At 69.6% G+C, this 56,298-nt stretch carries 52 protein-coding genes, 1 tRNA gene and 1 pseudogene (1 of these 54 only partly in view); 37 read left to right on the top strand and 17 right to left on the bottom strand.

Annotated elements, in window-relative coordinates; all coding sequences use genetic code 11:
* The 4 genes from glgA to ACRVYW_RS12410 form a co-directional block, all read left to right on the top strand.
* Positions 1-996, top strand: the 3' portion of a protein-coding gene (glgA, locus tag ACRVYW_RS12425; RefSeq protein WP_431805042.1) for a glycogen synthase. 198 nt of this gene lie to the left of the window's left edge; only the last 996 of its 1,194 coding nucleotides appear in the window; its start codon lies off the left edge, out of view; its stop codon occupies positions 994-996.
* 9 nt (positions 997-1,005) lie between these two features.
* Positions 1,006-1,791 (top strand): ABC transporter ATP-binding protein, encoded by a 786-nt coding sequence (locus ACRVYW_RS12420; protein WP_431805040.1) that lies wholly within the window; start codon positions 1,006-1,008, stop codon positions 1,789-1,791.
* Between the two features lie 95 nt (positions 1,792-1,886).
* The gene (locus ACRVYW_RS12415) at positions 1,887-2,138 is read left to right on the top strand and encodes a type B 50S ribosomal protein L31 (protein ID WP_431805038.1); all 252 of its coding nucleotides are present in this window, start codon (positions 1,887-1,889) and stop codon (positions 2,136-2,138) included.
* Between the two features lie 226 nt (positions 2,139-2,364).
* The gene (locus ACRVYW_RS12410) at positions 2,365-3,120 is read left to right on the top strand and encodes a hypothetical protein (protein WP_431805036.1); all 756 of its coding nucleotides are present in this window, start codon (positions 2,365-2,367) and stop codon (positions 3,118-3,120) included.
* 33 nt (positions 3,121-3,153) lie between these two features.
* Here ACRVYW_RS12410 and ACRVYW_RS12405 read toward each other — a convergent pair whose 3' ends face one another.
* Complete coding sequence (locus tag ACRVYW_RS12405) at positions 3,154-3,924, bottom strand: exonuclease domain-containing protein (protein WP_431805034.1); 771 nt, start codon at positions 3,922-3,924, stop codon at positions 3,154-3,156.
* 180 nt (positions 3,925-4,104) lie between these two features.
* On the opposite strand from ACRVYW_RS12405, the gene ACRVYW_RS12400 reads away from it, so the two are divergent.
* Positions 4,105-5,019, top strand: a complete 915-nt coding sequence (locus tag ACRVYW_RS12400; RefSeq protein WP_431805032.1) for an alpha/beta fold hydrolase — start codon at positions 4,105-4,107, stop codon at positions 5,017-5,019.
* Here the strand turns inward: ACRVYW_RS12400 and ACRVYW_RS12395 are convergent.
* The gene (locus ACRVYW_RS12395) at positions 4,979-5,539 is read right to left on the bottom strand and encodes a CGNR zinc finger domain-containing protein (RefSeq protein ID WP_431805030.1); all 561 of its coding nucleotides are present in this window, start codon (positions 5,537-5,539) and stop codon (positions 4,979-4,981) included. The genes ACRVYW_RS12400 and ACRVYW_RS12395 overlap by 41 nt on opposite strands.
* Positions 5,540-5,594: 55 nt before the next feature.
* Here ACRVYW_RS12395 and ACRVYW_RS12390 point away from each other — a divergent pair, with 55 nt between their 5' ends.
* Positions 5,595-6,653, top strand: a complete 1,059-nt coding sequence (locus ACRVYW_RS12390; protein WP_431805028.1) for a DMT family transporter — start codon at positions 5,595-5,597, stop codon at positions 6,651-6,653.
* On the opposite strand, the gene ACRVYW_RS12385 is transcribed toward ACRVYW_RS12390, so the two are convergent.
* Positions 6,601-7,089, bottom strand: coding sequence for an Lrp/AsnC family transcriptional regulator (locus tag ACRVYW_RS12385; protein WP_431805026.1), 489 nt, complete (start codon positions 7,087-7,089; stop codon positions 6,601-6,603). The genes ACRVYW_RS12390 and ACRVYW_RS12385 overlap by 53 nt on opposite strands.
* 165 nt (positions 7,090-7,254) lie before the next feature.
* On the opposite strand from ACRVYW_RS12385, the gene ACRVYW_RS12380 reads away from it, so the two are divergent.
* Genes ACRVYW_RS12380 through ACRVYW_RS12370 form a run of 3 tightly spaced genes read left to right on the top strand, consistent with a single transcriptional unit; the run spans position 7,255 to position 10,936 of the window.
* Positions 7,255-8,397, top strand: coding sequence for a thiamine pyrophosphate-dependent enzyme (locus ACRVYW_RS12380; protein WP_431805112.1), 1,143 nt, complete (start codon positions 7,255-7,257; stop codon positions 8,395-8,397).
* Positions 8,394-9,446: an alpha-ketoacid dehydrogenase subunit beta gene (locus tag ACRVYW_RS12375; protein WP_431805024.1), complete on the top strand. Its 1,053-nt coding sequence runs from the start codon at positions 8,394-8,396 to the stop codon at positions 9,444-9,446. The genes ACRVYW_RS12380 and ACRVYW_RS12375 overlap by 4 nt, the downstream gene beginning before the upstream one ends.
* Positions 9,443-10,936 carry a dihydrolipoamide acetyltransferase family protein gene (locus ACRVYW_RS12370; protein WP_431805022.1) on the top strand — a complete coding sequence of 498 codons (1,494 nt, stop codon included), beginning with the start codon at positions 9,443-9,445 and terminating at the stop codon, positions 10,934-10,936. The genes ACRVYW_RS12375 and ACRVYW_RS12370 overlap by 4 nt, the downstream gene beginning before the upstream one ends.
* A 12-nt stretch (positions 10,937-10,948) precedes the next feature.
* On the opposite strand, the gene ACRVYW_RS12365 is transcribed toward ACRVYW_RS12370, so the two are convergent.
* A complete protein-coding gene (locus tag ACRVYW_RS12365) occupies positions 10,949-11,572 on the bottom strand; it encodes a TetR/AcrR family transcriptional regulator (protein WP_431805020.1) in 624 nt (207 codons plus the stop codon).
* A gap of 138 nt (positions 11,573-11,710) precedes the next feature.
* Here ACRVYW_RS12365 and ACRVYW_RS12360 point away from each other — a divergent pair, with 138 nt between their 5' ends.
* Both ACRVYW_RS12360 and ACRVYW_RS12355 read left to right on the top strand, forming a co-directional pair.
* A complete protein-coding gene (locus ACRVYW_RS12360; protein ID WP_431805018.1) occupies positions 11,711-12,907 on the top strand; it encodes an acyl-CoA dehydrogenase family protein in 1,197 nt (398 codons plus the stop codon).
* Positions 12,904-13,737, top strand: coding sequence for an HpcH/HpaI aldolase/citrate lyase family protein (locus tag ACRVYW_RS12355; RefSeq protein ID WP_431805016.1), 834 nt, complete (start codon positions 12,904-12,906; stop codon positions 13,735-13,737). Before ACRVYW_RS12360 ends, ACRVYW_RS12355 begins: the two co-directional genes overlap by 4 nt.
* A gap of 25 nt (positions 13,738-13,762) precedes the next feature.
* On the opposite strand, the gene ACRVYW_RS12350 is transcribed toward ACRVYW_RS12355, so the two are convergent.
* A complete protein-coding gene (locus ACRVYW_RS12350) occupies positions 13,763-14,368 on the bottom strand; it encodes a histidine phosphatase family protein (RefSeq protein WP_431805014.1) in 606 nt (201 codons plus the stop codon).
* Positions 14,369-14,494: 126 nt separating this feature from the next.
* Positions 14,495-15,346 carry a Sir2 family NAD-dependent protein deacetylase gene (locus ACRVYW_RS12345; RefSeq protein ID WP_431805012.1) on the bottom strand — a complete coding sequence of 284 codons (852 nt, stop codon included), beginning with the start codon at positions 15,344-15,346 and terminating at the stop codon, positions 14,495-14,497.
* 98 nt (positions 15,347-15,444) lie between these two features.
* Here ACRVYW_RS12345 and ACRVYW_RS12340 point away from each other — a divergent pair.
* A pseudogene (locus ACRVYW_RS12340) lies at positions 15,445-16,278 on the top strand (TrmH family RNA methyltransferase).
* Between the two features lie 126 nt (positions 16,279-16,404).
* Here the strand turns inward: ACRVYW_RS12340 and ACRVYW_RS12335 are convergent.
* Positions 16,405-17,328 (bottom strand): SGNH/GDSL hydrolase family protein, encoded by a 924-nt coding sequence (locus tag ACRVYW_RS12335; protein WP_431805010.1) that lies wholly within the window; start codon positions 17,326-17,328, stop codon positions 16,405-16,407.
* Positions 17,329-17,447: 119 nt separating this feature from the next.
* Between ACRVYW_RS12335 and ACRVYW_RS12330 the strand changes: the two genes are divergently transcribed.
* From ACRVYW_RS12330 to ACRVYW_RS12315, 4 genes are all read left to right on the top strand, one after another.
* Entirely contained in the window at positions 17,448-19,289 is a 1,842-nt protein-coding gene (locus ACRVYW_RS12330; RefSeq protein ID WP_431805008.1) for a DEAD/DEAH box helicase, read from the top strand.
* Between the two features lie 31 nt (positions 19,290-19,320).
* A complete protein-coding gene (locus ACRVYW_RS12325) occupies positions 19,321-19,836 on the top strand; it encodes a hypothetical protein (protein ID WP_431805006.1) in 516 nt (171 codons plus the stop codon).
* 176 nt (positions 19,837-20,012) lie between these two features.
* Complete coding sequence (locus ACRVYW_RS12320) at positions 20,013-21,122, top strand: VIT1/CCC1 transporter family protein (protein WP_431805111.1); 1,110 nt, start codon at positions 20,013-20,015, stop codon at positions 21,120-21,122.
* A 104-nt stretch (positions 21,123-21,226) separates the two neighbouring features.
* A tRNA-Leu gene (locus ACRVYW_RS12315) sits at positions 21,227-21,311 on the top strand.
* 79 nt (positions 21,312-21,390) lie between these two features.
* On the opposite strand, the gene ACRVYW_RS12310 is transcribed toward ACRVYW_RS12315, so the two are convergent.
* A complete protein-coding gene (locus ACRVYW_RS12310; protein ID WP_431805004.1) occupies positions 21,391-22,620 on the bottom strand; it encodes a tyrosine-type recombinase/integrase in 1,230 nt (409 codons plus the stop codon).
* Positions 22,621-22,708: 88 nt separating this feature from the next.
* The gene (locus ACRVYW_RS12305) at positions 22,709-23,269 is read right to left on the bottom strand and encodes a helix-turn-helix domain-containing protein (RefSeq protein WP_431805002.1); all 561 of its coding nucleotides are present in this window, start codon (positions 23,267-23,269) and stop codon (positions 22,709-22,711) included.
* Between the two features lie 95 nt (positions 23,270-23,364).
* On the opposite strand from ACRVYW_RS12305, the gene ACRVYW_RS12300 reads away from it, so the two are divergent.
* The 3 genes from ACRVYW_RS12300 (at position 23,365) to ACRVYW_RS12290 (ending at position 24,722) form a co-directional block, all read left to right on the top strand.
* The gene (locus ACRVYW_RS12300) at positions 23,365-23,604 is read left to right on the top strand and encodes a helix-turn-helix domain-containing protein (RefSeq protein ID WP_096145901.1); all 240 of its coding nucleotides are present in this window, start codon (positions 23,365-23,367) and stop codon (positions 23,602-23,604) included.
* 109 nt (positions 23,605-23,713) lie between these two features.
* Positions 23,714-23,920 carry a hypothetical protein gene (locus tag ACRVYW_RS12295; RefSeq protein ID WP_096145902.1) on the top strand — a complete coding sequence of 69 codons (207 nt, stop codon included), beginning with the start codon at positions 23,714-23,716 and terminating at the stop codon, positions 23,918-23,920.
* A gap of 16 nt (positions 23,921-23,936) precedes the next feature.
* Positions 23,937-24,722: a Fic/DOC family protein gene (locus tag ACRVYW_RS12290; RefSeq protein WP_124894434.1), complete on the top strand. Its 786-nt coding sequence runs from the start codon at positions 23,937-23,939 to the stop codon at positions 24,720-24,722.
* Here ACRVYW_RS12290 and mobF read toward each other — a convergent pair.
* Complete coding sequence (gene mobF / locus ACRVYW_RS12285) at positions 24,717-28,175, bottom strand: MobF family relaxase (protein WP_431805110.1); 3,459 nt, start codon at positions 28,173-28,175, stop codon at positions 24,717-24,719. The genes ACRVYW_RS12290 and mobF overlap by 6 nt on opposite strands.
* Positions 28,176-28,392: 217 nt before the next feature.
* On the opposite strand from mobF, the gene chrA reads away from it, so the two are divergent.
* From chrA to ACRVYW_RS12255, 6 genes are all read left to right on the top strand, one after another.
* Positions 28,393-29,607 carry a chromate efflux transporter gene (gene chrA / locus ACRVYW_RS12280; RefSeq protein WP_431804999.1) on the top strand — a complete coding sequence of 405 codons (1,215 nt, stop codon included), beginning with the start codon at positions 28,393-28,395 and terminating at the stop codon, positions 29,605-29,607.
* Positions 29,608-29,679: 72 nt separating this feature from the next.
* Complete coding sequence (locus ACRVYW_RS12275) at positions 29,680-31,662, top strand: heavy metal translocating P-type ATPase (protein ID WP_431804997.1); 1,983 nt, start codon at positions 29,680-29,682, stop codon at positions 31,660-31,662.
* 29 nt (positions 31,663-31,691) lie between these two features.
* Positions 31,692-32,881 (top strand): IS3 family transposase gene (locus ACRVYW_RS12270; protein ID WP_431805109.1). Its coding sequence is split into 2 segments (ribosomal slippage): positions 31,692-31,970 and positions 31,973-32,881, totalling 1,188 coding nucleotides; the frame shifts between segments, so codons are not numbered across the junction.
* A 63-nt stretch (positions 32,882-32,944) separates the two neighbouring features.
* Positions 32,945-33,673, top strand: a complete 729-nt coding sequence (locus tag ACRVYW_RS12265; RefSeq protein WP_431804995.1) for a VIT1/CCC1 transporter family protein — start codon at positions 32,945-32,947, stop codon at positions 33,671-33,673.
* A 405-nt stretch (positions 33,674-34,078) separates the two neighbouring features.
* Positions 34,079-35,419: a M20/M25/M40 family metallo-hydrolase gene (locus ACRVYW_RS12260; protein WP_431804993.1), complete on the top strand. Its 1,341-nt coding sequence runs from the start codon at positions 34,079-34,081 to the stop codon at positions 35,417-35,419.
* A gap of 48 nt (positions 35,420-35,467) precedes the next feature.
* Positions 35,468-36,295: an undecaprenyl-diphosphate phosphatase gene (locus ACRVYW_RS12255; protein ID WP_431804991.1), complete on the top strand. Its 828-nt coding sequence runs from the start codon at positions 35,468-35,470 to the stop codon at positions 36,293-36,295.
* A gap of 30 nt (positions 36,296-36,325) precedes the next feature.
* Here the strand turns inward: ACRVYW_RS12255 and ACRVYW_RS12250 are convergent, their stop codons facing one another.
* Positions 36,326-37,222 (bottom strand): PAC2 family protein, encoded by an 897-nt coding sequence (locus ACRVYW_RS12250; protein WP_431804989.1) that lies wholly within the window; start codon positions 37,220-37,222, stop codon positions 36,326-36,328.
* Between the two features lie 170 nt (positions 37,223-37,392).
* Between ACRVYW_RS12250 and ACRVYW_RS12245 the strand changes: the two genes are divergently transcribed.
* From ACRVYW_RS12245 to lnt, 9 genes are all read left to right on the top strand, one after another.
* The gene (locus ACRVYW_RS12245; RefSeq protein WP_431805108.1) at positions 37,393-38,085 is read left to right on the top strand and encodes an HAD family hydrolase; all 693 of its coding nucleotides are present in this window, start codon (positions 37,393-37,395) and stop codon (positions 38,083-38,085) included.
* Positions 38,082-39,137, top strand: coding sequence for a tRNA (adenine-N1)-methyltransferase (locus tag ACRVYW_RS12240; protein ID WP_431804987.1), 1,056 nt, complete (start codon positions 38,082-38,084; stop codon positions 39,135-39,137). Before ACRVYW_RS12245 ends, ACRVYW_RS12240 begins: the two co-directional genes overlap by 4 nt.
* Positions 39,138-39,141: 4 nt before the next feature.
* Complete coding sequence (locus ACRVYW_RS12235; protein ID WP_431804985.1) at positions 39,142-40,080, top strand: FKBP-type peptidyl-prolyl cis-trans isomerase; 939 nt, start codon at positions 39,142-39,144, stop codon at positions 40,078-40,080.
* An 86-nt stretch (positions 40,081-40,166) separates the two neighbouring features.
* Complete coding sequence (locus ACRVYW_RS12230) at positions 40,167-41,171, top strand: helix-turn-helix transcriptional regulator (RefSeq protein ID WP_431804983.1); 1,005 nt, start codon at positions 40,167-40,169, stop codon at positions 41,169-41,171.
* Positions 41,168-42,133, top strand: coding sequence for a helix-turn-helix transcriptional regulator (locus tag ACRVYW_RS12225; protein WP_431804981.1), 966 nt, complete (start codon positions 41,168-41,170; stop codon positions 42,131-42,133). Before ACRVYW_RS12230 ends, ACRVYW_RS12225 begins: the two co-directional genes overlap by 4 nt.
* A gap of 86 nt (positions 42,134-42,219) precedes the next feature.
* The gene (gene tatA, locus ACRVYW_RS12220; RefSeq protein ID WP_431804978.1) at positions 42,220-42,477 is read left to right on the top strand and encodes a Sec-independent protein translocase subunit TatA; all 258 of its coding nucleotides are present in this window, start codon (positions 42,220-42,222) and stop codon (positions 42,475-42,477) included.
* Between the two features lie 68 nt (positions 42,478-42,545).
* Entirely contained in the window at positions 42,546-43,301 is a 756-nt protein-coding gene (gene tatC, locus ACRVYW_RS12215) for a twin-arginine translocase subunit TatC (RefSeq protein ID WP_431805107.1), read from the top strand.
* Positions 43,298-45,778 (top strand): DEAD/DEAH box helicase, encoded by a 2,481-nt coding sequence (locus ACRVYW_RS12210; RefSeq protein ID WP_431804976.1) that lies wholly within the window; start codon positions 43,298-43,300, stop codon positions 45,776-45,778. Before tatC ends, ACRVYW_RS12210 begins: the two co-directional genes overlap by 4 nt.
* 23 nt (positions 45,779-45,801) lie before the next feature.
* Complete coding sequence (gene lnt, locus ACRVYW_RS12205; RefSeq protein WP_431804974.1) at positions 45,802-47,436, top strand: apolipoprotein N-acyltransferase; 1,635 nt, start codon at positions 45,802-45,804, stop codon at positions 47,434-47,436.
* 64 nt (positions 47,437-47,500) lie between these two features.
* Here lnt and ACRVYW_RS12200 read toward each other — a convergent pair whose 3' ends face one another.
* Complete coding sequence (locus ACRVYW_RS12200; RefSeq protein WP_431804972.1) at positions 47,501-47,884, bottom strand: RNA polymerase-binding protein RbpA; 384 nt, start codon at positions 47,882-47,884, stop codon at positions 47,501-47,503.
* A 697-nt stretch (positions 47,885-48,581) separates the two neighbouring features.
* On the opposite strand from ACRVYW_RS12200, the gene ACRVYW_RS12195 reads away from it, so the two are divergent.
* Positions 48,582-49,118 carry a hypothetical protein gene (locus tag ACRVYW_RS12195; RefSeq protein WP_431804970.1) on the top strand — a complete coding sequence of 179 codons (537 nt, stop codon included), beginning with the start codon at positions 48,582-48,584 and terminating at the stop codon, positions 49,116-49,118.
* On the opposite strand, the gene ACRVYW_RS12190 is transcribed toward ACRVYW_RS12195, so the two are convergent.
* The 4 genes from ACRVYW_RS12190 to ACRVYW_RS12175 all read right to left on the bottom strand — a co-directional run bounded on the left by ACRVYW_RS12190 (position 49,115) and on the right by ACRVYW_RS12175 (position 52,470).
* Positions 49,115-50,045, bottom strand: a protein-coding gene (locus tag ACRVYW_RS12190) for an IS5 family transposase (RefSeq protein WP_431804968.1) whose coding sequence is annotated in 2 segments (ribosomal slippage) — positions 49,115-49,669 and positions 49,671-50,045 — 930 coding nt in all. Because the reading frame shifts where the segments join, the coding sequence is not laid out codon by codon here. The genes ACRVYW_RS12195 and ACRVYW_RS12190 overlap by 4 nt on opposite strands.
* Positions 50,046-50,099: 54 nt before the next feature.
* Complete coding sequence (locus tag ACRVYW_RS12185; protein WP_431804966.1) at positions 50,100-50,882, bottom strand: glycerophosphodiester phosphodiesterase family protein; 783 nt, start codon at positions 50,880-50,882, stop codon at positions 50,100-50,102.
* Between the two features lie 11 nt (positions 50,883-50,893).
* Positions 50,894-51,961, bottom strand: coding sequence for an SPFH domain-containing protein (locus tag ACRVYW_RS12180; protein WP_431804964.1), 1,068 nt, complete (start codon positions 51,959-51,961; stop codon positions 50,894-50,896).
* Complete coding sequence (locus tag ACRVYW_RS12175) at positions 51,961-52,470, bottom strand: NfeD family protein (protein WP_431804962.1); 510 nt, start codon at positions 52,468-52,470, stop codon at positions 51,961-51,963. The genes ACRVYW_RS12180 and ACRVYW_RS12175 overlap by 1 nt, the downstream gene beginning before the upstream one ends.
* Positions 52,471-52,637: 167 nt before the next feature.
* Here ACRVYW_RS12175 and ACRVYW_RS12170 point away from each other — a divergent pair, with 167 nt between their 5' ends.
* Positions 52,638-53,417, top strand: coding sequence for an SDR family oxidoreductase (locus tag ACRVYW_RS12170; RefSeq protein WP_431804960.1), 780 nt, complete (start codon positions 52,638-52,640; stop codon positions 53,415-53,417).
* A 2-nt stretch (positions 53,418-53,419) separates the two neighbouring features.
* The gene (locus tag ACRVYW_RS12165) at positions 53,420-55,411 is read left to right on the top strand and encodes a S9 family peptidase (protein WP_431804958.1); all 1,992 of its coding nucleotides are present in this window, start codon (positions 53,420-53,422) and stop codon (positions 55,409-55,411) included.
* A 75-nt stretch (positions 55,412-55,486) separates the two neighbouring features.
* Here the strand turns inward: ACRVYW_RS12165 and ACRVYW_RS12160 are convergent, their stop codons facing one another.
* The gene (locus ACRVYW_RS12160) at positions 55,487-56,035 is read right to left on the bottom strand and encodes an HdeD family acid-resistance protein (RefSeq protein ID WP_431804956.1); all 549 of its coding nucleotides are present in this window, start codon (positions 56,033-56,035) and stop codon (positions 55,487-55,489) included.
* Between the last annotated feature and the right edge of the window lie 263 nt (positions 56,036-56,298).

Here is a 56,298-nt window from a genome sequence, read left to right as displayed (position 1 = left end):
ACGCTCGGTGTTGACTTGGAGATCGTCGGGGACGTCGCCGGGGCCGACGTCGTCCACTCGCACACCTGGTATGCGAACTTCGCCGGCCACCTGGCGTCGCTCCTCCACGGCATCCCGCACATCGTCACCGCGCACTCCCTCGAGCCGCTCCGCCCGTGGAAGGCCGAGCAGCTGGGCGGCGGGTACGCGGTGTCGAGCTACATCGAGAAGACGGCGTATGAGGGTGCCGCGGCCGTCGTCGCGGTGAGCAACGGCATGCGTCGCGACATCCTCCGCAGCTACCCCGGCCTCGACCCCGAGAAGGTCCGGGTCATCTACAACGGCATCGATGTGGATGCCTGGCACCCGCAGAGCGACCCGGAGCTTCTGGAGCGTTACGGCATCGACCCCGAGCGGCCGTCGGTCGTTTTCGTCGGGCGCATCACGCGCCAGAAGGGCCTGCCGTATTTCCTCCGCGCTGCGGCTCTCCTGCCCCAGGACGTCCAGGTCGTCCTCTGCGCCGGGGCCCCCGACACGCCCCAGATCATGGCGGAGGTCGAGGGACTCGTCCGCGACCTCCAGGCGCAGCGGTCGGGCGTCGTCTGGATCGACGAATTCCTGCAACGCGACCAGCTGTGCGCGATCCTCACCGCCGCGACGACGTTCGTCTGCCCGAGCATCTACGAGCCTCTCGGCATCGTGAACCTCGAGGCGATGGCGTGCGGTGCGGCGGTCGTCGGGACGGCGACCGGAGGCATCCCCGAGGTCGTCGTCGACGGGGTGACCGGCCGGCTCGTGCCGATCGACCAGGTGCAGGACGGCACCGGCACACCCACCGACCCCGACCGCTTCGTCGCCGATCTCGCGGCGACCCTCACCGAGGTCGTCACCGACCCCGAGCGCGCGCAGACGTACGGCGAGGCCGGGCGCGAGCGGGCCGCGACGGAGTTCAGCTGGCAGGCGGTCGCCGACGCCACGGAGGCGCTCTACCGCGAGGTGTCGCGATCCACTCGATAGGCTGAGTGCATGTCCCAGGCCCTCGATTTCACCGACGTCGTCGTCCGTCGCAACGCTCGCAACATCGTCGATCACGTGGACTGGAGCGTCGGCGACGATCAGCGCTGGGTGATCCTCGGCCCCAACGGTGCCGGCAAGACCACGATCCTGCAGCTTGCGGCGACGCTCCTGCACCCGACGTCGGGGACCGTGACCGTGCTCGGTGAGGAGCTGGGGCGGACGGATGTCTTCGAGCTGCGTCCTCGCATCGGGTTCGCCTCGTCGGCGATGGCCCGGCGCGTGCCGCCCGAGGAGACCGTGCTCGATGTCGTGCTGACCGCGGCGTTCTCCGTCCTCGGCCGCTGGAACGAGGAGTACGAGCAGATCGACGAGCGTCGCGCGCGGCGCGTGCTCGCCGAGTGGAAGCTCGACCACCTCGCCGACCGGGCCTTCGGCACGCTGTCGGACGGGGAGCAGAAGCGCGTGCAGATCGCGCGCGCCGTCATGACCGACCCCGAGCTGCTGCTGCTCGACGAGCCGAGCGCGAGCCTGGACCTCGGCGCGCGTGAGGAGCTGCTCGGGCTGCTCAGCGGATACGCACAGGCGCCGACGACGCCGGCGATGGTGATGGTGACGCACCACGTCGAGGAGATCCCCGTCGGGTTCACGCACGTCCTGCTGCTGCGCGAGGGCGCCGTCGTCGCGGCGGGGCCGCTCGAGGAGACGCTCACCGCAGAGAACCTGTCGGAGACGTTCGGAATGCCGATCGCGCTCACCGCCGACGACGGCCGGTTCGCCGCGCGCGCCACGGCCTGATAGAATCGCTCTTTGGTGCACTCGGCCACCCGAGTCCCACGCACCGCAGACTTCCCTCGCCCTGGCAAAATCCAGGGCACCACGTAAGGAATCCCATGAAGACTGACATCCACCCCGAGTACCAGGCTGTCGTGTTCCGCGACCTCGGTTCCGGCGACACCTTCCTCACCCGTTCGACGGTCACGAGCGACAAGACGATCGAGCTGGACGGCGTGACCTACCCGGTCATCGACGTCGAGATCTCGTCCTCGTCGCACCCGTTCTACACGGGCAAGCAGCGCATCATGGACTCGGCCGGTCGCGTCGAGAAGTTCAACCAGCGCTTCAAGAACTTCGGCTCGAAGTAATCTTCGCGTCCCCGAAAGCCCCGCTTCGGCGGGGCTTTTGTCGTTTCCGGGTGAGCGTTTCCCGGTGAGGCGGAGGGGCGAGATGCATGCAGGTGCCGAGTTCTGTCGCCATGACGCCGGCATACCGACAAATCCCGGCACGCGGGTGTCGGCACGCGCGAGTCGACGCGACGCGGCGTGAGGCGCTCGGCGCTGTGCGGTCGTATGCGCGTGGCATGCTGAACGCGTGACGTCACCCGCCGACCGAGCGATCGCCGACGACGAGCTCGCCGCGCTGCGCGCCCGTGCGTACGGGCGCTCGCCAGACGGCGCCTTGACGGATGCCGAGGCTGCGCGCCTCAGCGAACTGGAGCAGCGTGAGCGCAGGGCCTCTCCGCTGGGCGCGGGCTCCCCGCACTCCGAGTCCGAGGCGTCGGAGGAGCCGGTCGCAGACGGCATCCCCTCGTCCACCCGGGGCGACGACGGAGCGGAGGCCGACGCCGAGCCCCGTCGCGCCTCGGCGAGGTGGGGTCGGCGGCTCGTGTGGATCGCCGCCGGCGTGGTCGTCGTCGTGATCGCGGCGATCGGCGCCTACGCCGCGGGGGTCGCCTCAGCGGGTCCGCGCAGCACTGCGCCGTTCGTCGACGACTCGGTGACCGCTCAGACGGTGGCGGAGGCGCGAGCGCGCGTTGAGAAGCAGAACACGTGGGACGCCGGCGGGGTCTCTCTCCTCGCCGCGGTCGAGGGCATGACCGTGTGGTGGGGCACCCAGCAGGGCGGAGAGGTGACTTGCATCTCGAGCGACGGCTTCGGTACGGCATCCCTCGCATGCGACGACACGGCGGTCGCGAAGTCCGAGGGACTCCAGCTGATGTGGGGGTTCACGCAGATGCACGTCGATGACGGCGGTGGGGCGGGAACCGAGAGCGAGATCACGGTGACCGTCCACGCGCGTCCCTACTCGGGCTCCGTCGTCGTCACGCGCGAGGTCACGGCTCGCTGACCACTCCGCGGCGATCCGCCGGAGCCGACGGCTTCAGCGGATCGGCCAGCTGCCGTCGAGCTTCTCTTCGGGGTCGATCCTGCCGACGCGGATGAAGTACTCGGTAAGGCTCTCGGCCTGTGCCCGGGCCCAGCCGATCTGCTGCGTGTGGAGCTCGCCGACGGGACCGGTGAGCTCGAAGCGGCGTGCGAGTGCCTGAGCCACCCGCCCCGCGGCGATCGCGTCCGCGGCGGCGTCGTGGGCGCCCACGAGCGGCACGGCGTAGTGGGCCGCCACGACCTCGAGGGTCCGCTTGCCCTTGCGGTAGCGGTCGTGGGCCTTGTCGAGCACGAGCGGATCGATGACCGGCGACGGATCGTCGATGGGTGCGACGCCATGGCGGAGCGCCTCGTACTTGAGCAGCGAGAAATCGTACGGGGCATTGTAGGCGACGACCGGGATGCCTGCGGCGAACAGGGCCCTCAGCTCCGCCACGACCTCGGCGATGACCTCCGCAGCAGGCCGCCCGTGGGTGCGAGCGTGCTCCGTCGTGATGCCGTGGACCGCGGTCGCGCCCGCGGGGATCTCGACGCCCGGGTCGGCGAGCCACGACCGCGACATGCGCGCCGAGCCGTCGGGTCCGAGAAGTCCCACGTGCGCCGTGACGACGCGATCGGTCGTGACGTCGACGCCGGTCGTCTCGAGGTCGAAGACGCCGACGGCATCCGCCCACGACGGGGGAGCGGCTGACGACGTGCTCGGCTCCGCCGCGGAGGGGGCGAGGGGTTCGTCCTCCCACAGCGGGAGCGGCTGCCAGTGGTCCATGCCACCGACGGTATGCGCACCGTCCGACATCGCCGCCCCGCCACGCGCATGTGGCGGAGAGCGCGTACACAACTCAGGCAGAACCGCGCACCGCGCGCCTCCCGGGCTCGAGACGCGTCGTTCTGCCTGAGTTGTGTCGGCCCCGCCGGCGCGGGCGACCGACGCTCGTAGACTCGAACGGTGACCGCGCCCTCTCCGTACGCCGCCCGTCTCGCCGAGATCCCGGTCGAACGGCGGACGGCGGATCTTCCGGGCGGCCCGACGGCGTACTGGGTCTACGGAGACGCCGAGGCGCCCGAGACGCTGCTCATGGTCCACGGCTACCGGGGCGACCACCACGGGCTCGAGCCCGTCGTCGCGCACCTCGACGGCATCCGCGTCATCTCGCCCGATCTTCCCGGCTTCGGCGAGACCCCGCCGCTCCGCGCCGCGGGTGGCGCCTACGCGGAGCACACCCTCGACGCCTACGCGGCGTGGCTCTCGGACTTCGCCGCGGCCGTCGCGCCCGGCGCTCCGGTGCTCGGGCATTCGTTCGGCTCGATCGTCGTGTCGGCCGCCGTTGCGGGCGGCCTCCAGACGCCGCAGGTGATCCTCGTGAACCCGATCGGAGCGCCGGCGCTCGAAGGGCCCCGCGGCATCCTGACCCGCCTCGCCGTCTTCTACTACTGGGCGGGCGCGCGCCTGCCGAAGCCCCTCGGCGACGCGCTGCTGCGCAACCCCCTCATCGTGCGGGTGATGAGCGCGTCGATGGCGAAGACGCGCGACAAGGCGCTCCGGGCGTTCATCCACGACCAGCACGATCGCTACTTCTCCCTGTTCGGCGACCGCGACGTGCTGCACGAGGGCTTCGTCACGTCGGTGTCGAACGACGTCCGCCGCTTCGCCCCCGACATCGCGCAGCCGACGCTCCTGATCGCGGCGGAGAAGGACGACATCACCCCGATCGAGGCCGAGCGGCACCTACAGACGCTCTTCCCCGAAGCGGAGCTCGTCGAGATCCCGGCGGTGGGTCACCTCATCCATTACGAGACGCCCGCGCGCGCGGCATCCGAGATCAGGCGCTTTCTTCGGCCTTCCGGCGCCGATACGCGATGACGTTCATGCGGTTGCCGCAGTTGCCGGTATCGCAATAGCGCTTCGATCCGTTCTTCGAGAAGTCGACGTACACCGACTCGCAGTCGTCGGCCTCGCAGATACGCACGCGGTCCCACTGGTCGGAGCGGATGACGTCGACGAACGCCATCGCCGATTCGACGAGCATGCGCACCGACAGCGGCGCGTCGGGCTCGGTGGCGTGGATGTGCCAGTCGAACTCGTCGTGGATCACGAGCTGGGGGAGGGCGTGGCCGTCACGGAGCATCGCGTTCACGAGCGGCACCGCCCCGTCGCGGTCGACGTCCCACAGCTCCCGCAGCCGCGGGCGGTTGGCGCGGACGGCGGCGAGCTCGTCGTCGTCGCGATGGAACGTGCCGGTGTAGGCGTACTCGTCGAGATAGGCGTCGAAATCCTCCTGCGTGACGAGGCGGTCGACGCCCTCCGTGTCGGTCTCGGGGAGGGTGTTGACGAGAGCGGCCGCAGCGCGCAGCGACATCTCGGTGTCATGGATGAAGACCATGTTGACTCCTGACGTGGGGCGGCGCTACTGTCACCAGTGTAGGCATCGTTCACTCATGACAGGACCGCCGGTGACGAACACCGCTTCTCTTCCGATCATCGCATCCGCACCGATGCCGGCGATCGCGCGACCCGCTCCATCCGCGGCAGCATCCGGCCTCGTGACGGCCGTCGTCTCGGCACTCGCCTTCTCGTCGAGCGGTCCGCTGGTGAAGCCCCTCCTCGAGGCGGGCTGGTCCCTCTCGGCCGCCCTCATTGTCCGCATGGGACTCGCGGGCCTCATCCTCTCTCCTGCGCTCGTGCGCGCCGTCCGCCGCGAGCGCGCGTTCCTCCGCCGCCATTGGCGGGCGCTGCTCGCATTCGGCCTCATCCCCGTCGCGGGGTGCCAGCTGCTCTTCTTCTCGGCCATGCAGCGGATGCCGGTTGCCGTCGCCCTCCTCATCCAGTACCTCGCCCCCGTGCTCCTCGTCGGCTTCGTGTGGCTGCGCACGCGCCGCGCACCCTCGCGCCTCGTCATCGTCGGATCCGTCGTCGCGATCGTCGGACTCGTGCTCGTCGTCGACGTCTCCGGCGCGCGGTTCGACCTGCTCGGCACGCTCCTCGCGCTCGGCGCCGCCGTCACGGTGTGCGTCTACTTCGTGATGAGCGAGCGCACCGGCGACGACCTCCCTCCCCTCGCGCTCGCGGCCGGGGGCCTCCTCGTCGGCGCGGCGTTCATGGGTCTCGTCGCCGCGGCGGGCGTGATCCCGTTCTCGGCACCGGTCGTGACCGTCGCGTTCCGCGGCGTGGAGGTGCCCGGCATCCTCGCGCTTCTGTGGGTCGGCGCGGTCGGGACGACCCTCGGCTACGCGCTCGGGGTCATGGCGGTGCCGCGCATCGGCTCGCGGCTCGCGTCGTTCGTCGGGCTGAGCGAAGTGCTCTTCGCCCTCGGGTTCGCGTGGCTGCTGCTCGCCGAGACGCCGGGGCCGGTCCAGTTCGTCGGAGGTGCGGTGCTCCTTGCCGGTGTCATGCTGGTGCGACTCGATGCGACGGAAGCACGGGACGACCTCGCCGCGGCGGCGGTCACTCTTCCGATCGAGCCGATTCCCGGTGAGCTCCCTCGAGAATCTGCTTGACGCGGTACCCGATCACCTCGCCCATGACGAGGGAGGTCTCGGTGCGCTCGACGCCCTCGATCGAGAGGATGCGCGCGTCGACGTCGAAGAGGTGCTGCGTGTCACGGGCGGCGACGCGCACGAGCAGGTCGATCTGACCGCTCAGCCCGTGCGCCTGGATGACCTCGGGGATCTCCGCGATCGCCGCCGTGATGCGCGGGATGTCTGCCTGCCGGACGACGACGCTCACCATCGCCTCGATCGGAAGCCCGAGCGCCGCCGGCGACATGGCGCGCTCGAACGACTGGAAGACGCCGGCCCGCTCGAGACGAAGCATGCGCGCCTGCACCGTGTTGCGCGAAAGTCCGAGCCGGTCGGCGAGAGCGACGACGGTCGCGCGGTGATCGTCGGCCAAGGCGCTGAGCAGTTCGAGGTCGACACGGTCCAGAGGTCCCATAGTGCGAGATGTTAGCAGGCAGTGGGGCGCCATGTTGCGCAACATGCTCAACGCCGAGCCGAATGCTTGAGCGACGTGCGATCCCGCCGTAGCCTCGGGGGACCGGCGACGAGGCCGGTGACCGGACGCGGCGGTGTCCACAAGACGCCGCGGCCCCCCGAAGGGATGACGACGATGCACACCCTGACCACCCCCCACGAGACGGGCACCGAGATGCCCGCGCAGCTGCTCACGCCGGCCGGCGAGCGCGTGTCGGACGACAGGCTGGATGCCTGGGCCGACGGCCTCGACGCGGCCGCCCTCCGACCGGTCTACCGCGACATGGCGCTGACGCGGCGGGCGGATGCCGAGGGCGTCGCTCTCCAGCGTCAGGGGCACCTGGGGCTCTGGGCGCCCGCGCAGGGCCAGGAGGCGATCCAGGTCGCGAGCGCCCGCGCCTGCAGCCTGGGCGACTTCCTCTTCCCGAGCTACCGGGAGCTCGGCATCCTGATCGTGCGCGGCGCGAACGCCGCCGACCTCGTCCTCGGCTGGCGCGGCGAAGTGCACGCGACCTTCGATCCGCACGCACTGCGGGTCGCCTCACCCCAGATCATCATCGGCGCCCAGACTCTTCACGCGGTCGGGTATGCCATGGGCATCCAGCGCGACGGCGGCGACGAGGTCTCGGTCGCGTACTTCGGCGACGGGGCGACGAGTCAGGGCGACGTGAACGAGGCGATGGTGTTCGCGTCGTCGTTCTCGGCGCCGGTCGTCTTCGTCTGCTCCAACAACCAGTGGGCGATCTCCGAGCCGGTGACGGTGCAGTCGCGGTTCCCCATCGCGGGCCGGGCGCCGGGCTTCGGCATCCCGAGTCTCCGCGTCGACGGCAACGACGCGCTCGCGTGCACCGCGGCGATGCGCTGGGCGCTCGCTCGTGCCCGGTCGGGCGAGGGACCGGCGTTCATCGAGGCCGTGACCTACCGGATGGGTCCGCACACGACATCCGACGATCCCTCCCGCTACCGCGACGCGGCGGAGGTCGAGGCGTGGCGCGCCCGCGACCCGCTGACGCGTCTCGAGGCGTATCTCCGCCGGGCGGGGCAGTTCGACGATGCCTTCGCCGCGGAGGTGGCCGCCGACGGCGACCGACTCGCGGCGGCGATGCGCGCGGCGGCCATCACGGCGCAGAGCCGCCCGCCGATCGAGGTGTTCGACGACGTCTACGCCGGGCAGCACAGCGGCATCGACCGGCAACGCGAGAGGTTCGCCGCGTACCTCCACGGTTTCGCAGACGACAATGCCGCCGCCGGCGAGGGGGTCGCACGATGACCGCCACGACCGGGACGACCGGGACGACGCGCCTGTCGATGGGCAAAGCGCTGACCGCCGGGCTCCGCTCCGCGATGGCGCGCGATGACCGCGTCGTCGTCATGGGGGAGGATGTCGGGCGCCTCGGCGGCGTCTTCCGCATCACCGACGGGCTCCTCGACGAGTTCGGCGCAGGGCGCGTCATCGACACGCCGCTGGCCGAATCGGGCATCGTCGGCACCGCCGTCGGGCTCGCGTACCGCGGCTTCCGTCCCGTCGTCGAGATCCAGTTCGACGGGTTCGTCTACCCGGCGTTCGACCAGATCGTCTGCCAGGTCGCGAAGCTCCACTACCGCACGCGCGGACAGGTGAGAATGCCGATCACGATCCGGATCCCGTGGGCGGGCGGCGTCGGCGCCGCCGAGCACCACTCCGAATCGCCCGAGGCGTACTTCGTCCACACGGCCGGGCTCCGCGTGGTCGCCGTGTCGAACCCGCGGGATGCCTACACGGTGCTGCAGCAGGCGATCGCGAGCGACGACCCGGTCGTCTTCTTCGAGCCGAAGCGGCTCTACCACCACCGCTTCACGGGTGCGGAAGGCGAGATCGACCTCGGCGCGGACCTCGCCGACGCGCCCCCGATGGGGCTCGCCCGCGTCGTCCGCGAGGGCACCGACGTGACCCTCGTCACCTACGGCGCACAGGTCGTCACCGCTCTCGACGCCGCGACCGCCGCCGAGGACGACGGCATCTCGATCGAGGTGATCGACCTCCGGTCGCTCTCGCCGGTCGACTACCGCACCGTGTCGGCATCCGTCCGCAAGACCGGCCGCGTCGTCGTCACGCACGAGGCCGGAGGTGAGGCGGGTGTGGGCGCGGAGGTGATCGCGAGCATCACCGAGCAGTGCTTCCACCACCTGGAGGCGCCGCCCGTGCGCGTCACGGGCCACGACATCCCCTATCCGCCCGCGAAGCTCGAGCGTCACCACGTGCCCGACCTCGACCGGATCCTCGACGCCGTCGACCGCGTCCTCGACCGTCCGAACAGCCTGTCGGAGGTGGCCCTGTGATCGCCGAGTTCCGCTTGCCCGACCTCGGCGAGGGACTTCCCGACGCCGAGATCGTCCAGTGGCTGGTCGCCGAGGGCGACCCGGTCACGCTCAACCAGCCGATCGCCGAGGTCGAGACCGCGAAGGCCATCGTCGAACTGCCCTCCCCGTTCGCCGGGGTGGTCCGCCGACTCCACGCCGATGCCGGCGACGTCGTCGACGTGGGCGGTTCGCTCATCGACATCGACGTGCCCTCGGGTGACGGCGATGCCGGGCCGGCCGACGACGTCGACGCGCCCGGTGGGGTCGGGTCGGCCGAGGGGGTCGAGGGGGTCGGGTCGGCCGCGAGCGAGGAGGACGATGCCGAGGGAGCGGCACCGGCCTCGACCGAGGAGGATGCCGACGTCGCGCTCCCGAACCTCGTCGGCTATGGCGCGGCGCCCCGCGGCACGGGGCGGCCGCAGCGACGCGCACGCATCGCGGGCAGACGGCCCCTCGTCGCGGCCGATGCGGCGGTGCGCGAAGCGGCGCCGCACGACGTGCTGGCCGAGGGCGGCGCTGCCGACGGCGGTGAGGATGCCGGTGACGCGCGCCGCGAGCGCCCGCGTTCGACCCCGCCCGTCCGCCTGTATGCGAAGCAGCGCGGGATCGACCTCGCCCTCGTCGACGCATCGGGCGCGACCGGGATCATCCGCCGCGAGGACGTCGATCGGTTCGCCGAGCGGCTGACCGCGGCATCCGCAGGGGCGCCCGCGGACGCGTCAGCCGGTGCGTCTACCCTGCCGCCGGTCTCACGCCCCCACGCGGGGCCTCGCGAGACGCGGATGCCCATCCGGGGGGTGCGCAAAGCGACCGCCGCCGCGATGGTGCGAAGCGCCTTCACCGCCCCGCACGTCACGTGCTTCCTCGAGGTCGACGTCACCGAGACGACGGCGCTCGTCGCGCGACTGCGGAGCGACCCGCGCCTCGCGGAGCACCGCATCGGCATCCTCGCGGTCGTCGCGAAGGCGGTGTGCCTCGCGCTTCACGCCGAGCCGTCGCTCAACTCGCGGTGGGACGAGGAGGCCGGGGAGATCGTCCAGCACCACTACGTGAACCTCGGCATCGCAGCGGCGACCGACCGCGGACTCGTCGTGCCGCACATCGACGACGCCGACCGGCTCGGACTCGCCGCGCTCGCCGACGCGATCCGCGACCTCACCGACACGGCACGGGCGGGGCGCGCGACGCCGGCCGCGCTCACGGGCGGGACGTTCTCGATCACCAACTTCGGCACGTTCGGGATCGATGCGGGCACGCCGATCCTCAATCCGCCCGAGGCCGGAATCCTCGGCGTCGGAGCCGTCCGCCGGCGCCCGTGGGAGCACGCCGGCGAGATCGCCCTGCGCGACGTGATGACCCTCGGCCTGTCGTTCGACCACCGGCTCGTCGACGGGGAGCAGGGCGCGCGCTTCCTCGCGGCGGTCGGCGACATCCTGCGCGACCCCGGACGCGCTCTTCTGCTCGTGTGACGGGGGCGCCGGTCAGTGCGCGGCGAGCGCTGCGAAGGCCATGTCGGCGAGGATGTCGTGCACGTGGGCATCCGTCTCGTCTCCCGCGTCGCGCACCGAGTGGGGCGTGGAGTTGATGAGGCCGAAACCGGCGTGCGCGCGCACTCGCAGGTCGGTGGCCGATCGGTCGGGGTGCAGGCGCGCGAGGGTCGCGGTCCACAGGTCGACGTACTCGCGCTGGAGGCGCCGCACGCGGTGCCGGTCGTCCTCGGAGAGGTGGCGGAGCTCACGATCGTGCACGCGGATGACATCGGCGTCGGAGAGGGCGAACTCGACGTGGAAGTCGATGAGCTCGCGCAGCTGCTGCGCCGGATCGTCCTCGGTCGCGACGACGCGGCGCCCTCCGTCGAGGAGGTCCTCGCTCGCGGCGCTCAGGATCTCGCCGAGCAGGGTCCGCTTGCTTGCGAAGTGCCGGTAGACCGCCGGTCCCGTGATGCCGACGGACGCCCCGATGTCCTCGAGGCTCACGCCGTCGAAGCCATCCGCCGCGAACAGCCGGGCCGCTTCGCGCAGCAGCGCGTCGTGGCGTTCGGCCTTGGCGCGTTCGCGCTCGGTGCCGAACGAGCGGGAGGACTCGTCGCGACCGTTCGTTGTCATTCCAGTTAATCCTCGCTAACCTGGGAGCATCCGGTGACGGAACACTAACCCGACGTCGCGGCGTGCGAGATCCTGGCGATCGCACCTGTGATCGGATCGTGACTGCGGCACATCGAAGGACACATCGAAGGAGATGTGATGAGCGTGATCGACCTGTCGACGTACGAGCTCGACGACGACCATCTCGAGCTCGCGAACCTCGTGCGCGCGTTCGCCGACGAGCAGGTCGCACCGCAGGCGTACGAGGCGGACCGCACCAAGACGCTGTCGATCCCGCTGGTCCACGCGATGGGGGAGCTGGGCCTGTTCGGCCTGCCGTTCCCCGAGGAAATCGGGGGCCAGGGCGGCGACTACGTCGCGCTCGGCCTCGCGATCGAAGCGCTCGGGCGCGTCGATCAGTCGATCGCGATCACCCTCGAGGCCGGCGTCAGCCTCGGCGCCATGCCGGTCTTCCGCTTCGGCACCGAGGCCCAGAAGGGCGAACTCCTCCCCGACCTCCTCGCCGGGCGCGCCCTCGCCGGCTTCGGTCTCACCGAGCCCGAGGCGGGGTCGGATGCCGGAGCCACTCGCACCACCGCCCGCCTCGACGACGGGGAATGGGTCGTCGATGGCGCGAAGCAGTTCATCACGAACTCGGGCACGTCGATCACCCGCTTCGTGACGGTGACCGCCGTCACCGGATCGCGCACCGGCATGGACGGCGCCGAGCGCCCCGAGATCTCCACGATCATCGTCCCGAACGGCACCACGGGGTTCGAGGTCGGACCCGCCTACGACAAGGTCGGCTGGCACGCGTCCGACACGCACCCCCTCACCTTCACCGGCGCGCGCGTGCCCGAGGCGAACCTCCTCGGCGAGCGCGGCCGCGGGTTCGCGAACTTCCTCGGCATCCTCGACGAAGGTCGCATCGCGATCGCGGCGCTCTCCACCGGCGCGGCGGAAGGATGCCTGGAGGCCGCCGTCGACTACGCGCAGACGCGCCAGGTGTTCGGCGAGCGGCTCGGCTCGCGGCAGGCGATCCAGTTCATGCTCGCGCGCATGCAGCTGCGCGTCCACACTGCGAGACTGGCCTGGCTGCACGCGGCGCGCCTGCGCGACGCCGGTCGCCCGTTCGGCACCGAGGCGGCGCTCGCGAAGCTCACGGCATCCGACGCCGCGATGGACAACGCGCGCGACGCGACGCAGATCTTCGGAGGGAACGGCTTCATGAACGAGTACCCCGTGGCGCGGCACTACCGCGATTCCAAGATCCTCGAGGTCGGTGAGGGCACGACCGAGGTGCAGCTGCTCCTCATCGCCCGGGCGCTCGGGCTCGCGGATGGAGGCGCGCGGTGACCGGCGGCGCGTTCGACCTCGGACCGGCGCTCCTCTTTTGCCCCGCCGACCGGCCGGACCGGTACGCGAAGGCCGCGGAGCGGGCGGATGCCGTCATCCTCGACCTCGAGGACGCCGTCGCGCCCCGCGACAAGCCGACCGCCCGCGGTGCGCTCATCGACGCGGCGCTCGACGTGCCCTCGCTCGACCCGTCCCGCGTGATCGTGCGGGTGAACGCGCTCGGCACGCCCGACTTCGATGCCGACATGGCGACGCTGTCGCAGACCGACTACCGCCTCATCATGTTGCCGAAGGCCGAGTCGCCCAAGAAGGTCCTCCGCATCGACACGCGCTTCGAGGTCATCGCCCTGTGCGAGACGGCTCGGGGAATCGTCGCCGCCGAGAAACTCGCCGCCGCGTCCAACGTCGTGGGGCTCATGTGGGGCGCAGAGGATCTCGTCGCCTCGCTCGGGGGCACCTCCAGCCGGAAGCCGAACGGACGCTACCGCGAGGTCGCGCGCGCCGCGCGGTCGCGGGTGCTCCTCGCGGCGGGAGCGGCGGGCGTCGCCGCGATCGATGCGGTCCACGTCGACATCGCCGACGACCGGGGTCTGCGGGCGGAGGCGGAGGATGCCGCGGCGAGCGGGTTCTCGGCATCCGCCTGCATCCACCCCGGTCAGGTCGCGACGATCCGCGCCGCATACCGTCCCGCCGACGACACTCTCGCGTGGGCGCGCGGGGTGCTCAACGCGGCGCAGGGGGAACGGGGCGTCTTCCGGTACGAGGGACGCATGATCGACGAGCCGGTGCTGCGCCATGCGCGCTCGGTCCTCGCCCGCTCGGGCGGGTAGCGAGGGCGGGGAGACGCGCCCCGCGTCAGGCGATGGGCACGGCGGCGTAGGCGCGGACCGTCAGGCGGTCGCGTTCGAGGTGGAACTCGTGCGTCGACGCGTTCGCCAGCCGCTCGCCGGGAAGGGGGAGCGTGTCGCCGCTCGCGTGCCGGATGAGCTGCCCGATGAAGGCGCCGTGCGCGACCGCGATGACGGGGACGTCCAGCGGGGCGTGGGTGCGGCGCGCGTCGCGGACGACCCGGCGGATGCCGGCGACGGCGCGATCCCGAAGCTCCCCGGTCGTCTCGGCCCCGGGCACGTTCTCGCGGTCGAACGTCCCGTACTGCGCGAGGTACTCCTCGATCGAGAGCCCCTCGGCGACGCCGTACGCGCGCTCCCGCAGCTGCGGGTAGGTGCGCGGCCCCTCGACGCCGAGCGCCTCGGCGATGATCTCGGCGGTCTCGCTCGCGCGCGACAGGTCGCTCGAGACGACGACCGGTGCGAGCCCGGCGAACCGCACGCGCAGGATCTCGGCGGTCTCGCGCGCCTGGGCGCGGCCGGTCTCGTTGAGGGGGATGTCGGTCGAGCCCTGGATGCGCCGCGCGGCGTTCCAGTCGGTCTCGCCGTGGCGCACGAGGAGGAGGGTCGTCACTCTTCGAGGGTAGCCGGGCGTCCTGAGAGGAAGATCACCGCGCTGCGAGCAGGAAGGTCACCGCGCTGCGGGCAGAGAAGTCACCGCGCTGCGGGCAGGGAAGTCACCGCGCTGCGGGCAGGGAAGTCACCGCGCTGCGGGCAGGGCCGTTGCGAACGCCTGCAGCACCTCGGTCGTCCCGGCGTCGATCTTGACGGTCGCACGCGCGTCGCCGCGCGTCTCGCCGCGGTTGACGATGACGATGGGGAGCTTGCGCTTGCGCGCACGATCGAGCAGGCGGATGCCGGAGTTCACGACGAGCGACGAACCCGCGACGAGCAGGGCGTCGCTCGCGGCCAGCAGCTGCTCCGCCTCCTGGAACTTCGTGACCGGGATGTACTCGCCGAAGAAGACGACGTCGGGCTTCAGCACCCCGCCGCACACGCTGCACGCGGGGATCACGAAGCCCTCGCTCGAGGCGGGCAGCACGTCGCCGTCGGGTCCGAGCTCGACGGCATCCGGAACCGTGATCCACGGATTGTCGTGCTCGACGCGCTCCGCGAGGTCGCGGCGGTCGAACACCTGCCCGCAGTGGGTGCACAGCACGCGGCGCATCGTGCCGTGGAGCTCGACGACGCGGTTGCTTCCTGCCCGCAGGTGCAGACCGTCGACGTTCTGCGTGATGACGCCCGTCGCGATGCCGTCGCGCTCGAGGAGGGCGAGCGCCTCGTGGCCGGCGTTGGGGCGGGATGCCGCGAAGGCCCGCCAGCCGAGGTGGCTGCCGACCCAGTAGCGCCGCCGCGCGGACTCGCTCGTGAAGAACTGCTGCACCGTCATCGGCGTCCGGGTGGGTGCGCCCTTGCCGCGGTAGTCGGGGATGCCCGAGTCGGTCGAGACGCCGGCGCCGGTGAGCACCGCGACGCGGCGGCCGGCGAGGGCGTCGATCGCCCGCCCCACGGAGGCGGCGGTCTGCGCATCGAACTCGAGCACGGTCGTCATGACACCCCCTCCGCACCGGTCGGCTGTCTCGAGCCTACGCCCGTCGCTTTTCGGGGATGTTACGCAGCGTCCGCGCAGCGACATGCGAGCATGGAGGGATGCCGGTGACCACGATCGACGACCCCGCCGATCCGCGGCTGTCCGACTACCGCGACCTCACCGACGTCGCCCTGCGCCGGCGCACCGAACCCGCCGAGGGCCTCTACATCGCCGAGTCCGCCAAGGTCATCGCCCGTGCCCTCGCGGCGGGCCACGAGCCCCGGTCGGTGCTCGTCCAGGAGAAATGACTCGACGGCATCCTGCCCCTCGTGTCGACGGAATCAGCGGACGGCGATGCGCCGGTGTACGTCGTGACGGATGCCGTCGCCGAAGCCCTCACCGGCTATGCCGTGCACCGGGGAGCGCTCGCCGCGATGCATCGGCCCGTGCTGCCGCCGGTGTCCGAGGTCGTCGCCGGCGCCCGGCTCGTGCTGGTCCTCGAGGACATCGTCGACCACACGAACGTCGGCGCGGCCTTCCGGGCCGCCGCGGGCCTCGGCGCGGATGCCGTGCTCGTGACGCCTCGGTGCGCCGACCCGCTCTACCGCCGGAGCGTCCGCGTGAGCATGGGCACCGTGTTCCAGGTGCCGTGGACGCGGCTGCCGGAGGATACGCCCGACGGCACCGGCGGCTGGGCCGCGAGCCGGGCGCTGCTACACGACGCGGGCCTCCACATCGCCGCGCTCGCACTCGCCGACGGCGCGGTGCCGCTCGACGCGTTCGCCGCGGCGCGGCCCGGCCCCGTCGCGCTCGTGATGGGATCCGAGGGCGACGGGCTGTCGCCGCACGCGCTCGCCTCAGCCGACACGATCGTCACGATCCCGATGGCGGGCGGCGTCGACTCGCTGAACGTGGCGTCCGCCGCAGCGGTTGCCCTCTGGGCACTGCGCTGACGCGTGGGCCCTGCGCTGACGCGGGAGCACTGCGCTGACACGCGGCGCCGGCCGAGCAGGGGCGTTTCGACTCCTCGCTGCGCTCGTCGCTCAACGATCGGGGGTGACGCGGCGGTGAGGCGGGGATCAGACGGGCTGACCGGGCCCCGCCAGGCGATCCTTCGCGGGTGCCTCGGTCGTCACGGGTAGTCCGGATGCCGTGGTCTCGGCGGCGCCGCTGTTCTCGGAAGGAATCATTGGGAGGGCGTCGGGGCGCTTCGCGGTGATGTTGTCGCCGGATGACTGATGCCGCACGCGCCGCAGCACCCACGGGACGAGGTGCGTCCGCGCCCAGACGAGGTCGTTCGCCCGCGCGGCGCGCCACGTCAGGGTCGGGAGCGGGTCGGGCTGCATCGGCTGAAGGTCGTTCGGCACGTTGAGGGTCCGCAGCACCATCCGGGCGACCTCGTGGTGGCCGAGTGCGTTGTAGTGCAGGCGGTCGTCGTCGAAGAAGCGCATGTCCTGCGCCTCCTTCAGCGCCCACTGGTCGGCGACGATCGCGTCGTACCGGTCGGCGATGCCGCGGATGTTCTCGTTGTAGATCGCGACCCGCCCGCGGATGCCTCGGAACACGGGCGTGAAGTTGGTGTCGATGCCGGTGAACACGACGACCGTCGCGCCCTGGGAGCTCAGGCGCGCCACGGCATCCTCGAACTGCGCCGCGACGACGTCGGGGTCTCCTCCGGGACGGATGACGTCGTTGCCGCCGGCGGAGAAGGTCACGAGGTCCGGATTGAGCGCGAGCGCCGGTTCGATCTGGTCGGCGACGATCTGTCCGATGAGCTTGCCGCGGACGGCGAGGTTCGCGTAGGCGAAGTCGTCGACCTGCGAGCCGAGCACCTCCGCGACGCGATCGGCCCAGCCGCGGTGCCCGTCGGTACCGGGAATCGGATCGCCGATGCCCTCGGTGAACGAGTCGCCGATCGCGACCATGCGGCGCCACGGGTGGGCCGACTCGTTCGGCACGTACGGCGAGCGGTGCTCGTCGGGGGTGGGGTCGTTCTTGCGCATCGCATCTCCTGACGTGTGTCCCTTCGAGGCTACCGGTGGTCGGGACGTCGCAGCCGGGGGCGGGGCGACGACGTCGGAGCCCGGGGTTAGGGTGGTCAGTCGTGACGGAAGAGGGGGCAGTGGACGCAGAGCAGGAGAACCACACCCAGTTCGGGTCGTTCGCCGCCGAGCACCTGTCGCCGTCCTTCCCCCAGCGCGCCCCGTGGGGTACCGCCCAGAACCTCCGGGCCTGGCAGGCCGAGGCGCTCGAGGCGTATTTCGGCGCGGACGGCCCCGACGGCGTCGGGAAGGGCCCGCGCGACTTCCTCGCCGCCGCGACCCCGGGAGCCGGAAAGACGACCTTCGCGCTGCGCCTCGCGTCGGAGCTCCTCCGCCGCGGCGTCGTCGAGCGGATCGTCGTCGTCGCGCCCACCGAGCATCTGAAGACCCAGTGGGCCGATGCCGCGGCACGCGTCGGCATCCGGCTCGATCCGCGCTTCAGCAACCGTCACCGTACGCACTCCCGGCAGTTCCACGGCGTCGCCGTCACCTACGCGCAGGTCGCCGTGAAGGCGTCGGTGCACCGCTTCCTCACCGACGAGCGGCGCACGCTCGTGATCCTCGACGAGGTGCACCACGGCGGCGACGCGCTGAGCTGGGGCGACGCGCTCCGTGAGGCGTACGGACGGGCGACGCGGCGCCTGCTGCTGTCGGGAACCCCGTTCCGCAGCGACACCGCCCCGATCCCGTTCGTCGAGTACCACCCGAACGACAAGGGCATCCGCCTCTCGCGCACCGATTACAACTACGGCTACGGCAGGGCGCTCGCCGACGGGGTCGTCCGGCCCGTCCTGTTCCTTGTCTACGCCGGCAAGATGCGGTGGCGCACTAAGGCGGGCGACGAGCTCGAGGCGCACCTCGGGCAGGACAACACGAAGGACGTCACGGCGCAGGCGTGGCGGACGGCGCTCGATCCCGAGGGCGACTGGATCCCCGCCGTCCTCCGCAGCGCCGACCGGCGTCTCGGCGAGGTACGGCAGGACGTGCCGGATGCCGGGGGACTCGTCATCGCGACCGATCAGACGGCGGCGCGCGCGTATGCCGCGATCCTCCGCGAGATCACCGGCGAGGCGCCGACCGTCGTCCTCTCCGACGACAAGGCCGCCTCGGGCCGGATCGAAGAGTTCGCTCACGCGACGACGCGCTGGATGGTCGCCGTCCGTATGGTGTCCGAGGGCGTCGACGTGCCGCGTCTCGCGGTCGGGGTCTATGCGACGAGCGCCTCGACGCCGCTCTTCTTCGCGCAGGCGATCGGGCGCTTCGTGCGAGCCCGGCGGCGCGGCGAGGCGGCATCCGTCTTCCTTCCGAACGTGCCGGTCCTCCTCACCCTCGCGGGCGAGATGGAGCGCGAGCGCGACCACGCCCTCGACCGCGAGTCGGGCGACGACGACGGCCTGGAAGACACGCTGCTCGCCGAGGCCGAGCGCGAGGACAAGGCCTCGGACGATCTCGAACAGGAGTTCTCGTACCAGGCGCTCGGCTCGGTCGCCCACTTCGACCGGGTGCTGTACGACGGGCGCGAGTTCGGTCAGCTGGCCGTTCCCGGCACCCCCGAGGAGGAGGAGTTCCTGGGGCTCCCGGGACTTCTCGAACCCGAGCACGTGCACGAGCTCCTCATGCAGCGCCAGGCGCGGCAGACCCGCCACCGCAAGGCGCGCGAGGCCCACGAAGGAGCCGCACCCGAGGTGGCGGATGCCGGGGGAGTGGATGCCGCGCTGCCGCCTGCCCTGCACCGCTCGCTCCGCGAGCAGCGACAGCTTCTCAACAGCCTCGTGGGCCTCTACGCCCGCCAGAGCGGCGAACCGCACGGATCGGTGCACGCGGAGCTCCGCCGCATCTGCGGCGGTCCCGAAGTCGCCCGCGCCACGGTGGCGCAGCTGCAGGCGCGCATCGAGGTGCTGCGCTCGCGCGTGCGGTCCTGAGGCGGTCCGCGGGCGCGCGTACACTCGCGCCATGCCCGCCGACGTCTTCCGCTTCGTCTCCCGCTGGGAGGTCGCGGCGTCGCCGGAGCGGTGCTGGCAGATGCTCGAGGACGCGCTCCGACGAGGGCGCCTGCCCTGGTGGCCCGCCGTCCGCGTCGACCCTCTCGGTGTCAGAAGTCCCGCTGTCGGCGACGACCTCGCCCTCGAGGTGCGAAGCCCGCTCGGCTATCGCCTCCGGGTCCGGCTTACGCTCACCGAGGTGGCGCCGCCGCACGTGATCGCCGCGACGAGCGACGGCGACCTCGCGGGGCGCGGGCGCTTGGAGATCGCGCGAACACCGGCACCCAGGGTATCGGCAGCCACGGCACCGGCATCCGGGGCGCCGGCCTCCGACCTCGTCTGGACGTGGGAGGTGGCCGTGCGGCGGCCGTGGATGCGCGCGCTGAGCCCCGTGCTGCGCCCGCTCTACGTCCTCGCCCACCGGGAGGTCATGCGCCGCGGCGAGCGCGGGTTCGCGCGTGCCCTCGCCGCCGCTGTGGAGGGCTGAGTCGCACGGATGTCGCGTCGGTTCGGAACCCCGAAATGCTGGCAATCCCGGCGTTCCGGGCGTCGCGGCCGCACCCGCTGGATACGGTTGCTCTCGACGCGTCGGCGCTCCTGCACCAGGACGCCGGCCCCCGACATCCCGACATCCCGACATCCCGACACTACGAATGGAGCGCCGTGACCGAGGCCCCGCCCCGCACGCCGATCGCCGCCGACCGGCGCCGCTGGGCGCGCTACCTCGCCGAGGAGCGCTCGGAGGCGCAGGTGTACCGCGACCTCGCCGAGCGGCGCGAGGGAGAGGAGCGCGAGATCCTCCTCGCGCTGGCGGATGCCGAGGGCCGGCACGCCGACCACTGGATCGCCCTCCTCGGCGGGGAGCCCGCGCGGCTCCCCGCGCCGAGCCTGCGCAGCCGCATGCTCGGGGTCCTCGCGCGCCGATTCGGGTCGATCTTCGTGCTCGCCCTCGCGCAGAGCGCCGAGACGCGCTCGCCGTACGACACCGAACCGTTCGCGACGCCGCGCATGGCCGCCGACGAGAAGATCCACAGCGAGGTCGTCCGGGGCCTCGCCGCGCGCGGCCGGCGCCGACTGTCCGGCACGTTCCGGGCCGCCGTGTTCGGCGCGAACGACGGACTCGTCTCGAATCTCGCCCTCGTCCTCGGCATCGGCGCAACGGGCGTCGCGAGCCAGTTCGTGCTCTTCAGCGGCATCGCAGGGCTCCTCGCGGGCGCCCTGTCGATGGGAGCGGGCGAGTACGTGTCGGTGCGCTCGCAGCGGGAACTGCTCGATGCCACGGAGCCGAACAGCTACGGCGACGAGATCCTCCCCGACCTCGACCTCGATGCGAACGAGCTCGCCCTCGTGTACCGCACCCGCGGCATCCCCTCGGACGAAGCCCAGGCTCGCGCTCGCCGCGTCCTCGAGGGCGCCCGCGCGGCGCAGGCCGGGCAGGCGCCGTCGGCGTCGGCGGCCGCCCATCCCGCTCCCGCGCACCGCGACCATGACGTCGTCGGCAGTGCGCTGGGCGCGGCGGCATCCAGCTTCCTGTTCTTCGCATCGGGCGCGATCATCCCCGTCCTGCCCTGGATCTTCGGCATGAGCGGCGCGCCCGCGATCATCGTCGCGCTCGTGCTCGTGGGGGCCGCGCTCATGCTCACCGGCGCGACCGTCGGACTGCTCTCGGGCACGTCGCCGCTCAAGCGGGGTCTTCGCCAGCTCGCGATCGGCTACGGCGCCGCCGCGGTCACCTACCTCCTCGGGCTGCTGTTCGGCGTCTCGATGGGGTGACCGCGTCGGGCGACGCTGGAGATCTGTCGATCGCGCCGATTGGTCGATCGCCGCCGTGACGTGGTAATGTCGATCCTCGGTTGCGAAACCGAAAAACACCACCTGCGCGGGTGGCGGAATAGGTAGACGCGCTAGCTTGAGGTGCTAGTGCCCGTATAGGGCGTGGGGGTTCAAGTCCCCCCTCGCGCACGAACAGAAAATGGCCTCTGACCTGGGGTTTAGATCACCGGGTTGGGGGTCATTTTCGTGCCATGTGCTGAGATATGTGCTAAGCCCCACCGAGATGGGCCGCGAAGCGGTCTGCTGCGGCTTTCTGCATCGTCGGGGTGACATGGCTGTAGATGTTCATCGTGGTTGTGATGGTGGAGTGCCCCAGGCGCTCCTGTACTACCTTGGGATGCTCGCCAAGCTCCAGCAGGAGTGTGGCGTGCGTGTGGCGCAGCCCCTTGATCGTCACGCGGGGCAGCGTCGGGTGTGCCTTGGCGAGCCCGTTCATGCGGCGATCCCAGCGGCTCGTCATGGCGTCGGGTGAGCGCAGCTTGCCCTCGTCGTCACCGAACACATACGCATCGGCTTTCGCCAAATCGAACGACACTTCGGCGCGGGCGACCTTGTAGGAGGCGAGCACTTTGAGGGTCGCGGCGTCCACGTCGATCACGCGGGCGGTGCCCGTTTTCGTGGTCTTGGTGGTCGTCCAGTCCTCGGTGTTCACCGCTCGCCGGATGCTGATGCGCCCGGTCTTGGTGTTGATGTCGTTCCATCTGAGCGCGAGAGCTTCGGAGCGTCGCATCCCGGTGTAGGCGATCAGTCGCCACAGTGGGAACAGTTCGTCTTGCAGTTCCTTCTCGTTCCAAGTGAGGAATGTCTGTAGCTGCTCGCCCGTCCAGGTCACGATTTCCGGTTTCTGCGCTCGAACCTGTGACGACTTCGGGGCGTTCACGGTGCGCTTCTTCTTTGCCGGGTTGACTTGGATCAGCCCATCGTCGATTGCGGCGTCGAGGATCGCGCCGAGGACGACGTGCACCTTGTGGATGCTGTTGGCCGAGAGTGGTTTGCCTTTGCCGTACTCGTCCTTGCGCCCGCTCTTTTCCAACTCCCGGTAGTGGGAGCCGATGCGGGTGGCGGTGAGCTTGTCGATCCTGATGCGACCCAGGTCGGGGGTGATGTGGTTACGGATGATCTTCCGATACCCCTTGATCGTGGAATCGGCCAGCCGCAAGCTCGACATCCAATGCTCGGCGTACACACCGACCGTGGGGGTCTTGCCCTGGAACTTCTCGTTCCTCGCTTTCTTTCGTAGCGCCTCGGTGAGCGCGGCCTGTGCTTCTTCGAGGTCGGTGAACCCGCCACGGGTGAGCCGCTTCTCGCCCAGCTCGGGCTTCTCCGGGTCGATCAGCACATAGATTTGGAACTTCCACCGTCGCCCCTTGCGGGTCTGGTAGTCGCCCAGCGATCCCTGATGCCGCGACCGGGAACGTCGCTGCTGCTTCTGCTTCACCCCCTCAACGCTGCTCGGTGCCGCCTCGTCCGGCGGCGGGTGACTGGCTGGTGCCATAGACCTTGCTCCTTTCTCTCGTGGTGGTTCGTTACTCGAACGCGAGTGAGGCGTTCGGGTCGAGTTGCAACAGCCTGCCGGTGGCGTGTTCCTCGCGGGCGGTCTGCACGTCGTAGCGTTCCTGGTACACCTCGCGCGGAGTGATACCAACCTGGCCGCGGTCGTACTTGGCGAGTATTTCCTCGGCCCAGTGCGCCGAGTTGATCGCTTGGAAGCGTTGCTCTTTCCAGTAGCGCACCAAGTCCTCGGTGGTGAGCTTCACGGCGCCTGCGACCCATGCCTGTATCTCTTCGGGTAGGAACGACTCGGGCACCCCGGTCAGCGTGACCGCCTCAGCAAGCGGGGTAAGAAGAGCTGCGGGTGTGGTGCGGAGGATGTAGGCGAGGGCGGTGAGGTCGTCCACGTCCACGCGCCGGTCGCCGTTCTCGATCTTGCTGATCCCCGACGGGGAGAGCTTTCGGCCCGCCTCGGTCATCAGCCGGGCGGCGGTGCGCACGTCCATGCCGATGGCCTGGCGTGCGGTGCGGAGGTTCTGGGCGACGTGCTCGTGCGTGATCCCGGCGGGGTTTCCCCGCACTCGTTCTGTTTCCATACTAGGAACGTACATGCCCGCTCTTGACTCGTCAAGCACCATACTGTACTTTATTGGGAACTCAGGACTCTTGATTAGGGACGGCAGGCAGGGCGATGAGAGACATATCGGTGACATTGGACGACTTACGGGCCTCCCGTAACGCGGTCATTACACGGGCGGAGGCTGCGGCGGCGCTCGGGGTCGATCCCCGCACGATCACGGCGAGCATCGAGAACGGGTCGATCCCGTCCGTGAAGCTCGGCAGGCGGGTCGTGATTCCACGAGAGAAGTTCCTGCGCATCTTCGACGGCGACGACGCACACTCCACGGTTCCCGGCACCCCCGCGCGGTGAACAGGGCTGGTGGTGCCGATTCGGCACTCCCGTGCTGGTCGTCGGGCGCTTTGTCGGACGTGCCGCGTAGACTGAACTCACGAAGCCGACCACAAGGAGGCACCCCATTATGGCGACGAAGACTCGCGTATCCGAGGCGCACGTTCAGCGCGTGCTCACTGAGGTGCAGGCCGGGCAGCAGACCGCCGGTGAGCAGATGACCCCCGAGGGGCTGGAGCTTCTGGCCCGCCAGGTGCGCGGCGAGATCACCGTGGACGAGGCTGTCGAAGTGATCGCCGCCCGTACCCGCGCACGCCTGGCCGCTCGCACCGCCTGAACCGCTCGGCGTCGCGATGCCTGATCGGTACACCTATCCGGGCAGCGATGTTCTGGTCAACACGTTCGGCATCACCGACTACGACGACTGGAAAGATGCTGAGGCCGACTTCATCGGTGCCCGCATGGGTGCGCTACGCGAGCACCCCGTCGCTGGTGGCTACGATCTGCCGCACTTGCAAGCGATCCACGCCTACCTGACGCAAGATATGTACTCCTGGGGTGGCGAGATTCGCGCCACCGACACCCATCCCGGCGGCACCGGCATTGCGCATTGCCGCCCGCAGTTCATCGTTCCCGAGACGGAGCGCGTGTTTGGTGCGCTCGCCCAGCGCGACTACCTGCGCGACCTGGACGTGGATGCGTTCTCGGATGGGCTGGCGTGGGTGTGGGGTGAGACGACGGCGATCCATCCGTTCCGTGACGTGAACACGCGCAGTCAGCATGTCTTCTTCAACCAGCTCGCCCGCGATGCCGGGTGGGTGATCGACTGGTCGCAGATCCCCGGCGACGTGTTCGCCCATGCCCGCACCCTCGCCATCGTGGAAGATCACTCCGGGCTTGACGCGCTGATCCGCCCGAACCTCGTCACCGTCGAAGACGCCGCACGCTCCGACCGGCTCACGGCGAGCCTGGACGGGCACGCACAGGGCTTCACCACTCGCCGGTCGGTGCGCGACCCGGAGACGTTGGATCGCGCGCTCGACGCCGCCCGGCAGCGCCGCTGGAACCTCCAGCCGCCTGAGGCGTTCGGTGGCGCGTCGCCCTGTGATCCGCGCAGCGGCCCCTCGCTCGGCCTATAAGCCCAGGCTCGGGCCTTCACGCCGTGGCTCTGTGCTCGGGTGGTGCTGCTCTACCGTGCCGCGCAGTCGCCGCGCGCGGTCAGCGGCAAGCTGCCGGACCTGCTCTGCCGCTGCACGCTTCACTTCGACCAGTGCGGCGGCTTGCTCGGGCGGCAGGGCGCGCAATTCCTCGGCATCGCGCCGCGCCACCGCCGCCTGTGCGTGCACGTTGCGGGCTTCGCGGTCGGGGCGGATGAACCGTGCTCGTATCGGGTCACGACGCACCCGTTCGACCCCCAACTCTCGCGCGAGCAGCGTGAGGCGTTCGCGGTTGTGCTGGTCTTTGAGCGCCGCCCGCCCAGACTGCGCATCCGCGAGGCGGCGGTCAGCGTCGATCACTCGCGGGTCGTTCTCGGCACGCCGCTCGGCAGCGGTGGTGGCCCACTCGGTGAGGCCGTCACCGTGGCGCGGTAGTACACCCCAGGCGTCGCGCACCTGCTCGCGTGCCGTGTGGGTGCGCTCGGTCGCGGCCTGGTACTCCTGTCGCGCTCGGCGTCGTCCGAACCTGCCCGACGTGGCGAGCCGTTCCGATGTGGTGCTCTCGGCGGTGACGGCTGTGAGGTAGGTTTCGCCGTCCTCGACGGCCTGCGGCACCAACTCCGCGACGACCTCGGCGCGGGCTTGGGCTGTGTGAGTCTCGGCGGCGCGGATCATCTCGGCGCTTTGCTCGTCCTCCGCCTGGTGGTTGGCCTGCTGCTGGTCGAGCCGCTCCGCGATCTGCTCCCACTTCTCGGCCGTTCGCTCGGCGCGCTCAGCGTCACGCAGGAGTCGGACAACCTCGTCGTTGACGAGCTTCACCGGGCCGTCAGCGACGAGGCCGCGCACCGCTTCGGCCGCGCGTTCGGTCGCGTCGGCGAGTCCTCGGTCTGCGCGGTCGCGTTCGATCGCCTCGATGAACTGCGCTCGGGCGTCGGCCATGCTTTCCGCGACGACGTGCAGGGTGTTCTCGTTTCGGCCGCGGGTCATGCCAACATAGACGGTCGCGCCGCCCATCTGCTCGGTGAGGACGGTGTGCGAGGCGGGCACGGTAACGCCCTGCACCCCATAGGCGGTCGCGGCATAGGAGAGGTGGGTGTGCTCGCGCACATACTCGGCGGGCAGGCGGATTGAGTGTTCGCGTTTGCGGTCGCTGTGCGCGTCACGCACCCAGAGCGACCCATCCTGCTCGACTCGTTGGACGATCCACGGTTGCCGGTTCGCCACGCCCAGGTCGGCGCGGTTCTGCCGGGTCTGGATCAGATCACCGCGCCCGATGCTGAGGCTGTCGCTGCCGGTGGTCGTGGTGGTGTCGTCGACGATGCCCGCGCGGGTGCGTTCGTCTCGGATGCGATCATTCAGCCGGGCCGCCTCGTCATTCGATGCGACGGTGACGGCGTCGCCGTCGTGTCTGCTGGTGGCGAGGTCTTCGCGCAGTTCGTCGGCATCGGTGTGGAGCCGGATCAGCCCGAGCTTGCGCAGCCGGTCGAACACCTCGCCGGGGTTGCGACGGTCGCGCATCTGCACGGTCACCTCGGCGTAGGCGGGGTTGGTGAAGCGGTGTACCTCATCCATGTCGAACGTGCGGCCCCTGAGTTGTGCGGCCATGTCGAGCACGCCGCCCCTGCCGACTGCGGGCAGTTGCGCGCGGTCGCCGACGAGCGCGAGGGTTGCGCCCGTCTCGGCTGTGACGGTGAACAGGGCGAGTGCGGTGTCTTGGTCGAGCATCCCGGCCTCGTCCACGACGATCCGCTCGCCACGGCGCACCTGCGCGTCTCGGGGTGGGCCGGTGTAGGTTCCGCCAGTCATCGGATCGGTGTCGCCTGGGGCGAGGCGTGTCCATACGCCGTCCTGGTTCCAGCGCCATCCGTACGCGTAGACGAGGGCGGCGACGCTTTCGGCGGGCACGCCAAGTTCTTGGTGCGCGACCTCGGCGGCACGCTTGGTCGGCGCAACCACCCGCACCCTGCCGCCGCGCTGCTCAGCGGCGCGGATCGCGGTGGCGAGCATCGTGGTCTTGCCCGCGCCTGCGGCGCCCTCCACGATCACCAACGGATCAGTCGAGGCGACCGCTGCGGCCGCGACGAGCTGGCCAGGGTCAAGCTGCTGCCCGAGTGCGGCCGCGTGCTCGCGCACGTCGCCGTGTTTCGGCTCGCGGTCGGGTGTTCGGGCGGTGATGAGGTCGCGCAGTTCCGTCTCTACCTGCACCACCCGCAAACTCGTGAGGTGCGCGACATGCTCCGGGGTAGCGGTGTCAGGCGGCAGGATCGAGAAGCAATCCTCGAGCGCGAGCGTCGTTGCAACGGTCACCAGTTCGCGCAACTCCTGCGGGGTGGCACGCACGCCCGCCTCGGTGATGATGCGGGTGGCGTGTTCCTGCACGGTGTGGCGAGTCCATGCCGACTCTGCTACGGCGCAACGATCCAGCGCACGCGATGCGATCCGCTGCACCGAGACCTCATCCGGTGATACCGGCACACGCGCCGGCATGCCGGCCAGGTGTTCGGGGTCGTAGCCGACCTCGCGGAGCTCGGTCAGCCAGGCTTCCTCTTCCCGCAAGGTCGTGGGCTTCTTCGCGGGGCGCTCATACGCCCACGCCTGCGCTGTCAGCCGAGATGAGACGACCGGCCCCATCGTCTCGCCCGGATGCGCCGTCTCCCACTCGGCTTCGAGCCGTTCCAGGTTCTTCCGCACCTGCTCGCCGCGCTTCGACATGAGCGCGTTGAACGGTTCGAGTTCGGTGACTTCGCCAGTCACCGGGTCGAGGAGGAGGCCGTGACGGTCGAGCACTTCCGCGAGTTCGGGGCTGGCGGCGATCACGGCAGTACCGAGGGCGCGGATCGCGCCTTGCTGCCGGAACGTCGCCGCCGTGTCGAGCGCCCGCCACTTGCCCGCCGCCCAGACACGGGCGCCGATCTGCATGTGGATATGCCGGTGAGGATCACCGGCCCGGCTCGTCCGGTGCGTGATGCCGACCACCTGCATGTGCTCAATAGGTACGACCTCCTGCTTGCCGCGCGGGCCGACACGAGTCACGGAGTACTGGGCGAGCCACCGCAGAATCTCCGCCAGGGCGTCCTGCTGTGCTGCGTCCAGCGCCTTGGATACCTCGGGATGCAAGGCGGCAGCGACGGACAGGCTCTTGGGGGTGTTGATGACCATTTCCGCGAACCGGGGCGACCCCTGCCGATCCAACCCCGCGAGGCGAGGCCTTCCCATCTGCTCGCCGGTATCGGGATTGAGCCAGTCCACCCATCCCGCATACTCGTCAGCGGTCAGCACCCGACTACTCACGGCCTCGCCCGAAGCGTCGAGCACCGCGTACTGAACCCCGGTGCTGTCAGACAGGTAGTAGTCGTCAGCACGCGAGCGGTCGGCCTCGACATAGCGCAGCGCATCAGCCCCGGTGCCCCGGAGCAAGATCACGCCGCCCTGCATCGCTCTCACCACCAATGTTTCTAAACTAGAAACTCTATCTATCTACCACGGTAGCATACGTTCATTCAGAAGTCAGCAGAGCGATCTTAGAATCGCACTGTGCGACACGGAAGGTTCGCGTAAGTCGGTGACGGCTTCTGAGCCGCGAGTGAACACTGCGTGAATGCAGCGCGGCGAGTAGCGCCAGTCCCGGATGGTGCCCCATTCTGAGTAAGAAATGTTATCCGCAGAAGTTGGCCGTCGAACCGACTTTGGCGCGCCATTGCTGGTCCTTCTGGTGTTCTTGAGGTTAGGGTGCACGTCGTTCGGTGGCCCGGTCGCTCATCTTGGGTATTTTCGAGCAGAGTTCGTCGAGCGACGCAGATGGCTGGGTGATCGCGCGTATGCGGATCTTGTCGCATTGTGCCAGTTTCTTCCCGGCCCGGCATCGAGCCAGGTCGGCATGGCGATCGGTTTGCAGAGAGCTGGAATACTCGGTCTTGTCGCGGCATGGCTCGGGTTCACACTGCCATCTGCGGTATTGCTGTTCGGGTTCGCGCTCGGCGTATCGACCCTTGGCGACGTATCGCAGGCTGGATGGGTGCTGGGCCTGAAGGCTGCGGCGGTCGCGGTCGTGGGTCATGCTGTGCTCGGGATGGCAAAGTCACTCACGCCTGATGCGCGACGAGCGACGATTGCTGTCGGGGTGCTCACTGTCGTGCTGCTCGTACCCGGCCCGCTGACGATGTTCGGCGCGATGGCCTTGGCCGGGATCGCGGGGTTCTTCGTCTGTCGATCCCCGAGCACGACCGAGAACGATGAACCGCGTTTCCGGGTGCGCCTGCGGCCCGCAGTCGGATGGTTGAGCCTGGCTTTGTTCGTCATGCTGCTCGCAGGGTTGCCGATTTTTGCTGTGTTCACCGGCAACGCCACGGTAGGCCTGATTGACACCTTCTATCGTGCGGGGTCGTTCGTGTTCGGCGGCGGGCATGTCGTGCTCCCGCTTTTGCAGGCTGAGACAGTGCAGACTGGACTGGTGGAGCCGGGTGCGTTCCTCGCGGGGTATGGTGCCGCGCAGGCGGTGCCAGGGCCGCTGTTCACCTTCGCCGCGTTTCTCGGAGCGGTCACCACGGGCGGCCCGAGTGGGCTGCTCGGCGCATCCATTGCGCTGCTCGCGATCTTTCTGCCGTCTGCGCTGCTCGTGATGGGGGTGCTGCCCTTCTGGGAGCGGTTGCGTCGTGCGCCGAGAGTGCAGCGTGTGCTGACGGGCGTGAACTCCGGAGTCGTCGGGCTGCTCGCCGCCGCGCTGTACGACCCCGTATTCACCGCGGGTGTCACGAACGCCGCATCACTCGTCGTCGCGGCACTCGCGTTTGTCGCACTCACGTCCTGGAAAACACCGGCATGGGCGGTAGTGCTCGGGGCCGCAGGAGCCGGGGCATTGCTGCTCTGAACGCGCTACGCGGATACTCAGGCGAGGCTGGCCTACAATGCGAGAAGCGTGCCCGCCTGGGAGGATTGAAGCATGAGCCGTTTTTCATCTCTGGTCAGGGCATATCCACTCGTGATCGCAACACTGTTGGTGGCTATGATCGGGTTGGTTCTTTTAGCGACTCCGGCCATTGAGTCGGCCAGCTGGATTGTGGGTGCGTATGCGCTCGTGATTGCCGGGTGGGAGGCGGTCGGGATGATCCGGCAGCTCATCCGAGGGCACGCCGGGCTCGACATTCTTGCGGTGACGGCAATCACCGCTGCAGTGCTCGTTGGGGAGCCGTGGGCGGCGCTCGTGGTGGTGCTGATGCTCACCGGCGGGGCGGCCCTCGAAGATTACGCTGAGAACCGTTCGAAGCGGGAACTGACCGCGCTGCTGCGTAAGGCACCCCAGCAGGCCACGCGCATCCTCGCCCCAAGCGCACCCGGCGCGGACATGCACGGGCATACTGCCGAGGTCACGACCGAGGACATACCGGTCGAAGAAGTCGAGGTGGGTGATCTGTTGTTGGTGCGGCCGGGTGCACTCGTGCCTGTGGACTCGATCCTCGTCTCCGAGCACGCCGTGTTCGATGAGTCGTCATTGACCGGTGAAAGCCTGCCCGTTGAGCGTGACGCGGGAGAGAAAGTGTCGAGCGGTGCGGTAAATGGACAAGCCGCAGTCACCATGCGGGCTGCGGCTCCGGCCGCCGAGAGCGAGTATCAGCAGATTGTTCGGCTCGTCGAACAAGCCGCGGGGAGCAAAGCCAAAGTCGTGCGGCTCGCAGATCGGTACGCGGTGCCGTTCACAGTGCTCGCGCTCGTGATCGCCGGGATCGCGTGGGCGGTCAGTGGAGAGGCTGTCCGGTTTGCCGAGGTGCTGGTGGTGGCGACCCCATGCCCGCTGCTGATCGCCGCGCCGGTCGCGTTTCTCGGTGGCATGAGCCGTGCCGCGAGGTTCGGGCTGATCGTCAAGGGCGGCGGCACCCTCGAACAGCTTTCACGAGCCCGCTCGGCGGCATTCGATAAGACCGGCACCATCACTACCGGCAAGCCAGTGCTCGAACGCCTTCTGCCCGCCGACCGCGCCAGCGAAGACGAGCTGCTGCGTTTCGCAGCCTCAGCGGAGGTGTACTCCTCTCACGTGCTTGCGGACTCCGTCGTGCAGGCCGCGAAACAGCACGGCCTGTCGCTCGTCGAAGCCGAACATGCCGAGGAGATCGCGACAAACGGAGTCGCGGCTGTGTTCCGCACTCCTGACGCACCTGAGGCAGTGACGGTTCGTGTCGGCAAGCCCTCCTGGGTGCGCCACTCCGCGCCGGACCTCGTGCTGGCAGACCTTGCTCCAGGGGAACTCGCAATCTACGTCTCAGTCGATGGCCGTTTCGCCGGAGCCATCGTCATGCGCGACCAAGTGCGCGAAGAAGCAGCCCAGGCTCTCCGTCAGCTGAGCGCACTCGGTATCGAGCGTACGCTCATGGTCACCGGAGACGTTGCAGCCACCGCCGAACCCATCGCGCGGCGCCTTGGAATCAGCGAGGTGCACGCGGAGTGCCGCCCCGGCGACAAAGTTCGCATTGTCAGTAGCGTGCAGCCCCGCCCGCTCATCATGGTCGGTGACGGCCTCAACGATGCCCCGGTGCTCGCTGCTGCGGATATTGGCTTCGCAATGGGGGCGCGCGGTGCGACCGCAGCATCGGAGTCTGCGGACATCGTGAACCGCTACGACACGCTCTCGGCCCTGCCGCGCGCGGTGAGCATCGGCAAGGACACCGTGCGGATCGCACTGCAAAGCATCTGGCTCGGCATCATCATCAGCGTCGGCCTCATGCTCATCGCAGCCTTCGGGTTCCTCCCAGCACTCCTCGGCGCGTGGCTGCAAGAAGTCGTTGACCTGGTGGCCATCCTCGGCGCACTCCGTGCAGTCGGCCCACGATCTGAGCGAATCACACGATCATCACCAGTCGCATCGACGGAACAACTTCACTTCAGCACGACCCAGGGTCTGCCCCGAGTTTGGTTGACATCTGAACTGTGAGGATTCGTCCTCGCTGGAAGGATGTTTCTGTGGCAAAGCCCTATCCCCGAGAGTTCCGCGATGATGTCGTGGCCGTGGCCCGGAAGGGTCAAGCGCCGTTGGCGCAGATCGCGAAAGACTTCGGTATCTCCGAAGGCTCGCTGTCGAACTGGTTGAAGCAGGCCGACGTCGAGGACGGCAAACGCGCCGGCCTAACCGACGACGAGCGCAAGCAGCTGCGTGAAGCGAACAAGCGAATCCGGCTGCTGGAGCAGGAGAACGAGGTGTTGCGGCGGGCTGCGGCGTATCTGTCGCAGGCGAACCTGCCGGGAAAATAGTCTTCCCGCTCGTCCACGAGATGGCTGCGGCCGGCGCTCCCGTGAGGGTGCCGGTCGCGGTGGCGTTGCGGGTCCTCGGCCTGTCCCGGCAGGGGTACTACCAGTGGCTCAAAGCCCTGGTCTCCCAGCGGGACTGGGACGACGCGCACCTGATCGACGTGCTCTACGACCTCCATGCCGACGACGTGACCCTCGGGTACCGGTTCCTCACCGACGAGCTCGAGACCGAGCACGAGATCACCGCGAGCGAGAACCGAGTGCATCGACTCTGCCGGATCGCGGGGATTCACGCGTCCCACCATCGCAAACACAGCAAGCCCGGCAGCACGGGACCTGCGCCGCACGACGACCTCCTCGCGGTCGTCGACGAGCACGGTGTCGTCCGGCACGAGTTCGTCGCCGACGGGCCGAACAAGGTCTGGCTGTGGGACATCTCGGAACACCCGACCAGAGAAGGCAAGCTCTACATCTGCGCGATCAAAGACGTCTGGTCGAACAAGATCGTCGGCTACTCCATCGACACCCGCATGAAGTCGTCCCTGGCGCGGGCGGCGATGCGCAACGCGATCGCGCTGCGCTCACCTCACGGCACGATCTGCCACTCCGACAGAGGAGGCCAGTTCCGCGCGAAACGCACCCAGAACCTCCTGAAGAACAACGGCCTCGTCGGCTCCATGGGCCGGTCTTACGGAGCCGGAGACAACGCGAGCATGGAGAGCTTTTTCAGCCTGCTCCAGAAGAACGTGCTCAACACCAGGCGCTGGGACACCCGCGCCGACCTCCGCCTCGCGATGGTCACCTGGATCGAAACGAAGTACAACCGCCGACGCCGCCAACGCGGCCTCGGCAAACTCACCCCCATCGAATTTGAGATGATCTACAAGGACGCAGAAGCGGCCTGATCACCCCAAACCCCGACTGTCAACAAGACTCGGGGCAGACCCCCAAGACAGGAAATGAACAATATGGCATCCGACTCAAGCACCACGCCGCATCCCGGCGAAGCCCACCTGCAGAACGTGGGCCAACGCTTGAACTGGCTACGTGCAGGGGTGCTCGGCGCAAACGACGGCATCATCTCTACCGCGGGTGTCGTCGTCGGTGTCGCTGCCGCTACACCAAACAACGTACTGGCAATCGCGACGGCCGGTATCGCCGCCGTAGTTGCCGGGGCGTTCTCAATGGCTGGCGGAGAGTATGTTTCGGTGAGCACCCAGCGCGACACAGAGAAAGCGCTCATCGCAAAAGAACGGTGGGAGCTCGAAACCATGCCCGAGGAGGAGCTTGAAGAACTCACCGAGCTCTATCGACAGCGGGGCCTCTCAGATGACCTCGCGCATCAGGTCGCGGTGCAGCTTACCGAGACGGACGCTCTCGCCGCTCACGCAGAGGTCGAACTCGGAATCGACCATGAAGAGTTCACAAGCCCGTGGGCAGCCGCCGTGTCATCGTTCATTGCGTTCGCCGTTGGAGCGCTGATCCCACTCATCATGATCTTGCTCCCCGTCGGCGGACACCGAGTTTGGATCGCAGCCATCGCAGTTGTGATCGGCCTCTTCCTCACCGGTTGGATCAGCGCTGCGCTCGGTGGCGCGCCGCGCGGTCGCGCAATTCTCCGGAACGTGGTCATGGGCTCAGCGACCATGATCGCCACATACGCCATTGGGGCACTCTTTGGCGTGGCCATCGGATAGGCCGCTTCTCGTGATCCGGCCCGATTTCATGTGCTAACTCATGTGCTACCGACGCTGCTAGGTTGTGAATCGCGGTGCAGTTATCCACAGGTGGGCCTCGCAGGAACCGCGGAATCATGCGGCAGAACGTCGATACGGGGTTGCGGGCGCGAGGGGGAACGGATCAGTTCAAGTCCCCCCTCGCGCACAGTGTGAAGGCCCCCGGTCCGACAGGATCCGGGGGCCTTTCCCGTTCGCGCGACGCCCGCGACCCCTGCGTACTTCGGAGATCGCGGCTTCTTCGGAGGGTTCGCGCCGAATCCGTCCGAAGAAGCCCGGATCTCCGAAGAAGCCCGGCTCCCCGCGGACGTCGCACGACCCGGCATCCGACGTCGACATGCACGCGCCCCCGGTAGCGTGGAGGGCATGACCGACGACCTGCCCGAGGTGGCGCGCATCGCGCGCGACCTCATCCGCTTCGACACCACCAACTACGGCGAGGGTCGGGCCCATGGCGAGCGGGAGGCGGCGGAGTACGTCGGGGCGTACCTCGAATCCCTCGGCCTCGAGGTCGAGTACTACGAGCCGATTCCGCGGCGCACGAACGTCATGGCGCGGGTGGCGGGGCGCAGCCCCGACAAGCCGGCGCTCGTCCTGCACGGCCACCTCGACGTCGTCCCCGCCGTCGCCGCGGACTGGAGCGTCGACCCGTTCGCGGGCGAGGTGGCGGACGGCCTCCTCTGGGGGCGCGGCGCGGTGGACATGAAGAACATGGATGCCATGATCCTCAGCGCCGTCGCAGAGCTCCTGCGGGCCGGCGAGCAGCCCGAGCGGGACCTCGTCCTCGTCTTCTTCGCCGACGAGGAGAACGGCGGCGTCGAGGGTTCGCAGCTGGTCGTGCGCGATCGGCCCGAGTGGTTCGCGGGCGCGACCGAGGCCATCAGCGAGGTCGGCGGCTACTCGATCGGCGTGGGTCGACCCGGCGACGACGGCGAGCCGGGCCGCGCCTACCTCCTGCAGGTGGGGGAGAAGGCCCTCGTCTGGCTGCGCCTGCGCGCAATGGGCCGCGCAGGCCACGGCAGCCGCTTCCACCCCGACAACGCCGTGACGCGCCTCGCCGAGGCGGTCGCCGCCCTCGGCCGGACGACCTGGCCGATCGACCTCACACAGACGACGCGGCAGACCGTCGAGGGACTCGCGGCCCTCTGTCTGCCGAACGAGGCGTGTCTGCCGAACGAGGCGCAGACTCCCGACCCGGATGCCGTGGCCGACGCGACCGGCCCGGCATCCGGATTCCTCCGTTCGACGTTCCGGACGACGACGAACCCGACGGGGCTGACGGCCGGCTACAAGCACAACGTCATCCCCGACGCGGCGACGGCGGCGATCGACGTGCGCACCCTTCCCGGGCAGGAGGACGAGGTCCTCGCCGAGATCCAGCGCATCGTGGGCGACGACATCGTCATCGAGATCGTCCACCGCGACATCGGGCTCGAGGTGCCGTTCGCCGGCCCGCTCGTCGAGGCGATGGTGGGCGCTCTCGACCGGCACGACCCGGGCGTCCCGGTCGTCCCGTACCTGATGGGCGGCGGCACCGACAACAAGGCGCTCGCCGAACTCGGCATCGCCGGGTACGGCTTCGCGCCGTTGCGCCTTCCGGCCGACTTCGACTTCACGGGTATGTTCCATGGTGTGGACGAGAGGGTCCCCATCGACGCCCTCGTCTTCGGTCAGCGGGTGCTGGTCGACCTTCTCCGCTCGTATTGAGCCGCACCACCGCGACACGCCCCGCCAGGAAACCCGGAAGGCCCTCAGATGTTCGACGCGATCATCCTCGGCATCGTGCAGGGACTCACCGAGTTCCTGCCGATCTCGTCGAGCGCACACCTGCGCATCATCGGTGAGTTCCTGCCGTCGGCGCAGGACCCCGGTGCCACCTTCACCGCGATCACCCAGCTCGGCACCGAGCTCGCGGTCCTCGTCTACTTCTGGAAGCGGATCGTCCGGATCGTCGGCCGCTGGTTCCGCTCACTCACCGGCGCCGTGCCGCGCAACGACCCCGACGCGCGGATGGGCTGGATCGTCATCATCGGCACGATCCCGATCGGCGTCATCGGCTTCCTCTTCCAGGACGTCATCCGCGACACGTTCCGAAACCTCTGGCTCGTCGCGATCGTCCTCATCGTCTTCGGTCTGCTGCTCGGCGCCGCCGATGCGCTCGGGCGACGCACGCGCAACGAGGAGGACATCACCCTGAAAGACGGCCTCGCCCTCGGCCTCGCGCAGTCGCTCGCGCTGATCCCCGGCGTCTCGCGCTCGGGCGCGACGACGACGATGGGTCTCGCGTTGGGGTTCACCCGCCCCGCCGCGGCGGAGGTCGCCTTCCTTCTCGCCGTGCCCGCCGTCTTCGGCAGCGGCCTCTACGAGCTGTACCACGCGATCAAAGAGCCGGGTTCGGCAGTGTTCACGATGGGGGAGACGGTCGTCGCGACCATCATCGCCTTCGTCGTCGGCCTCGCGGTCATCGCCTTCCTCATGCAGTACCTCAAGCGCGGCAGCTTCCTGCCGTTCGTGATCTACCGCGTGGTCCTCGGCATCGTGCTCATCATCCTGCTGAGCCTCGGGGTGCTGTCGGCCTACTGAGCGTTCCGCGCGACCGAGCCGCCGCGCTCACTAGCGCCGCGGCCCGTCAGGCCCCTGCCCCGGTCCGCTTTGACCGGGACCGCCCGGGCCCTTCTGCCCGTCACCGCCGCCGCGGCGGAGGTAGCGCTCGAACTCCTGCGCGATCGCGTCGCCCGACGCCTCCGGCGAGTCCCACGTGTCGCGCGTCTGCTCGAGCTGGTGGATGTACTCGGTCATCTCCTCGTCGTCCGACGCCGCCGCATCGATGGATGCCTCCCACGCGAGCGACTGGGCGGGAAGCTCGCCGCGGGGGATGACGGCACCCGTCAGGTCGGAGAGGCGGTCGAGGAGCGCGAGCGTCGCCTTCGGCGACGGGCTGTGCCCGGCGACGTAGTGCGGGATGCTGGCCCAGAGAGCGGCGCAGGGGATGCCGGCATCCTCCGCGGCCGTCGACAGCACGGTGAGGATTCCGGCCGGACCCTCGTACGTCGGCTTCTCGAGTCCGAGCGCCGCACGCAGCGCCTCGTTCTCACTGCCCGCGAAGACCGAGATGGGGCGCGTGTGCGGCACGTCGGACATCATCGAGCCGAGTGCGACGATGCCCGTGATGTCTTCGCGCAGGGCCGCGTCGATGAGCTCGGCGACGAACGCCTGCCACGCGCGCGCCGGCTCGAAGCCGGACAGGAGCCACAGGCGCGTGCCGTCGGAGGGGTGCAGCGGCCGCCACACCGTGGCATCGGGCCAGACGAGGCTGCGGGCACCGTCGGCATCCATCCGCACCTGCGGCCGCGTGTACTGGTAGTCGAAGTAGAGCTCGGGATCGACGGAGAACACCTCGCGGTAGGCGCCGGACTCGCGCAGGTGCGCAACGGCCGCGGAGGCCGCCTCGCCCGCGTCGTTCCATCCGTCGAAGGCGACCACGAGCACCCGCTGACCCAGTTCGTCCACACCACTCCTCGTCCTGGCGAATCGTTGCCCCCACGATACGCGCCGGCCGCCGCGCATGGGGCGCAGAGGGCCGCCGGATGCGCACGTCGTACGATGGAGGGATGTCCTCCACGCCCCACGACGGCCTCTCCGAGCCTTCATCCGGCGCGTCGGCCGAGGCATCCGCCGATATGACCTCCGCGTATCCGGACGCCGTGCTCTGGGACCTCGACGGCACCCTCGTCGACACCGAGAAGTTCTGGATGGCGGCCGAGACCGCGCTCGTCGAGAGCTTCGGCGGCTCGTGGACGCACGAGCAGGCGCTCGGCCTCGTCGGCAAGGGTCTCGAGACCTCCGCCGCGATCCTGCAGGAGGCGGGCGTCCGCATGGCGACGCAGGAGATCGTCGACCACCTCACCGCCCAGGTCATGACGCGCCTCAGCGAAGGCGACCTCCCGTGGCGGCCCGGGGCGCTCGAGCTGCTCGGAGAGCTCCGCGCCGCAGGCGTGCGCTGCGCGCTCGTGACGATGTCGATGCGCCGCATGGCGGAGCTCGTCGTCGCGGCACTGCCGCCCGCTCAGGCGGGCGTGTTCGAGCTGATCGTCTCGGGCGACGAGGCGACGCGGCCCAAGCCCTTCCCGGATGCCTACCTGCAGGCCTGCGCCGCCCTCGGCGTCGATCCCGCCCGTGCGCTGGCGATCGAAGACTCCGCGACGGGTGTCCGCGCCGCCGTCGCCGCGGGCGTGACGACCGTCGGCGTCCCGCTCATGGTGTCGCTCGTCGGCACCGGCGCCCACGCCATCTGGCCGACCCTCGACGGCCGCACCCTCGGCGACCTCGCCGACCTCCACTCGGCCCGCGCCGCGAAAGGCTCCGCACGATGACCGATCTCTCCGCCGCCCCGGCGTCCGACCTGCGCCCGAGCGGCCCCTTCCGCCTGGGCGACCGAGTGCAGCTGACCGGACCGAAGGGCCGCATGCACACCGTCACCCTCCGCGAGGGCGGCGAGTTGCACACTCACCACGGTGTGCTGAAGCACGAGGCGATCGTGGGTCAGCCCGACGGGTCTGTGCTCGTGAACTCCGGGGGACACGAGTACCTCGCCCTCCGGCCGCTGCTGCGCGACTTCGTCATGTCGATGCCGCGGGGGGCGGCGATCGTGTATCCGAAGGATGCCGCGCAGATCCTCGCCCAGGCCGACATCTTCCCCGGCGCCACCGTGGTCGAGGCGGGCGTCGGGTCGGGAGCGCTGTCGCTGTGGCTCCTGCGCGCGATCGGGCCGGCTGGCCGTCTCTGGTCGTTCGAGCGTCGTGACGAGTTCGCCGAGGTCGCCCAGGCGAACGTCGAGACGTTCTTCGGCGCCTATCCGGAGAGCTGGAAGGTCGTGGTCGGCGACCTCGTCGAGGAGCTTCCCGCTGCGGTCGAGCCGGGCACCGTCGACCGCGTGGTCCTCGACATGCTCGCCCCGTGGGAGTGCATCGACGTCGTCGCCGACGCCCTCACGCCCGGCGGCGTGGTGATCTGCTACGTCGCGACCGCGACCCAGCTGAGCCGTGTCGCGGAGTACCTGCGCGGCACCGGCCTGTTCACCGAACCTGAGTCGAGCGAGACGATGGTGCGCGGCTGGCACGTCGAGGGTCTTGCGGTGCGCCCCGACCATCGCATGGTGGCGCACACCGGTTTCCTCATCACCGCCCGCAGGCTCGCGCCGGGCGCGGTGCCCCCGGATGTCCGCAAGCGCGCGCTCAAGAAGCCGAGCTACGCCGACGCGGACGTCGAGGTCTGGACCCCCGGCGCCGTCGGCGACCGGGAGATCACCGACAAGAACCTCCGCAAGCGCGTCCGCGAGGCCCAGCGCGCGCTCGACGGCGCCCGCATCGCATCCGCGGGCGCGGCCGCGGCGGACGAGGACGCCGACGGGGGAGCCGTAGACTGATCCGGTGCTTCGGATCCCTGCCGCTCTCGCCGTCCTCGGGCTCACCGCGGTGACCCTCGTCGCGTGCTCGTCCGCACCGGCGTCCTCGTCCGCCTCGTCGTCGTGCGAGCGCGTCGATTCGGACACCACGGTCCTCGACCTCATCGAGACCGACGGCGAATTCGGCAAGCCCTCGATGACCGTCCAACCGCCTCTCTACGTGGACGAGACGGTTCACGCCGATGAGAAGGTGGGGACGGGCACCCGAGTCACGAGCGAGCAGCAGGATGTCGCCTTCACGGTGACCGTCGCGCGCGGCGCGACCGGCGAGACCATCACGACCGAGACGCTGGCGCCGCAGACGATCGCGAAGTGGCGGAACAACCTGCCCGGTTTCGCCGACATGATGATGTGCGCCACAGAGGGGTCGCGCATCGTCGGGGCCGTTCCCGCGTCCACCGGCATGTCGCCGAATCAGGCGCAGAACCTCGGCATCGGCGACGGCGAGGCGCTCGCGGTGACGCTCGACCTCACGAAGGTGTACCTCCCTGCCGCCGACGGCGCGCCGCAGTACAACGACCGGCGCGGCATGCCGTCGGTCGTCCTGGCCCCCGGCGGCCGACCCGGCCTTGTGATCCCGTCGGGTTCGGCGCCCGACCAGCGTGTCGTCGAGACGCTGAAGAAAGGCGACGGCGCGGTCGTCGACGATATCGCTGCGGCGCGCGTGCACGTGCTGGCCGTCGAGTGGGACAGCAAGACCGTCACCGAGTCGACGTGGGAGGACGGGGCGAGCCGCACCGTGACCTCCGGCGACGTCTTCGCCGACGCGGTGCAGGGCGCGACGGTCGGATCGCAGCTGATGGTCGTCGACCCCGGAGCCGCCGCCGACGGTCAGCGCGCGACGGTCTACGTCGTCGACATCCTGGGAATCGACGACCCCGCGCCCGCAGCCGCGACACGCTGAGCGCACGCGTGCGAAGCCCGGCCGCATCTCCGACACAGGGCGGGGTGGGCCGCGTCGCGCCGCTCGACGCCGCCTAGGATGGGCGGGTGGCATCCTCGTCGACCCGCACCGCGCCCGAAGAGCGCTTGGTGAATCTCGTCGTCGCCCTCATGGCGACCGAGCCGGGACTGACGAAGGAGACGATCCTCGCCTCCGTCGCGGGCTATCGCGAACAGGCGACCTCGGGGGCGTCGAAGGACGCCCTGGAGAAGATGTTCGAGCGCGACAAGCAGACGCTCCGCTCCCTCGGCATCCAGGTGGAGACGATCGGCGACTACGCCGATCCCGACGACCTCCGGGAGGCGCGCTACCGTATTCCCACGACGGAGTACGAGCTGCCCGCCGACCTCACCTTCACGCCCGCCGAGCTCGCGGTGCTGAACCTTGCGAGCGGCGTCTGGAGCGAGAGCTCGATGTCCGCCGACGCGCGCAGCGGCCTGCGCAAGATCCGCGCCCTCGGCATCGATGTCGACGCGCCCATCATCGGGTACTCGCCGCGCATCAGCCTGCGCGAAAGCTCCTTCGATCCCCTGCAGCAGGCGATCGAGCTCGGCCGCGTCGTGCGATTCTCGTACGCGAAGCCGGGGGAGGATGCCGCGCGGCTGCGCCGCATCCGGCCTCTCGCTCTCGTCGAGTACGAGGGGCGGTGGCATGTCTACGGGTTCGATCTCGATCAGGACGACGTGCGCACCTTCCTCCTCGCGCGGATCGTCTCCGACGTCGAGATCACGAAGACCCGGTTCGACCTCGGCGAGCGCGAGGGTGCGGGGGAGCGCGCGCTCGCGGGCCTCGCCGACGTCGCCGCACGGCAGCAGGCCCTGCTGGAGGTGACGCCGGGCACCGAGGCCGCCCTGCGGCTCAGCCGCCGGTCGCGGCCCGCGGAACAGGGCATCCACGTGCCCTACGTCGACGTGCACATCTTCGCCGACGAGCTCGCCTCGTACGGCCCTGAGGTGCGCGTCGTCGAGCCGGCCGACCTCCGCGCCGCCGTCATCGCCCGGCTCGAGCGCGTCGCCCGCCGCCACGTCCACGACGGGGGAGGTGCGGCATGAGCGCGCGCCCGCTCGTCGCCACCGACCGCGCGGCCCTCATCCTCCAGCTCGTGCCGTATCTCATCGCGAAGGGCGAGGTCACCCTCGCCGAGGCGGCGGCGGACTTCGACGTCGAGCCCGAGCAGATGCGTGCGATGGTCGAGAAGCTCACCGTCATCGGCCTGCCCGGCGACGGCGGCTTCTGGCAGATGGCGAACGACCTCTTCGACATCGACTGGGACCTGCTCGACGAGCAGGACATCATCCTCATCACGAACTCGGTCGGCCTCGAGCGAACGCCGCGGCTGAGCGCACGCGAGGCGGCGGCACTGCTCGCCGGGCTGCAGCTCGCGGCCTCGCTCCCCGGCGTCGGCGACGCGGGCGGGTCGAAGATCGTCCAGGGACTGCTCGCCAAGCTCGCGCGCGGCGCGTCGAGCGCCCCCGCCGACGTGATCGTCGCCCCGCAGGAGGTCGACGACGTCCGCATCGCGGTCGCCGACGCGCTCCAGCGCGGCGTCGCGGTGTCGTTCGACTACCGCGCTCCGGACGCGCCGCCCACGACCCGCACGGTGGATGCCGTGAAGGTCCACATCGCCGACGGGCAGTGGTACCTGCAGGGGTGGTGCCACCTGCGCGAGGCGATGCGGACGTTCCACCTCGACCGCGTCTCGGACGTCCGGCTCACCGACATCGCGGCGACGCACGCCGCCGACGCCGTCCCCGACCTCTTCGAGCCGGGCGAGACCGATGTCGAGGTCGAGGTCCGCTACCCGATCGGGGCGGAGGCGCTCCTCGGCGACTACGTCATCGAGCGGCGGAGCGACGCGGGGGGCCTCCGCACCGCCGGCATCCGCCTCGGCGACGCCCGCAGCGTCAAGCGCCTCGCCGCCCGCTTCGGCGGGGCCCTCGAAGTCCTCTCGCCCCCCGACGTCCGCGACGCCGCGCGGGAGTGGGCCCGCGCCGGGCTCGAGCTCTACCGCTGAGCGCGGCGAGTCGGCGCCGTCCCATAGGACTCTCATCACCGCCATGGGTAGACTGGGGTTCTCCCGCCCTCATCGGAAGGATCATCATGGGACCTCATGGTTGGCAGTGGCTGCTGATCCTCGCCGTCATCCTCTTGCTGTTCGGCGCGGCGAAGCTCCCGGCACTCGCGAAAAGCCTCGGGCAGTCCGCGCGCGTGTTCAAGGGCGAGATGAAGGCGATGAAGGAGGAGGATGCCCCGGCATCCTCCACCGCCGGAACGGCCGAGAACACCGCCGCGCCCGCTGCACAGACGCCGGCCGCGGCCGACCCGGCCACGCCCGGCAAGCCGGACTCCACCTCCTGACGACGTCCGTGGCCACGGCCGAACACCCGCCGATCGGAACCGAGGACGGCCCGCGGCGCGACAAGCGGATGTCTCTTGCCGCGCACTTGCGGGAGCTGCGCAAGCGATTGGTGATCGCCGCGATCGCCCTCGTCGTCGCCATGGTGGTCGCCTACTTCCTCACCGATCCGTTCATGGCTCTGATCACGCAGCCCGTGCACGAGCTCGCCCAGCAGCGCGGTGAGACGGCGAAGATCGAAGTGATGTACACGACGGTGACGGGTGCTTTCGACCTGAAGCTGCGGATGTCGTTCGCGATCGCGTTGCTCCTGTCGGCACCGATCTGGCTGTGGCAGCTGTGGGCGTTCATCATGCCCGGGCTCACCCGCAAGGAGATCCGATACACGGTGGGTTTCGTGGCGGCGGCCGTGCCGCTGTTCTTCGCCGGGGTCACGACCGGCATGCTCGTCATGCCGAACATCGTGCGGCTCATGGCGGAGTTCCTGCCCGAGGGCACGTCGGCGCTGTACGACGCCAAGTACTACTACGACTTCGTGCTGAAGCTCCTGCTCATCGTCGGCATCGCCTTCGTCCTGCCCGTCTTCCTCGTCGCGCTCAACGTCGCCGGGGTCATGTCGGGCAAGGCGATCATGAAGAGCTGGCGCGTGGCGGTCGTGATCGCGATCGTCGTCGCCTCGATCGCGACGCCCCCGGCCGACATCGTCTCGACGTTCCTGCTCGCCGGCATCCTCATCGTGTTGTTCTTCGCTGCGGCCGGACTGTCGATGCTCTTCGACCGGCGCCGCGCGAAGCGCACGGCCGCCGAGCTCGGATCGCTCGCGTGAGCGATCCCGCCGCGCGCTACGCGCAGGCGCAGGCGGCGCGCGCCCACCCGCTGACGGCGGCGTTCGCCGCGATGCAGCGGTTCGACCTCGACCCGTTCCAGATCGCGGGGTGCCAGGCGCTCGAAGACGGCTGGAGCGTCCTCGTCGCCGCCCCCACCGGCGCAGGAAAGACGATCGTCGGCGAGTTCGCCATCCATCTCGCGATGCTCAGCGCGGGCGAGAAGGCGTTCTACACGACGCCCATGAAGGCGCTGTCGAACCAGAAGTTCCGAGAGCTCCAGGAGGTCTATGGCGAGAGCGAGGTGGGCCTGCTCACCGGCGACACCAACATCAACGGCAGCGCCCGCGTCGTCGTGATGACCACCGAGGTGCTCCGCAACATGCTCTACGCCGACTCGCCAGCGCTGCGGGGCCTGCGCTACGTCGTGATGGACGAGGTGCACTACCTCGCCGACCGTTTCCGCGGCGCCGTGTGGGAAGAGGTCATCATCCACCTCCCGCAGGACGTGAAGCTCGTCTCGCTGTCGGCGACGGTCTCCAACGCGGAGGAGTTCGGCGACTGGCTCGGAACCGTCCGCGGCGACACCGAGGTGATCGTCTCCGAGACGCGCCCCGTTCCCCTCGAGCAGCACGTGCTCGTGCGCGGCGACCTGCTGCCCCTCTTCGACGACCGCGCGGGCATCGCGACCGCGCAGGTCAACCAGGAGCTCATGCGCATCCGCGGCGGCAGCGGCGCACGGTACGAGAACAATCGGCAGGCGCAGCAGCATCGTTCGTCCGACCACCGCAGCCACGGCTACCCGAGCAGACGGCCCCGCAAGGGCGGCACGCGGCCCGTCCGCTCGGCCAACGTGCAGCGCATCGAGCGGCTCGATCGCCCCGATGTGGTGCGCCTCCTCGAGCGGGCGAACCTCCTCCCCGCGATCTTCTTCATCTTCAGCAGAGCCGGCTGCGACGGCGCCGTCCAGCAGGTGCGCCGCTCCGGGCTCCGCCTCACGACCCGCGAGGAGCGCGACGAGATCCGCCGCGTCATCGATGAGCGCACCCGCACGCTCGGCGAGGACGACCTCCAGGTGCTCGGCTACTGGGAGTGGCGCGACAACCTCGAGCGCGGCGTCGCTGCTCACCACGCGGGACTCCTTCCCGCCTTCAAAGAGGTCGTCGAGGAGCTCTTCCGACGCAAGCTCGTGAAGGTCGTCTTCGCGACCGAGACCCTGGCGCTCGGCATCAACATGCCCGCGCGGACGGTCGTGCTCGAGAAGCTCGAGAAGTTCAACGGCGAAGCGCGCGTCGCGATCACCTCGGGGGAGTACACGCAGCTCACCGGACGCGCGGGACGGCGCGGCATCGACGTCGAGGGCCACGCCGTCATCCAGTGGACCGAGGCGCTCGACCCCCAGGCGGTCGCGGCCCTCGCCTCCCGCCGCACGTACCCGCTGAACTCCAGCTTCCGACCGACTTACAACATGGCGGTGAACCTCATCGACCAGTTCGGGCGCGACGAGGCCCGCGAGATCCTCGAGTCGTCCTTCGCCCAGTTCCAAGCCGATCGAGCGGTCGTCGGGCTCGCGCGGGAGGTGAAGGATGCCGAGCAGTCGCTCGCCGGCTACGCCGAGGCGATGACCTGCGATCGCGGCGACTTCCTCGAGTACGCAGGGATCCGGCGCGACCTGAGCGAGCTCGAGAAGCTGAACCGCGCCGATCGGACGGCGCCCGCGCGCATCCGCGAGAAGCGGCAGCAGGAGATCGCCTCGCTCCGGCGCCGGATGCAGCGGCATCCCTGCCACTCCTGCCCCGACCGCGAGGCGCACGCCCGCTGGGGCGAGCGGTACGCGAAGCTCGAACGGCGGGTCGAGAAGATCCGGCGCCAGATCTCCGCGCGCACCGGCACCGTCGCGCGCGTCTTCGACCGTGTCGTCGACGTGCTGGTCGCCCTCGACTATGTGCGCGTCGCCGACGACGGCACGGCCACGCTGACCTCGGCCGGCGCGACGATGAAACGGATCTACGGCGAGCGAGATCTGCTCGTCGCCGAAGCGCTGCGGCAGGGGCTGTGGACCTCGCTCGATGCGCCAGGGCTCGCCGCGCTCGCGTGCTGCCTCGTCTACGAGCCGCGACGCGACGAGGCGGGACCCGGCGAGCACGGGCTGCCGCGCGGCCCCTTCCGACGGGCGCTGTCGGAGACCCAGGACCTCTGGGCGCGGCTCGACGACCTCGAACAGGACCACCACCTCCCCGGCACCGAGCCGATCGCCGCAGGGCTCGCGACCGCGATGCACTCCTGGGCGCGCGGCGCGACGCTCGACCGGGTGCTCGATGAGGCCGACCTCGCCGCAGGCGATTTCGTCCGCTGGACGAAGCAGACGATCGACCTCCTCGATCAGCTCTCGATCGTCGCCGAGCCCCCCGTGGCCGTGACCGCGCGGAAGGCGCTCGAAGCCGTGCGCCGGGGCATCGTCGTCTACGGCTCGCTCTGAACAACGACGCCTAGGCTCGAGACGTGCCCGACCGTTCCCCCCGCCGTCGATCGATCTCCGACCAGCCCGCACTGCTGCCACTCTGGGCGGCCCTCATCGTCGCGGCGCTCGGCGGGTTCGTGCTCGACCTGGCCTTCCCGGCGGTCGGCTGGTGGCCGCTCGCCTTCGTGGGCGTCGCGATGGCGCTCGTCCCGATGATCGGCCGCTCGGCGTGGGGCGCGTGGGCGGTCGGCACGGTGTTCCTGGCATCCTTCTACCTCATCCACATAGCGTGGATCACGCGATACCTCGGTCTCGTTCCCTGGTTCGCCCTCGCCGGCATCGAGACGCTGCTGGGTGGGGTGACCGGCATCGCGCTGACCCTCGCCTACCGCTGGATGCCGCGGATCGCGCCCGGGCGGTGGGGGAGACTCCTCGCGCTTCCGGCGCTCATCGCGGGCATCTGGACGGCGCGCGAGCTCTTTCTCGGGTCGTGGCCCTACACCGGGTTCCCGTGGGCGCGCATCGGCATGAGCCAGTCGGAGAGCCCGCTCGCGCACGTCGCGTCGTGGACGGGGGTCACGGGCCTGACCTTCCTCATGGTGTTCTTCGTCGCGGCGGTCATCGAGTGGGTGCGCGCGGGTGCCTGGCGCTCCCTGCGAGCGGGCGGCCGGCGTTCGGCGACGACGGTGCTGCCCGCGCTCGTCGTCGCGGTGGTACTGCTCGTCACGCCACAGTTTCCGACCACCGCGGCCGGTACCTGGACCGTCGGCTCGGTGCAGGGGAACGGTCCCGCCGGCTATTTCGACGAGCGCGAGCCGTATGCGATCCTCCAGTCGCAGCTCGACGCGACCGAGCCGATCGTGGGCGAGCCGATGGACGTCCTCCTCTGGCCCGAGGGCGGCATCGATGCCGACCCCACTCACAACGAGTCCGTCGCTCGGGTGCTCGACCGCCTCGCGAAGGCCGTCGACGCCCCTCTCGTCGTCAACGCCGCGACCCAGCGCGGGGAGGACACCTTCAACACCTCGATGCTCTGGGAGGCGGGGGCGGAGAACCCCCTCGCGATCCACGACAAGTCCCACCCCGTGCCGATGGGGGAGTATGTCCCCGATCGGTGGTTCTACGAGATGCTCGCGCCCGACCTGATCGGCCTCATCCAGCGCGAGTACACGCCGGGGACGAATCCGCCGTTCTTCGATGTGAACGGCGTCGGCGTCGGCCTCGCCATCTGCTTCGACGTGATCTACGACGACGTCATCTGGTCGGGCGCGCGCGACGGCGCGGAGATCTATCTGCTGCAGACGAACAACGCCGACTTCCGCGACACCGACGAGAACCTGCAGCAGCTCGCCTTCGCGCGCATGCGCGCGATCGAGACGGGGCGAACGGTCGTGAACCTCTCGACCGTCGGGACGAGTCAGGTGATCGCGCCCGACGGCACCGAGATCGACAGCCTTCCCGAGGCGCAGCCGGGCGCGATGCTCACCGAGGTGCCGCTGCGCACGGGACTCACGGGAGCCGTCGTCGTCGGCCCCGCGGTGCAGCTCGTACTGGGTTGGGGGAGCGTCGTCGCGTTTCTCGGCATCGGCCTGCTCGCGCGCCGGGCGCGGCGCCGCGCCGAGTCGGGCGACGAGAGCGTCGCTCCGGGCACGACGAAGACGTCGGCCTCCGAGTGATCCGGAGGCCGACGTCAGGGGGATCGTCGACGCAGTGTGTTCGCGGTGTCGCGGTGGTGCGGACTCAGGCCGTGAGGCGAGCCGCGTCGTCGCCGGCACCGGCGCCGCGACGGGCGCGCAGGAGGGCGAGACGCTCTTCGAGGAGCTCCTCGAGCTCGGGGATGGTACGACGCTCCATGAGCATGTCCCAGTGGGTGCGGGCGACTTTGTCGCCCGAGTGATCGATCTCGGCGACGCCGTCGCCGACCCGCAGAACGGCCTCGGCGCCGCACGTGCGGCACTCCCAAGCCTCGGGTACCTCGGCGTCTGACGCGAAGGTCATGGTCGTCTCGCGCCCGCACTGGGTGCAGACGTACGTGTGGTTGGCGCGCTCGTGGAACACGACGCCTTCCTCGCTCTGTAGGCTGGAAGCGCCGAGTCGAATGCCGCGCAGGCTGCGATCTGCCATTGTGTGGTCCTCTCGTCTCGCTCAGGTATAACGCGTCCACCTGTGCGCATCATCCGAACGGATGCCTCTGCATGCGCTTTCACAGCCGATGCTCAGGCCGACCCGGCCCGACGGACAGGCCCGTGGACTAGGGCGTGTCTCCCAATACGCGCTGCCAGGTGAAAATGCAGCAGTCCCACTCGTGTAAGAGCCCCCCTATCGGCACAGGCGCTACCAACCTAAGCTCGCAATCGAGCGGCAAACCTTGGTCGCGGGATGAGAGATGACATGAAAACCAGAATCGCCTCCGGACTGGTCGGCCTCACGATGGTCGCAGTCGCAGTCTTCAGTGCGTACCCCGCGCAAGCATCCACGAACTTAAACGTCGTTGGTGGAGTGTCGAGCGCATCGCAAGTGACCGTTGCTCCCTTCCGCGAACCGACACCGGCATGTGGCGACCAGGTGCAGCTCGTGCGCAACGGAAGCCAGATTCGTGCGGTTGGCGTTGGCGTCACTGTCTTTCCACCTAGCTATCCGTATGGACTGATTAACGTGTACGGACCGAACGGATCGCTGTTGGCCCAGGGGAACGCCTCAAATAGTGGCGGTGCTAACGTCCCGTTCACTGCCGTCTCAACGGGCAAGGCGACGTACCGAGTTGTTCTCAGCAACTCGGCCAATACGTACAGCTACTGTGCGGGCTACTACTCCAAGTAACATGAAGGGCTACCACCCGCCAACGTATCCGCTCCTTGAGGCGCGATTTCATCGTTCCGAGAACGACACTGTTCGGTGGCTGTATGGCTGGAATGGACCGGTCACTGAGGCCGCCCGAGATGTCACCCTGGCAGCCTCAGCCCCCGCGGGACGTGCGTTGGTCACATCAGGTATATGGGTAGATGAGCGAGACGTTCGGTTATCCGCACTCCTGGTTGCGAATTCGCTGGAGCAGGCGCGGTTGTTTCCAAGTGCCGGTATCGATACGGCTATCGACGACATGCTCTGGTTACCGGCGCCGCTCACGATCAACGGCGAATCTACGCAGGTCCTGATGGGTCAAATCGGCGAATGCACAGTCGCATATGCAATTGATGCTCCGGAACAGTTTGCCGCCGCGTGGGCAAAAGGCAGTGAGCTCGAATCGCTCAGCACGATCGACGCGACGGGTTACCTCATCAATCCGCTAGAAATGCACTCCTATCCGTCGCTCAACGAGCAGACAACCAGAGTGATGTCCGTCGTCGATTTCTATTAGGGTGTATCTTCCAGTAGCCGAACCCAGGTGAGGATGCTGCAGAACGTGACGCCGGCGCGGTAGGTGATCGCCAGCTTGTCGTATCGAGTGGCGATCCCGCGCCACTGCTTGGCAAGGGCGAAAAACCGCTCGATCACGTTCCGTCCGCGGTAGGCGGCCGCGTCGAGGCCATAGGGGCGTCCGCCGCGGCTGCCGCGACGCTTGCGCGCGGCGATCTGGTCCTTCTTGTCCGGGATGACGGCCTTGATCCCTCGACGGCGCAGCTCCTTGCGGATGACGCCGGTGGCGTAGGCGCGATCGGCGATCACAGCGTCGGGGCGGGTGCGCGCCCGACCTGGACCAACCCTGGGGACGTAGAGTTCCGCGAGCACCTCGGTGAGCATCGCGCCGTCGTTGCGCTGCCCGCCGGTGACGACCATCGCCAACGGTCTCCCGCGACCGTCGACGGCCTGGTGGATCTTCGTCGTCAACCCGCCACGGGAGCGGCCGATGCCGTGACCGGGCGGCTCAACCTCCTGCCAAGGCAGATTCTTGTGATTCGATCCCGCCCCCTGTGTCCTGCTCCGGACGGGTCGTATTCGTCGCGTGCTGATGCGCACGCACGATCGTCGCGTCCACCGACACCGACCAGTCGACCTTCCCAGCCGCATCCGCCTCCGCCAGGATCTGAGTCAACACGCGATCCCACGTCCCGTCGCCGGCATACCGGCGATGCCGCTTCCACACCGTCTGCCACGGCCCGAACTGCTCGCGAGGCAGATCACGCCACGGGATCCCGGTGCGGAACCGGTAGGCGATGCCCTCCACGACCCGCCGATGCTCGCCGAACGGGTGACCGCGCCGCCCAGAGTTCGAGGGCAGCAACGGTTCGATCCGCTCCCACTGCTCGTCCGTGAACACCCGATACCGCGAACCCGTCGACCTCACCTAGCCAGCATCCCGCGAGCCTCACCTAACATATGGGAGACACGCCCTAGGTCGTCAGGCCACGGAGCGTCGTCGGCGGGCGACCGCCTCGAGTGCGATGTCCGTCCGGTCCGTGACGAGCCCGTCGACACCGATGTCCAGCAGGCGCTCCATCGCGATCTCGTCGTTCACCGTCCAGACGTGGACCTCGACACCGGCCGCATGCGCCGCACGCACGAACCGGGGCGTCGCGATACGCAGCGCGCCGACCCGTTCGGGGACCTGCAGGGCGTCGATGCCGTGCAGCGCCCGTCGCACGAGAGCGCCCGAGCCCGTCGCCGCGGCGGCGACCGCGCGCCCGACGGTCGCCTGACCCCCCGAGGTCGCAGGCTTCCCGCCGGCGCGCTCCGCGGCATCCATCGCGGCGCGGCGGCGCGCATCGGAGAAGCTCGTGAGGAGCACGCGGTGGGCCTGGGGCGCGACGGCGCGACCGAGGGGGAGTGCGGCCCGCTCGGCCTTCACATCGAGGTTGAACCGCAGCGTCGGAAAGGCGTCGAGCGCCTCGCGCACCGAGAGGACTCCGCCGCGGTCGGCCATGATGCGCACGAGCTCCGCGTGCGTCACCGCGGCGATCTGTCGCGGGTCGCCTGTCACCCGCGACAGATCGCCGTCGTGGAAGAGGACGACGACGCCGTCGGCGGTGAGGTGGCAGTCGGACTCGACGTAGGCGGCGCCGGCGGCGTGCGCGGCGGCGAAGGCGGCGAGCGTGTTCTCGACGATCCCGTCGGCGTCGGGCGGCACGAAGCCGCGGTGCGCGAGGACGCGCGGGGCGGGCGCGTCGGCGAGGAACGGGTGCACGGGGTGCGTGCTCAGACGCCCGACGACGCGTCGGTGCTGTCGGCGACCGGCCGGGTGGTTCCGGCATCCCGCGCGGTCACGCCGGCCGCCTGCGCGCCTGTGCCTGTGCCTGCCGTGCCTGTGCCTGCCGTGCCCGTGCTGGCCGTCCCCGCGCCCGCCTGCGTCGCGGTCGCCGCGGCACCGGCGTCCGCGGCGAAGGCCGAGCCGAGGCCCTTCATCGCCTCGGTGAACTCGCTCGGGATGATCCACAGCTTGTTCGACGAGCCCTCGCTGATCTTCGGCAGCGTCTGCAGGTACTGGTAGGCGAGCAGCTTGTCGTCGGGGCGCCCGGCGTGGATCGCGTCGAAGACGTTCTGGATCGCCGCAGCCTCGCCCTCCGCTCGCAGGATCGCTGCCTGCTTGTCTCCCTCGGCACCGAGGATCGCCGCCTGGCGACGTCCCTCCGCCTCGAGGATCTGCGACTGCTTCGATCCCTCCGCGGTGAGGATCGCGGCGCGGCGGTCGCGCTCGGCGCGCATCTGCTTCTCCATCGAGTCCTGGATCGAGTGCGGCGGGTCGATCGCCTTCAGCTCGACGCGCGAGACGCGCAGACCCCACTTGCCGGTCGCCTCATCGAGGACGACGCGGAGCTGCCCGTTGATCTCGTCGCGGCTGGTGAGCGCCTCTTCGAGGTTCAGCCCGCCGACGACGTTGCGGAGCGTGGTGGTCGTCAGCTGCTCGACGGCGGAGAGGTAGTTGGCGATCTCATACGTCGCCGCCCGCGCATCGGTGACCTGGAAGTAGACGACTGTGTCGATCGAGACGACGAGGTTGTCCTCCGTGATCACCGGCTGAGGGGGGAACGACACGACCTGCTCGCGCATGTCGACGAGCGGACGGAGGCGGTCGATGAACGGGACGAGGATGTTCAGACCGGGGGAGAGGGTGCGCTGGTAGCGTCCGAGCCGCTCGACGACCCCCGAGTAGGCCTGCGGGATGATCCGGATCGATCGGAAGAGCACCACGACCACGAAGATCGCGATGACCACGAGAAGGACGATCACGAAGATCTGTCCGGCGAAGGCTCCGGGGTCGACCATCAGTCGGCGCTCCTGTCGGTGCTGTCGGTGGGGTGGGGGGATTCGGATGCCGTCGGCGCGGGCGCGACCTCGACCATCGCCCCGCGGACGGCCGTCACGACGACGCGGTCACCGCCGGAGAGGCCGAGGTCGGCGGAGGCGGGGGAGACCGTCCACAGTTCGCCGTTGTCGAGGCGGACCTCCGCCCGGTCGCCGACGAAGGAGGACGCCATCCGCCCACCCAGACCTGCGATCGCATCGACGTTGGTCGGCTGGAGGGCGCTCGATCTCCGGAGTGAGCGCAGAAGCAGCGGGCGGATGGTGAAGATGAGCAGCGCCGAGATGACGGCGGCCGCCGAGACCTGGAGCCACCACGGGCCGCCGAGCAGGTTGACGCCGAGGCCGCCGATGAGGGTTCCGGCCGCGAGCATGAGGAAGGTGAACTCGAGCGTCGTGAGCTCGATGATCACGAAGATGAGAGCGAGCACGATCCACGCGATCCACATGTACTCGGTGAGATCCGGCACCATCGCTCCGATTCGTCGTCTTGTCTGCACGCTACCATTCCGGCGCCGAGCCATAGCGGAACCCGCAGGACGCTTGACAGTGCCGCGCCTGTAGTGTCGGAGAGATGCCCGCGGCGCGAACGGATGCCGCGGCCATGCCCTTTCCGCGCCCCGATCCTGCAGGAGTCCCCATGTCGCAGCCCATCCCTTCCGGCACCCTGAGCGGCACGACCGCGCTCGTCACGGGCTCCTCCCGGGGGATCGGCGCCGACACCGCGGCCTACCTCGCGCAGGCCGGCGCGAACGTCGTCATCAACTTCCGGAACAAGGCGCCGCGGGCCGAGAAGCTCGCCGCGCAGCTGCGCGAGCTCGGCGTCGAGGTGCTCGTCGTCGGCGCCGACCTCACCGACGAGGCATCCGTCGCCGACATGATGGAGCAGATCCGAGAGCGCTTCGGCAAGCTCGACATCCTGGTGCTCAACGCGTCCGGCGGCATGGAGTCGGGCATGGGCGAGGACTACGCGCTCGTCCTCAACCGTGACGCGCAGCTGAACGTGCTGGATGCCGCGCTCCCGCTCCTCAAGGACAGCACCGTGCCGGGCGGCGCGCGCGTGGTCTTCGTCACGAGCCACCAGGCGCACTTCATCCGGACCACCCCGACGATGCCGGAATACGAAGCCGTCGCCCTCTCCAAGCGCGCCGGCGAAGACGCGCTCCGCGAGCGCATCCCGGCTCTCGCCGCCGAGGGCGTCGACTTCGTCGTCGTCTCCGGAGACATGATCGAGGGGACGATCACCGCGACGCTCCTCGAGCGCGCGAACCCCGGCGCGATCGCGACGCGCCGCGAGTCGGCGGGGCGCCTCTACAACGTGTCGGAGTTCGCGGCCGAGGTCGCCCTCGCCGCCGTCGAGCCGATCGCGGCGGACAACACGAGGCTCGTCGGAGACGTGAGCTCGTTCGGAGGGGAGTGAGCGTGCGCGCCGTCGACATCGACACGCTCGTCTCGGTCGGACGCCCGACGATCGCGCCGGACGGCGCGTTCGCGGTGTTCGCGACCTCACGCCCCGACATCGCGGCGAACCGCAACGTCGGGCAGCTCTGGCGCGTCGACCTGCCGGACGGGGCCCCGCGGCGTCTGACCCGCGGCGTCGCCGACCGGCGGCCGCGTCTGTCACCCGACGGATCGCGCGTCGCCTTCGTCCGGAGCGACGCGGACGGCACCGCGCAGATCTTCGTCGTGGATGCCGGAGGTGGCGAGCCGGTCCAGGCCACCGACACGGACTCGGGCGTCGGCGCCTTCGCCTGGTCGCCCGACGGTGCGTCCCTCGCGTACACGACCCGCATCGCCGAGCCCGGCCGCTATGGCACCGTCGACGGCCTTGACGCCGCGAGCGAGTCGCCGCGGCGGGTCACCGGCATCCGCTGGCACGCGAACGGTCTCGGCTACCTGGGCGACCGGCCCGCGCACGTCTTCGTCATCGACGCGCCCGATACCGGCGCCGAACCCTTCTACGACCCCGCGCCGGCCGTGCGCGCGGAGGGAGAGGCCGCACCGCAGAAGCGTGTCGTCGGCGCGACGCCGCGGCGGCTGACCGAGGGGAACACGTCGCACTTCGGCGTCGTCTTCACCGCCGACGGCACCGAGATCCTCACCGTGCCCGACGAGATCGAGACGCACCGTCGGGACATGCGCTCGTCGGTCGTCGCGCTGGCCGTGGACGGTTCCGGCGCCCGCGAGGTCCTCTCTCGCGACGCGCATCTCTCCGTAGGCGAGATCGCGGTCGCCGGTGACGGCGCGATCGCGTTCCTCGCGAACGACGTGGGTGCCGACGGCGTCGACTTCGTCGCGCCGGGCGTCACGCTCTTCCTGCTCGACGCTGACGGGCCGCGCGCGCTGACCGACCCGGAGTCGACCGATCTCGGCGAGGTGGGGTCGCACATCACCCCCCTCGCCGACGGATTCCTGGTCCAGCGCCGCGCCCGCGGACGGGTCGAACTGCTGCGCGTCGGCCGTGACGGCAGCATCCGCACGGTTCTCGGCGGCGACGTCGACGTCGCCGGCCACGCCGCATCCGTCGGAGAGGCGGGGGAGCGGGTCGTCGCCTCGGTGTCGACGGAGAGCTCTGCGGGAGAACTGGTTCTCGTCGGGGCCGGACCGCTCACGTCGTTCGGCGAGGCCGTCGCCGCGGCCGGCGTCGTCGTCCCCGAAGAGCGCGAGGTCGCCGGTCGCGACGGGTATCCCGTGCACGGCTGGGTCGCCGCACCGGCAGGGGAGGGGCCTTTCCCGGTCATCCTGCAGATCCACGGCGGACCGTATGCCGCTTACGGCATCCATCTGTTCGATGAGACGCAGGTGCTCGTCGACGCGGGTTACGCGGTCGTGTACGCGAATCCGCGGGGGAGTGCCGGGTACGGGCGTGCCCACGGTCGCAGCATCCGGCAGGCGATGGGCACGGTCGACTTCCACGACGTGATGGACTTCCTCGACGGCGTCCTCGCGGACGACGCCCGCCTCGACGCATCGCGCGTCGGGATCATGGGCGGCTCGTACGGCGGGTACCTCACGGCCTGGATCATCGCGCACGAGCACCGGTTCGCCGGCGCCATCGTCGAGCGCGGTTTCCTCGACCCGGTGAGCTTCCAGGGCACGAGCGACATCGGCTCGTTCTTCGGCGACGAGTACGTCGGCGTGGAACCCGCTCAGATCGCGGCGCAGAGCCCGATGGCCGCCGTCGGGAACGTTGTCACGCCGACACTCGTGCTGCACTCCGAACTCGACTTCCGCTGCCCGCTGGAACAGGCGACCCGCTATTACAGTGCGCTGAAGCGCCAGGGCACACCCGCCGAGATGCTCGTGTTCCCGGGGGAGGATCACGAATTGACCCGCTCCGGACGCCCGCGTCATCGTGTCGAGCGTTTCGACGCGGTGCTCGACTGGTGGCAGCGGCATCTGCCCGTGGGGTGAGCGGCAGGCATCCCTTCACGCAGAAGCGCCCCGGTGCATCCGATGGATGCCCGGGGCGCTTCTGCGTCGGTGCGGTTACTTGCCGAACGAGAACGCGCGGAAGATGTTCACGATGCCGATCACGATCAATGCGATTCCGAGGATCCACCACAGGGTCAGAGCGCCCAGGATTGGCGAGAACATGAGGTAGATCCCGGCAATGATCGAGACGATGGCGAAAAAGACCGTCCATCCCTTCGAAGCTGCAAGGCTCAGGGTCGACAGCGCGACAACGCCCTCGATCACCCACGCGATACCAACCATGATCGCGACGATTACGGCCAGCCACGCGGTCGTCGGCGCGGGGTTCGCGAAGGCGACGATACCAGCGGCGATGAAGACGAGTCCGAGAAGGATGTGCCCGATCCGAGCCCATCCGGTCTTGCCGGCAGCGAAGACGCCGAGTCCGATGTACACCAGTCCAGCGGCGATCGCGTAGACGGCCAGCACGAGGGTGACGAACTTCGCCGCTCCGACGGGCTGGAACACGATGACGAAGCCTGCGACGAGAGCCAGCAGGCCGCCGAGACCGAGGGCGGTCCGGATGCCGTTCGTCGCGCTCTTCTCGAATGAATCTGTGGTCATGACTGCCCCATTTCTGAAGGACTCCTGAGAAGGAGCTTGATATCAGGTTAGCGGGGGCCTGCAACGATTGACAGCAAGTCGGCCGCTCCCTGGTCGTTGACCGAGCGAAGCGAGTCGAAACGTGTGCTGCGGCGTCGCGTTTCGACTCGCCGCTGCGCGGCTCGCTCAACGACCGGGATGGCCGAGTCCGCCGGTCGTTGACCGAGCGCAGCGAGTGGAAACGTGTTCTGCGGCGTCGCGTTTCGACTCGCCGCTGCGCGGCT

It is taken from the genome of Microbacterium sp. bgisy203, from assembly GCF_965345155.1.
Lineage (GTDB): Bacteria > Actinomycetota > Actinomycetes > Actinomycetales > Microbacteriaceae > Microbacterium.
This window is presented reverse-complemented; position numbering and strand designations above follow the sequence as displayed.

Excerpts from the sequence above, each read along its gene's own strand:
- ACRVYW_RS12420 (WP_431805040.1), top strand. The coding sequence starts at position 1,006 with ATGTCCCAGGCCCTCGATTTCACCGACGTCGTCGTCCGTCGCAACGCT.
- ACRVYW_RS12365 (WP_431805020.1), bottom strand. The coding sequence starts at position 11,572 with ATGACAACGAACGGTCGCGACGAGTCCTCCCGCTCGTTCGGCACCGAG.
- ACRVYW_RS12160 (WP_431804956.1), bottom strand. The coding sequence starts at position 56,035 with ATGACCACAGATTCATTCGAGAAGAGCGCGACGAACGGCATCCGGACC.
- ACRVYW_RS12245 (WP_431805108.1), top strand. The coding sequence starts at position 37,393 with ATGACCTCCGCGTATCCGGACGCCGTGCTCTGGGACCTCGACGGCACC.
- ACRVYW_RS12380 (WP_431805112.1), top strand. The coding sequence starts at position 7,255 with ATGACGACGATGCACACCCTGACCACCCCCCACGAGACGGGCACCGAG.
- ACRVYW_RS12305 (WP_431805002.1), bottom strand. The coding sequence starts at position 23,269 with ATGGAAACAGAACGAGTGCGGGGAAACCCCGCCGGGATCACGCACGAG.
- tatC (WP_431805107.1), top strand. The coding sequence starts at position 42,546 with ATGTCTCTTGCCGCGCACTTGCGGGAGCTGCGCAAGCGATTGGTGATC.
- ACRVYW_RS12360 (WP_431805018.1), top strand. The coding sequence starts at position 11,711 with ATGAGCGTGATCGACCTGTCGACGTACGAGCTCGACGACGACCATCTC.
- ACRVYW_RS12375 (WP_431805024.1), top strand. The coding sequence starts at position 8,394 with ATGACCGCCACGACCGGGACGACCGGGACGACGCGCCTGTCGATGGGC.
- ACRVYW_RS12225 (WP_431804981.1), top strand. The coding sequence starts at position 41,168 with ATGAGCGCGCGCCCGCTCGTCGCCACCGACCGCGCGGCCCTCATCCTC.
- ACRVYW_RS12175 (WP_431804962.1), bottom strand. The coding sequence starts at position 52,470 with ATGGTGCCGGATCTCACCGAGTACATGTGGATCGCGTGGATCGTGCTC.
- ACRVYW_RS12240 (WP_431804987.1), top strand. The coding sequence starts at position 38,082 with ATGACCGATCTCTCCGCCGCCCCGGCGTCCGACCTGCGCCCGAGCGGC.
- ACRVYW_RS12255 (WP_431804991.1), top strand. The coding sequence starts at position 35,468 with ATGTTCGACGCGATCATCCTCGGCATCGTGCAGGGACTCACCGAGTTC.
- ACRVYW_RS12345 (WP_431805012.1), bottom strand. The coding sequence starts at position 15,346 with ATGACGACCGTGCTCGAGTTCGATGCGCAGACCGCCGCCTCCGTGGGG.
- ACRVYW_RS12200 (WP_431804972.1), bottom strand. The coding sequence starts at position 47,884 with ATGGCAGATCGCAGCCTGCGCGGCATTCGACTCGGCGCTTCCAGCCTA.
- ACRVYW_RS12260 (WP_431804993.1), top strand. The coding sequence starts at position 34,079 with ATGACCGACGACCTGCCCGAGGTGGCGCGCATCGCGCGCGACCTCATC.
- mobF (WP_431805110.1), bottom strand. The coding sequence starts at position 28,175 with ATGCAGGGCGGCGTGATCTTGCTCCGGGGCACCGGGGCTGATGCGCTG.
- ACRVYW_RS12295 (WP_096145902.1), top strand. The coding sequence starts at position 23,714 with ATGGCGACGAAGACTCGCGTATCCGAGGCGCACGTTCAGCGCGTGCTC.
- ACRVYW_RS12390 (WP_431805028.1), top strand. The coding sequence starts at position 5,595 with ATGACAGGACCGCCGGTGACGAACACCGCTTCTCTTCCGATCATCGCA.
- tatA (WP_431804978.1), top strand. The coding sequence starts at position 42,220 with ATGGGACCTCATGGTTGGCAGTGGCTGCTGATCCTCGCCGTCATCCTC.
- ACRVYW_RS12325 (WP_431805006.1), top strand. The coding sequence starts at position 19,321 with ATGCCCGCCGACGTCTTCCGCTTCGTCTCCCGCTGGGAGGTCGCGGCG.
- ACRVYW_RS12180 (WP_431804964.1), bottom strand. The coding sequence starts at position 51,961 with ATGGTCGACCCCGGAGCCTTCGCCGGACAGATCTTCGTGATCGTCCTT.
- ACRVYW_RS12265 (WP_431804995.1), top strand. The coding sequence starts at position 32,945 with ATGGCATCCGACTCAAGCACCACGCCGCATCCCGGCGAAGCCCACCTG.
- ACRVYW_RS12170 (WP_431804960.1), top strand. The coding sequence starts at position 52,638 with ATGTCGCAGCCCATCCCTTCCGGCACCCTGAGCGGCACGACCGCGCTC.
- ACRVYW_RS12405 (WP_431805034.1), bottom strand. The coding sequence starts at position 3,924 with ATGGACCACTGGCAGCCGCTCCCGCTGTGGGAGGACGAACCCCTCGCC.
- ACRVYW_RS12415 (WP_431805038.1), top strand. The coding sequence starts at position 1,887 with ATGAAGACTGACATCCACCCCGAGTACCAGGCTGTCGTGTTCCGCGAC.
- chrA (WP_431804999.1), top strand. The coding sequence starts at position 28,393 with ATGTTATCCGCAGAAGTTGGCCGTCGAACCGACTTTGGCGCGCCATTG.
- ACRVYW_RS12300 (WP_096145901.1), top strand. The coding sequence starts at position 23,365 with ATGAGAGACATATCGGTGACATTGGACGACTTACGGGCCTCCCGTAAC.
- ACRVYW_RS12275 (WP_431804997.1), top strand. The coding sequence starts at position 29,680 with ATGAGCCGTTTTTCATCTCTGGTCAGGGCATATCCACTCGTGATCGCA.
- ACRVYW_RS12385 (WP_431805026.1), bottom strand. The coding sequence starts at position 7,089 with ATGGGACCTCTGGACCGTGTCGACCTCGAACTGCTCAGCGCCTTGGCC.
- ACRVYW_RS12335 (WP_431805010.1), bottom strand. The coding sequence starts at position 17,328 with ATGCGCAAGAACGACCCCACCCCCGACGAGCACCGCTCGCCGTACGTG.
- ACRVYW_RS12195 (WP_431804970.1), top strand. The coding sequence starts at position 48,582 with ATGAAGGGCTACCACCCGCCAACGTATCCGCTCCTTGAGGCGCGATTT.
- ACRVYW_RS12290 (WP_124894434.1), top strand. The coding sequence starts at position 23,937 with ATGCCTGATCGGTACACCTATCCGGGCAGCGATGTTCTGGTCAACACG.
- ACRVYW_RS12395 (WP_431805030.1), bottom strand. The coding sequence starts at position 5,539 with ATGGTCTTCATCCATGACACCGAGATGTCGCTGCGCGCTGCGGCCGCT.